This window comes from Saccharospirillum salsuginis (assembly GCF_014651855.1).
Lineage (GTDB): Bacteria > Pseudomonadota > Gammaproteobacteria > Pseudomonadales > Natronospirillaceae > Saccharospirillum > Saccharospirillum salsuginis.
The window spans coordinates 301,173-358,843 of the sequence record NZ_BMXR01000005.1 but is presented as its reverse complement, the minus strand read 5'-3'; the positions used below and the strand labels follow the sequence as shown (position 1 = coordinate 358,843).

47 protein-coding genes (1 of these 47 only partly in view) are annotated in these 57,671 nt (G+C 60.6%); 30 read left to right on the top strand and 17 right to left on the bottom strand.

Features of this window, described 5'->3' with window-relative positions:
- From IE111_RS12120 to IE111_RS12055, 14 genes are all read left to right on the top strand, one after another.
- Window positions 1-283, top strand: the 3' end of a protein-coding gene (locus IE111_RS12120; RefSeq protein WP_189608951.1) for a beta-ketoacyl-ACP synthase III. It extends 830 nt beyond the left edge of the window; only the last 283 of its 1,113 coding nucleotides appear in the window; the start codon falls outside the window, past its left edge; the stop codon is at window positions 281-283.
- A gap of 10 nt (window positions 284-293) precedes the next feature.
- Window positions 294-971, top strand: a complete 678-nt coding sequence (locus IE111_RS12115; RefSeq protein WP_189608949.1) for an iron-containing redox enzyme family protein — start codon at window positions 294-296, stop codon at window positions 969-971.
- Window positions 968-1,864 carry a DUF6999 family protein gene (locus tag IE111_RS12110; protein ID WP_189608948.1) on the top strand — a complete coding sequence of 299 codons (897 nt, stop codon included), beginning with the start codon at window positions 968-970 and terminating at the stop codon, window positions 1,862-1,864. Before IE111_RS12115 ends, IE111_RS12110 begins: the two co-directional genes overlap by 4 nt.
- Window positions 1,861-2,712: a TraB/GumN family protein gene (locus tag IE111_RS12105; RefSeq protein ID WP_189608945.1), complete on the top strand. Its 852-nt coding sequence runs from the start codon at window positions 1,861-1,863 to the stop codon at window positions 2,710-2,712. The genes IE111_RS12110 and IE111_RS12105 overlap by 4 nt, the downstream gene beginning before the upstream one ends.
- 242 nt (window positions 2,713-2,954) lie before the next feature.
- Complete coding sequence (locus IE111_RS12100) at window positions 2,955-5,777, top strand: M16 family metallopeptidase (RefSeq protein ID WP_189608943.1); 2,823 nt, start codon at window positions 2,955-2,957, stop codon at window positions 5,775-5,777.
- 307 nt (window positions 5,778-6,084) lie between these two features.
- Complete coding sequence (locus IE111_RS12095) at window positions 6,085-7,440, top strand: GH1 family beta-glucosidase (protein WP_189608941.1); 1,356 nt, start codon at window positions 6,085-6,087, stop codon at window positions 7,438-7,440.
- 104 nt (window positions 7,441-7,544) lie between these two features.
- Window positions 7,545-9,179 (top strand): ABC transporter substrate-binding protein, encoded by a 1,635-nt coding sequence (locus tag IE111_RS12090; RefSeq protein WP_189608939.1) that lies wholly within the window; start codon window positions 7,545-7,547, stop codon window positions 9,177-9,179.
- Window positions 9,180-9,245: 66 nt separating this feature from the next.
- Window positions 9,246-10,223: an ABC transporter permease gene (locus IE111_RS12085; RefSeq protein ID WP_189608938.1), complete on the top strand. Its 978-nt coding sequence runs from the start codon at window positions 9,246-9,248 to the stop codon at window positions 10,221-10,223.
- Window positions 10,224-10,234: 11 nt separating this feature from the next.
- A complete protein-coding gene (locus IE111_RS12080) occupies window positions 10,235-11,215 on the top strand; it encodes an ABC transporter permease (protein ID WP_189608935.1) in 981 nt (326 codons plus the stop codon).
- Window positions 11,212-12,204 carry an ABC transporter ATP-binding protein gene (locus IE111_RS12075; RefSeq protein ID WP_229805337.1) on the top strand — a complete coding sequence of 331 codons (993 nt, stop codon included), beginning with the start codon at window positions 11,212-11,214 and terminating at the stop codon, window positions 12,202-12,204. Before IE111_RS12080 ends, IE111_RS12075 begins: the two co-directional genes overlap by 4 nt.
- Before the next feature lie 3 nt (window positions 12,205-12,207).
- Window positions 12,208-13,197, top strand: coding sequence for an ABC transporter ATP-binding protein (locus tag IE111_RS12070; RefSeq protein WP_189608933.1), 990 nt, complete (start codon window positions 12,208-12,210; stop codon window positions 13,195-13,197).
- 344 nt (window positions 13,198-13,541) lie between these two features.
- Window positions 13,542-14,630: a glycoside hydrolase family 16 protein gene (locus IE111_RS12065; RefSeq protein WP_189608931.1), complete on the top strand. Its 1,089-nt coding sequence runs from the start codon at window positions 13,542-13,544 to the stop codon at window positions 14,628-14,630.
- Between the two features lie 104 nt (window positions 14,631-14,734).
- Window positions 14,735-15,730, top strand: a complete 996-nt coding sequence (locus tag IE111_RS12060; RefSeq protein WP_189608929.1) for a LacI family DNA-binding transcriptional regulator — start codon at window positions 14,735-14,737, stop codon at window positions 15,728-15,730.
- Between the two features lie 104 nt (window positions 15,731-15,834).
- On the top strand, window positions 15,835-16,299 hold the full coding sequence (locus IE111_RS12055) for a GNAT family N-acetyltransferase (RefSeq protein ID WP_189608928.1): 465 nt from the start codon (window positions 15,835-15,837) through the stop codon (window positions 16,297-16,299).
- A 126-nt stretch (window positions 16,300-16,425) separates the two neighbouring features.
- Here IE111_RS12055 and IE111_RS12050 read toward each other — a convergent pair whose 3' ends face one another.
- The 5 genes from IE111_RS12050 to IE111_RS12030 form a co-directional block, all read right to left on the bottom strand.
- Window positions 16,426-18,219 carry a sulfatase-like hydrolase/transferase gene (locus tag IE111_RS12050; protein ID WP_189608926.1) on the bottom strand — a complete coding sequence of 598 codons (1,794 nt, stop codon included), beginning with the start codon at window positions 18,217-18,219 and terminating at the stop codon, window positions 16,426-16,428.
- A 245-nt stretch (window positions 18,220-18,464) separates the two neighbouring features.
- Entirely contained in the window at window positions 18,465-19,307 is an 843-nt protein-coding gene (locus IE111_RS12045; protein ID WP_189608923.1) for a carbohydrate ABC transporter permease, read from the bottom strand.
- A gap of 10 nt (window positions 19,308-19,317) precedes the next feature.
- Window positions 19,318-20,307, bottom strand: coding sequence for a carbohydrate ABC transporter permease (locus tag IE111_RS12040; RefSeq protein WP_229805336.1), 990 nt, complete (start codon window positions 20,305-20,307; stop codon window positions 19,318-19,320).
- Between the two features lie 292 nt (window positions 20,308-20,599).
- Window positions 20,600-21,853: an ABC transporter substrate-binding protein gene (locus IE111_RS12035; RefSeq protein WP_189608921.1), complete on the bottom strand. Its 1,254-nt coding sequence runs from the start codon at window positions 21,851-21,853 to the stop codon at window positions 20,600-20,602.
- Window positions 21,854-22,184: 331 nt separating this feature from the next.
- Complete coding sequence (locus tag IE111_RS12030) at window positions 22,185-24,053, bottom strand: beta-N-acetylhexosaminidase (protein ID WP_189608919.1); 1,869 nt, start codon at window positions 24,051-24,053, stop codon at window positions 22,185-22,187.
- A gap of 431 nt (window positions 24,054-24,484) precedes the next feature.
- Between IE111_RS12030 and IE111_RS12025 the strand changes: the two genes are divergently transcribed.
- The 5 genes from IE111_RS12025 to IE111_RS12005 all read left to right on the top strand — a co-directional run bounded on the left by IE111_RS12025 (window position 24,485) and on the right by IE111_RS12005 (window position 29,569).
- Window positions 24,485-25,366 (top strand): glucosamine kinase nucleotide-binding domain-containing protein, encoded by an 882-nt coding sequence (locus IE111_RS12025; protein ID WP_189608917.1) that lies wholly within the window; start codon window positions 24,485-24,487, stop codon window positions 25,364-25,366.
- Window positions 25,366-26,154, top strand: a complete 789-nt coding sequence (locus tag IE111_RS12020) for a GntR family transcriptional regulator (protein ID WP_189608915.1) — start codon at window positions 25,366-25,368, stop codon at window positions 26,152-26,154. Before IE111_RS12025 ends, IE111_RS12020 begins: the two co-directional genes overlap by 1 nt.
- A 57-nt stretch (window positions 26,155-26,211) precedes the next feature.
- On the top strand, window positions 26,212-27,351 hold the full coding sequence (nagA, locus tag IE111_RS12015) for an N-acetylglucosamine-6-phosphate deacetylase (protein ID WP_189608913.1): 1,140 nt from the start codon (window positions 26,212-26,214) through the stop codon (window positions 27,349-27,351).
- A 30-nt stretch (window positions 27,352-27,381) separates the two neighbouring features.
- Window positions 27,382-28,170 carry a glucosamine-6-phosphate deaminase gene (gene nagB / locus IE111_RS12010; RefSeq protein WP_189608911.1) on the top strand — a complete coding sequence of 263 codons (789 nt, stop codon included), beginning with the start codon at window positions 27,382-27,384 and terminating at the stop codon, window positions 28,168-28,170.
- Between the two features lie 472 nt (window positions 28,171-28,642).
- Window positions 28,643-29,569 carry a 2-hydroxyacid dehydrogenase gene (locus tag IE111_RS12005; RefSeq protein WP_189608909.1) on the top strand — a complete coding sequence of 309 codons (927 nt, stop codon included), beginning with the start codon at window positions 28,643-28,645 and terminating at the stop codon, window positions 29,567-29,569.
- Between the two features lie 7 nt (window positions 29,570-29,576).
- Here the strand turns inward: IE111_RS12005 and IE111_RS12000 are convergent, their stop codons facing one another.
- Window positions 29,577-30,059, bottom strand: a complete 483-nt coding sequence (locus IE111_RS12000) for a fasciclin domain-containing protein (RefSeq protein WP_189608906.1) — start codon at window positions 30,057-30,059, stop codon at window positions 29,577-29,579.
- Between the two features lie 442 nt (window positions 30,060-30,501).
- On the opposite strand from IE111_RS12000, the gene IE111_RS11995 reads away from it, so the two are divergent.
- On the top strand, window positions 30,502-32,283 hold the full coding sequence (locus IE111_RS11995) for an acyl-CoA dehydrogenase C-terminal domain-containing protein (protein ID WP_189608904.1): 1,782 nt from the start codon (window positions 30,502-30,504) through the stop codon (window positions 32,281-32,283).
- A gap of 639 nt (window positions 32,284-32,922) precedes the next feature.
- On the top strand, window positions 32,923-34,689 hold the full coding sequence (locus tag IE111_RS11990; protein WP_189608903.1) for an acyl-CoA dehydrogenase C-terminal domain-containing protein: 1,767 nt from the start codon (window positions 32,923-32,925) through the stop codon (window positions 34,687-34,689).
- A gap of 207 nt (window positions 34,690-34,896) precedes the next feature.
- Here IE111_RS11990 and IE111_RS11985 read toward each other — a convergent pair whose 3' ends face one another.
- A complete protein-coding gene (locus IE111_RS11985; RefSeq protein ID WP_189608901.1) occupies window positions 34,897-36,357 on the bottom strand; it encodes a protein adenylyltransferase SelO in 1,461 nt (486 codons plus the stop codon).
- A 903-nt stretch (window positions 36,358-37,260) separates the two neighbouring features.
- Window positions 37,261-38,040: a Crp/Fnr family transcriptional regulator gene (locus IE111_RS11980; RefSeq protein ID WP_189608899.1), complete on the bottom strand. Its 780-nt coding sequence runs from the start codon at window positions 38,038-38,040 to the stop codon at window positions 37,261-37,263.
- A 42-nt stretch (window positions 38,041-38,082) separates the two neighbouring features.
- Between IE111_RS11980 and IE111_RS11975 the strand changes: the two genes are divergently transcribed.
- The gene (locus IE111_RS11975) at window positions 38,083-40,404 is read left to right on the top strand and encodes a DNA polymerase II (protein WP_189608897.1); all 2,322 of its coding nucleotides are present in this window, start codon (window positions 38,083-38,085) and stop codon (window positions 40,402-40,404) included.
- Between the two features lie 53 nt (window positions 40,405-40,457).
- On the opposite strand, the gene IE111_RS11970 is transcribed toward IE111_RS11975, so the two are convergent.
- Window positions 40,458-40,955 (bottom strand): DUF4124 domain-containing protein, encoded by a 498-nt coding sequence (locus tag IE111_RS11970; RefSeq protein ID WP_189608895.1) that lies wholly within the window; start codon window positions 40,953-40,955, stop codon window positions 40,458-40,460.
- 282 nt (window positions 40,956-41,237) lie between these two features.
- On the bottom strand, window positions 41,238-42,239 hold the full coding sequence (locus IE111_RS11965) for an adenosine kinase (protein WP_189608892.1): 1,002 nt from the start codon (window positions 42,237-42,239) through the stop codon (window positions 41,238-41,240).
- Between the two features lie 210 nt (window positions 42,240-42,449).
- Here IE111_RS11965 and mrcB point away from each other — a divergent pair, with 210 nt between their 5' ends.
- Both mrcB and IE111_RS11955 read left to right on the top strand, forming a co-directional pair.
- Entirely contained in the window at window positions 42,450-44,837 is a 2,388-nt protein-coding gene (gene mrcB, locus IE111_RS11960) for a penicillin-binding protein 1B (RefSeq protein ID WP_189608890.1), read from the top strand.
- Complete coding sequence (locus IE111_RS11955) at window positions 44,813-45,331, top strand: hypothetical protein (RefSeq protein ID WP_189608888.1); 519 nt, start codon at window positions 44,813-44,815, stop codon at window positions 45,329-45,331. Before mrcB ends, IE111_RS11955 begins: the two co-directional genes overlap by 25 nt.
- A gap of 195 nt (window positions 45,332-45,526) precedes the next feature.
- On the opposite strand, the gene IE111_RS11950 is transcribed toward IE111_RS11955, so the two are convergent.
- The 5 genes from IE111_RS11950 to IE111_RS11930 form a co-directional block, all read right to left on the bottom strand.
- Window positions 45,527-46,540, bottom strand: coding sequence for a peptide ABC transporter ATP-binding protein (locus IE111_RS11950; RefSeq protein ID WP_189608886.1), 1,014 nt, complete (start codon window positions 46,538-46,540; stop codon window positions 45,527-45,529).
- The gene (gene dppD / locus IE111_RS11945; RefSeq protein ID WP_189608885.1) at window positions 46,537-47,529 is read right to left on the bottom strand and encodes a dipeptide ABC transporter ATP-binding protein; all 993 of its coding nucleotides are present in this window, start codon (window positions 47,527-47,529) and stop codon (window positions 46,537-46,539) included. Before dppD ends, IE111_RS11950 begins: the two co-directional genes overlap by 4 nt.
- 9 nt (window positions 47,530-47,538) lie before the next feature.
- Window positions 47,539-48,423, bottom strand: coding sequence for a dipeptide ABC transporter permease DppC (dppC, locus tag IE111_RS11940; protein ID WP_189608882.1), 885 nt, complete (start codon window positions 48,421-48,423; stop codon window positions 47,539-47,541).
- Between the two features lie 10 nt (window positions 48,424-48,433).
- Window positions 48,434-49,444, bottom strand: coding sequence for an ABC transporter permease subunit (locus IE111_RS11935; protein ID WP_189608881.1), 1,011 nt, complete (start codon window positions 49,442-49,444; stop codon window positions 48,434-48,436).
- A gap of 246 nt (window positions 49,445-49,690) precedes the next feature.
- Window positions 49,691-51,286 (bottom strand): ABC transporter substrate-binding protein, encoded by a 1,596-nt coding sequence (locus IE111_RS11930; RefSeq protein ID WP_189608879.1) that lies wholly within the window; start codon window positions 51,284-51,286, stop codon window positions 49,691-49,693.
- Window positions 51,287-51,712: 426 nt separating this feature from the next.
- On the opposite strand from IE111_RS11930, the gene IE111_RS11925 reads away from it, so the two are divergent.
- The 6 genes from IE111_RS11925 to astE all read left to right on the top strand — a co-directional run bounded on the left by IE111_RS11925 (window position 51,713) and on the right by astE (window position 56,472).
- Window positions 51,713-51,853 carry a hypothetical protein gene (locus tag IE111_RS11925; protein WP_189608877.1) on the top strand — a complete coding sequence of 47 codons (141 nt, stop codon included), beginning with the start codon at window positions 51,713-51,715 and terminating at the stop codon, window positions 51,851-51,853.
- Between the two features lie 213 nt (window positions 51,854-52,066).
- Window positions 52,067-52,840, top strand: a complete 774-nt coding sequence (locus IE111_RS11920) for an ABC transporter ATP-binding protein (protein ID WP_189608875.1) — start codon at window positions 52,067-52,069, stop codon at window positions 52,838-52,840.
- A 255-nt stretch (window positions 52,841-53,095) separates the two neighbouring features.
- Window positions 53,096-53,854, top strand: coding sequence for a transporter substrate-binding domain-containing protein (locus tag IE111_RS11915; protein ID WP_189608873.1), 759 nt, complete (start codon window positions 53,096-53,098; stop codon window positions 53,852-53,854).
- 136 nt (window positions 53,855-53,990) lie between these two features.
- Window positions 53,991-54,692, top strand: a complete 702-nt coding sequence (locus IE111_RS11910) for an ABC transporter permease (RefSeq protein WP_189608871.1) — start codon at window positions 53,991-53,993, stop codon at window positions 54,690-54,692.
- A gap of 6 nt (window positions 54,693-54,698) precedes the next feature.
- Entirely contained in the window at window positions 54,699-55,412 is a 714-nt protein-coding gene (locus IE111_RS11905) for an ABC transporter permease (protein WP_189608869.1), read from the top strand.
- 58 nt (window positions 55,413-55,470) lie between these two features.
- Window positions 55,471-56,472 carry a succinylglutamate desuccinylase gene (gene astE / locus IE111_RS11900; protein ID WP_189608867.1) on the top strand — a complete coding sequence of 334 codons (1,002 nt, stop codon included), beginning with the start codon at window positions 55,471-55,473 and terminating at the stop codon, window positions 56,470-56,472.
- A gap of 100 nt (window positions 56,473-56,572) precedes the next feature.
- Here the strand turns inward: astE and IE111_RS11895 are convergent, their stop codons facing one another.
- Window positions 56,573-57,283, bottom strand: coding sequence for an LrgB family protein (locus tag IE111_RS11895; RefSeq protein ID WP_189608865.1), 711 nt, complete (start codon window positions 57,281-57,283; stop codon window positions 56,573-56,575).
- Window positions 57,280-57,621, bottom strand: coding sequence for a CidA/LrgA family protein (locus tag IE111_RS11890; protein WP_189608863.1), 342 nt, complete (start codon window positions 57,619-57,621; stop codon window positions 57,280-57,282). Before IE111_RS11890 ends, IE111_RS11895 begins: the two co-directional genes overlap by 4 nt.
- Between the last annotated feature and the right edge of the window lie 50 nt (window positions 57,622-57,671).

The window sequence follows — 57,671 nt, the reverse complement described above, 5'->3', positions numbered from 1 at the left end:
CGGAATCGAACCCGGGGACATCGACGCCTTCCTGCCGCATTATTCGGCCAGGTCGCTGGGCCGGGAAATGGAGCGTCTGCTCGAGGCCACCGGCGCCATGATCCCGACCGAGCGCTGGTTCAACAACCTCGAAACCCGGGGCAACACCGGCAGTGCCTCGGTTTTCGTCATGCTGGACGACTGGTTGCGCTCCACCGATCCGCAACCCGGCCAGACCGTGCTGTGTTTTGTGCCGGAAAGCGGCCGCGCTCTGGCGGCATTTATGCATTTGACGGTGGTATAAGGAGCCGACCATGAGCCAAACCGATGTCCAACACCTGATGCGTCGCCTGACCCGCGTCTGGACCGAATTCGAAAGCCGGCTATTAACGGTACCCATTATCCGAGACGCCCGTGAAAGCCGGTTGCGACTCGCCGATTACCGGATGTTGCTCAAAGACCACTATGCCCAGGTGCTGGATGGCAGCGCCTGGATCGCCCGCGCCGCCTCCTCGGTCACCCGCCCGCATCTGGAACTGCGCTCTCAGTTCCTGCGTCATGCCGTGACCGAGCATCGGGACTATGCGATGCTGGCCCATGACTATACTGCCTGCGATGGCGACCCGTCCGACCTGGATGCCGCACGCAAGAACATCGGCTCGGTCGCCTTGTCCGCCTGGATGTTCCAGCGCGCCAGCCAACCGAACCCGTTCGACCTGATGGGTGCCATGTTCATCATCGAAGGGCTCGGCCAATGGTTCGCCCGCACCTTCGCAGAAGCGGTTACCGATGCGCTGTCGCTGACCGATGAACAGGTGACCTTTTACCGCTACCACGCCGATCACGACCCGGACCACCTGAACGAATTGGAAGCGGCGCTGGGCAGTGGCATTCTGGATACACCCGGCATGGCGGATGCCATTGTCGAGACCGCGACCGTCACCGCACGGTTGTACCTGTTGCAACTGGAAGAAGTGGGGCACTACGGGTGAATTGGGATCTGGATTTCGACCGTCAACGCATCGACCGCGCCGACCCCAACCCCTGGTTGGCGCTCTACCTCGACCGCAGCCTGCCCATTCACGACGAGGCCAAACGGGCCCTGTTGCGCGGCTACAACTCCCGCTCGCGTCGCTACCTGCTGCCCATCCTGCGGCCCCTGGCGCGGCTCGGCATCATCCTGGTCAAACTGATTCGCATGGTGTTGCCGCGTCGCTGGGCCTGGCCCAAGGCGCTGCATCGCACCATCTATTGGGGCCTGAAACACTTCGTCCGCCGCGACAGCAATTACCTGATCCTGCGCCACTTCCACATCGGCACCGAGATTTTGAAATTCATCGCCGACAATACCGGTGTTACCATCGAATCCACGCAACCGCTGCGCCCGAAAAACCTCGCGGATTTGAAAGACGACGCCTTCCTGGTGCACGACCTCAACATCTACAACTTCATCCTCGAACTGAACCAGACACTGCAACAACAAGGCCGCGAGATCGAGCCACCCGAACGCCTCAACTTCGACGCCATTACCGACGGCGAATTCGACTTCGACCCGGGTGAACAGGGCCGCACCAATGTCATCGACCTGCAGACCGCCATCGAAGCCTATGTGCCGATGTATTCCCTGCTGCTGACCGACCACGACTTCTGGCGCGCGGCCAATTCCCTGCAACTGGATGAAACCGTCGCCCTCTACGTCAGCCAACTGGTGCAGGACCCCTTACTCATCGGCGTCGTCAACAACCGCCACCCGATGGTACCGTTCATCACACTGCAATCCGGCTTTCGCCTCATGCTGCACGGCCTCGACGCCGAAATGCTGCACGCCTACCTGCGTCAACGTAAACGTCAGCAAGAGCAACAGCAACAGGAAACCGAATCATGACCCTCATCACCCGCGCCCTCATCGTCCTTCTGGCACTGACAGCGACCACACAGGCCGCACCCATCTGGCAAGCCGAGGGCTCCAACACCGTCTACTTCTTCGGCACCTTTCACCTGTTACGCCACAGCGACCACCCACTGCCCGACGTCTACCAGGCCACCTTCGACCAATGCGACCGGCTCTGGCTCGAAACCGACCTCGACGCCATGGAAAACCCCGAGCTCATGCTGCAAATCCAGGACGCCATGCGCCTGCCTTCCGGCCGTCTGCTCAACAACGAACTCAGCCCCGACGTCTTCGAATCTTTGAAAAAAGAAGCCGCCAATCAAGGCCTGCCCATCGCCATCCTGTTGCCACTCAAACCCTGGGCCGCCGGCGTCATCCTATCCACCACCGCCATGACCAACCTCGGCTTCCAACCGCAATACGGTATCGACACCCACCTGCATCAACAAGCCAAGGCCAAAGACTTACCGGTTCGCTACCTCGAAACCCCGATGGAACAATTCAACTTCCTTAACCAGGCCGGCGAACTCGACGCCGACACCTTCATCGAACAAACCCTCACCGAACTCAACACCATGGAACGTCTGATTACCGACATGGTACAAGCCTGGAAATCCGGTGACCTCAATACGCTTTATCAAGTCGCCGGACTGAACGAATACCCCGGCCTGGAAGCAATTTTAATTCACCAACGCAATCAGAACTGGCTGGACATTTTGCTCGAACTCGACGATAAAACCGCGACCGAATGCATCGCCGTCGGCGCTTTGCATTTACAGGGTAAACAAGGTCTGTTGAAGCAATTTGAAGACGCTGAATATACAGTTAATCAGTTAGAATGACCGTGGTAATCAGTCCCCCGGTTTGTGGGATTGGATGCTGATGTAACCACCGGTTCAAGCGATCGATGCCGGGGATGCTCAGCCGGGGATGTCTGAGGCAAGGATGCCGAAGCCAAGCCCCCATGGACGGGTTCACGGCGACCCCGGATGAGTGTCCCCGGCAGCGGGCGCGATCCTTGGCAATCCAACCAACCCAACGACAAACCACCGCAATCAACCAGAACCAGAAGGAAAGGTAAGCAGTGACCACCTCTACAAGGAACGCCATCCTCCGGCACCCAACCACCTGGATCGGCACGATCATCCTGACCGGCTGCGCCAGCATGGCCGGCCAGCAATCCCTCACACCGGACCACGAACTCATCGCCCTGTACGACAACGAAGAAGTCGTCTCCGGCGAACTGCCCAACGGGTTCAATTACCACATCGACACCTGGGCCGAAAACGCCTCCACCGTCGAATTCCGTCTCAAGGTCGACTTCGGCTCTCTGGACGAAGCCCAGGACGAATTGGGGTACGCCCACTTCATCGAACACATGGCGTTCAACGGCACCGAACACTACCCGGGCCAAAGCCTCACCGACTACCTAAAATCCACCGGCATGGACTTCGGCGGCGACATCAACGCCTACACCGACTTCGACGAAACCGTCTACCAGTTGAGCGTACCCGCCGACCAACCGGACCTGGTTACCGAAGCGTATCAGGTCCTGGCGGACTGGGCCGGCGGCATTCAATTCGACCCGGCCGAGGTCGAAGCCGAAAAAGGCGTCGTTATCGAAGAATGGCGACTGGGCAATTCCGGCGAAGCCCCGGTCTGGTTGCAGCAGTATCAGAGTCTGTATCAGGGCACCGACTACATCGAACGTCTGCCGATCGGCACGCCGGAAAGTATCGAACAGGCCACCGCCGAGTCGCTGCGCGCCCTCTACGAACGGACCTACCGGGCCGACCGAATGACACTCTATGTCTCCGGCGGACTCAGCCTGGGCGACGCCCAATACCAGATCCACAAAGCCTTCGCCGATCTGCCCCGGGCAACCGACTTTGAACCGAACCGGCCCGAGGTCGATTATCAGGGCGGTCGCTACTGGGTCGCCAGCGATGAAACCATCACCGGCAGCTACCTCGAACAGGGGCGGGTATTGCGTCCGGATCCCTTGACCACCGTGCCCGGCCAGCAGGATGAATTGTTCAGCGAACTGTTGATCAAGGCGCTGGAAGAGCGCAGCGAGCAATGGGGCGATCAGCAGACGCCGATGGTGGACGTCGAGGTCTATGCCTATTTCCAGGAGGACGACGCCTACGTCATCGACCTGATCGCCTCACCGCGAGGCCCGCTGTCGGTGGACCACGCCGCCGATCTGGAATCGCTTTGGCAACAGTTGATCCAGCACGGCATCAGCAAAGAGGAATATCAGCTCTATGGCCGCCGGCTGATCAACGACCTGACTGTTCAGGGCGATGCGCTGGCCGACTATTCCGCGGCCGAGCGTCTAGACTGGATCAAATTTGTCACCGAGAGCGGCATGACCCTGTTCGACTGGGACGACTACATCGATGCCGGTCAGTACCTGCACAGCTACTATCGGCATGACGATTTTAACGTCTGGTTGCGCAAGCACCTCACCGAGGCGCCAATTGTCGCCGGTGCCGTGGTCACCCCGAATGAAGTGTCCGATTGGAACTCCGATGAACTCCAGGCGGTGATCGAACAGACCGCCTCCCGGTCCGTGGCGGCCATGGATGTCGTCATCGACGAACAGTCGGAGCTCGCACTGAATCGCCGCCCGGGTGAGGTTACGCTGTCGGTTGGCACGGAAATTCCGAACCTGATCCGGATGAAACTCAGCAATGGGTTGACCGTCTGGTATTACCCGACCGATATCGAGCAAAACCGGGTCATCGTCAACCTGGTCAGCCGGGGCGGTACCGCCGTTAAATCACGCGAGGACGCCGTGCTCGACCTCTTCTGGTCGAACGCCCTCATGGATACGCCGCCGGCGACTATGAGTCATTCGGCCTATCTGGACTGGCAGAACCAGCACGGTATCGATGGCAGCGTCTACAGCTTCGACACGTCCAGTGGTCTGTATTGGGACGGCCGGCCCGATGGGATCGACTGGATGCTGGCGATGATCGCCCATCAGATGCAGCCGATGACGTTTGCCGACGCAACGGTCGAAGAGTACCAGGTCGGCACGCGCGACTACCTGACGGCTTTCCCGGACACACCGAACGGACGCACCGAAGCAGCCATCAAGCCCTTTATCATCGACCAGCCCGGGTTCGCCACCCTGACGCTCGATGATCTCGAAGGCGTCACCGTTGAAAGCCTGACCGACTACCAAAGCCAATGGCTCGCCAAGGGCACCGGTCTCGACCTGTTCGTGATCGGCAACGTCGGGCAGGATGATCTGGTCGATGCTCTGGAAGCCAATCTGGCGGGCGTCCCGCTGCCGGATGTCAGCGACGGTGCTGTCGACCCCTACCATTGGTCGGGCCAACAGCGCGTCAGGGTACCGGCCCACGGCGAGGACCGGACCGACATCGATATGCGCATTCGCTTGACCGAGGCCATTTGGGATCAGAGCCAGAGAAAGACGGCCAATCTCACCGCCGCTATGCTGGAAGACTACCTGATGAGTGAGATCCGCGAAGCCCAGGGCGACAGCTACGACGTTACCGTCGGGGTCGATCAGGCTGAACCGGAAATTCCGGCCACCTACCTGATCATCAACACATCCACCGCACCGGCGCGCGCCGAGGCCGTTCTTGACACAGTCGAAACCGCCCTGGCTGAACCGGACATCTGGCTGACGGACGATCGCCTCGAGATGGTGAAACGCCAGGACGAGGAGAGCGACCGTCGGATGCGAAACAACCTCTACGAAATCCTCGAAGATATGGAATTCTTCACCCGGACGGACCGGACGCTTGAGGATTACACCCGCATGGACAAGATCCGGGAGACCATCGGTCTCAAGGACAGCCGACAGTTTCTGTCCCGGGTTCAGTCCAGTGAGGATCGTTTGATTCTGACCATCGAACCGCGCAAGAATTAATCCTCTGACTTGAACCGGGTCCGTGGGACAAGCGGCAGGACGGCCGATGCGACCTGTCGAAACCCGCCGGACCACGGGACCCGGTTTTCATCGCACCCGAGCGGGTGCTCCACTCGCTCGGTGTTCGTCTCCACATACGAATTCCCAATCGCCAGAAAATCATTGACGGCAAAAGAACCCTTGGGTTATCGTTTCGTGAAAGCGCTTACATGACAATGCCAATGACTGATGTAAGCGCCCTTTAAAACAGAGTGATGTAAGCGCTTTCATCGTGTTTCAAGCGCTGACTCAGAGGATACGCCCGTCTATGCATTCATTGGATCTGCCCGCGCACTCCCGCCTGCTGAAACCGGAGTTCACCTTCGGTGTCGCCACCGCCGCCTTCCAGGTGGAAGGAGCGACCGAGGCCGATGGTCGGCTGCCCAGCATCTGGGACACCTTCTGTGCCGAACCGGGACGCGTTAACAACGGTGATACCGGTGCGGTGGCCTGCGATCACTACCATCGCTGGGCCGACGATCTGGAAATGGTCGAAGGGCTGGGCGTGGATGCGTACCGCCTGTCCATCGCCTGGCCCCGTGTGATGACCGAAAGCGGTCAGCCCAACCCGAAGGGGCTGGATTTCTACAAGCGCCTGCTGGACCGCCTCATCGAGCGGGGCATCCAGCCGTATGTGACGCTCTATCACTGGGACTTGCCGCAGCATCTTCAGGACCGGGGTGGCTGGGTCAATCGGGACACCGCCTACCGATTCCGGGATTACGCGGATCTGGTTTCCCGTGCGCTGGGTGACCGGGTGGCCTCCTATGCGACGCTGAACGAACCCTGGGTCAGCGCCATTCTGGGGCATGACATCGGCGTTCACGCGCCGGGCCTGAACGACCCCCGGCTCGGCCGCCAGGCCGGACATCATTTGCTGCTGGCTCATGGCCTGGGTATGGATGTGTTGCGCACCAACGCCCCCGAGGCGGATGCCGGCCTGGTGTTGAACATGGCGCCCAGCACGCCGAAAACCGAACGCTACGACGATCGGGTCGCCGCCCGACTCAGTGAAGCCGCGCTGACGCACTGGTTCCTCGAACCCGTGCTGGAAGGACGATATCCGGCGCTGTTCGAGCGCTTCTATCCCGAACAGACCCCGATCATGATGCCCGGCGATCTGGAGCAGATCTCCCGCCCGGTCGATTTCATCGGCATCAACTACTACACCCGCGGCGTCGTCTCCTACGACCCGGCTACCGGCATCCACAATCACGATCCGGAGGGGGTCGAAGTCACCGATATGGGGTGGGAAGTCTATCCCCGGGGGCTGACCGAACTGCTGGTCGATCTGGACCGCACTTACTCACTGCCTCCACTGATCATCACCGAAAACGGCATGGCCGGTAACGACAGGGTCGAGAACGGCCGTGTGCACGACGAGCAGCGGTGCCGCTACTACAACAGCCATCTCAATGCCGTGCACGATGCCATCGAACAGGGCGTCGATGTGCGCGGTTATTTCGCCTGGAGTTTGATGGACAACTTCGAGTGGGCATTCGGTTACGACAAACGCTTTGGCCTGGTCCACGTCGACTATCCGACCCAGCAACGGACACTGAAAGACAGTGCACTGGCATTCAGGGATTTGATGGCGCGCCGAGCCGCGTCGAAACCCGATTGATGTTTTTAACAGCGGGAAGGCCCGGACGGGACCTTTCGGCACATTCGCAACCGCAACACAGAAGACCTGAAAACAGCCCGACAACAACAATACGGAGCAATCGCATGAAGACTCTGACTTCTTTGGCCCTGGGCGTCGCCATCGCCTCGACCGCGACACTGGCACACGCCGAACCGCAACAAGGTGGCTCGTTGACCGTGCCCATCATCACCACGGCCTTCACCAAGACCTTCAACCCCTATGTCGATCCGACCAACACGGTCGGAGGGCTGGTGTTCGAACCGTTGGCGTTCATCAACGCCATGCAGGACACCACTCACTATCGGCTGGCCGAAGGCTATGAATACTCGGACGACGCCACCAGCATTACCTACACCTTGCGTGATGGTTTGAAGTGGTCCGACGGCAAGCCCCTGACCGCCGACGACGTGATCTACACCTTTGAACTGGCCGAAGAGGTCGCGGTCTACGACGTGGCCGGCGTACTTTCCAGTGGCCGGGTCACGGACGTCGTCAAGGTCAATGATCGGCAGATCCGGTTCGACCTGAAACAGGCCGACACCACCATCCATTGGGATTTGAACAGCTACATGCCGGTCCCCAAACACGTCTGGGAAAAGGCCGACGATCCGGCGACCTTCACCAACCCCGACGCCATCGGTTCCGGTCCGGTGACCGAAGTGAACTATGTGCGCGCCCAGCAAATGGAACTGTGCCGCAACCCGAACTACTACCTGGAAAACCGGCCCTATCTGGACTGCCTGACGTATCGCGCGTTCAATGACAATTCCCAGATCCAGCCGGCGCTGATGCGCGACGAGATCGATTGGGGTTCCAACTTCATCGCCGACATCGACAAAACCTATGTCGCCGCCGATCCGGACAACCACCACTATTGGTACCCGGCGAACGACGCCATTCACATTTACCTGAACACCAAGCGCGCGCCGTTCGACAACCTGAAATTCCGCCAGGCCATGTCCGTGGCGCTGGATCGTGAAGCCATTGTCGACCTCGCCGCCTACGGTTACCCGACGGTCAACGACTTCCCGGGTGGCATCGGTGATTACTTCTCGGCCTACATGAGCGAAGACGTCGAAGAAGAATACGGCTGGCTGGGGCAATACAACCCGGACAAGGCCCGGGCACTGTTGGACGAAGCCGGTTACGTGGACGCCGATGGCGATGGCTTCCGCGATATGCCGGACGGCTCCGAACTGTCCTTCGACATTCGTGTGGTCAACGGGTGGACCGATTGGGTCCAGTCCGTTCAGATGGTAACCGAGTACCTGGGCGAGATCGGCGTTCAGGCCAACGTCAATGCTGTTGAATGGGGTGTCTACGATACATCGCTCAAAGAAGGCGATTACGATGCGGCCATCAACTGGTCTCTGTTGTCGACCCATCCGATCCAGACGTTCAAGGAGTACTATCACACCAGCCGCATCGGCCAGATCTGGCATGCCGGTCATGGGGTGCATTCGGAGCGCGTCGACAATCTGATCGACGATTTCGGTTCCCTGACCAGCGAACAGGCGAAGCAGGAAACTCTGGAGGAACTGCAGACGTTCACCGCTGAGAATCTGCCCTTCATTCCCTTGTTCTCGAATGCTACCTGGTTTCAGTACAGCACCAGCCGTATCGAAGGCTGGCCGAGTGAGGAAGATCCCTATGTACACCCGGTGTTCTACACCGTGGGCAAGAAAACCCTGATCTTCAACAACCTGTATCAGAAGTAAGGTTGAACGAGGGCCGCTCCGGCGGCCCTCCCGCCTGACTCTCCCTGTTTACGATAGGCCACTCCGATGCGTTACATTTCCAGTCGCCTCATGTTTTATTTCGTGGCGTTCCTGATCGCGATCTCGTTCAATTTTCTCTTACCGCGTCTGATGCCGGGTGACCCCGTAGACGCGCTCTTCGCCGGTGCGGCCGGCCGTATGGATCCATCGCAGATGGATGCGGTACGCGCCATGTACGGATTTTCGGAAGGCACTTTGATCGAGCAGTACTTCAAATACGTCAAGAGTGTCTTCACCGGTGACCTCGGTCCCTCTATTCTGATGTACCCGACCGATGTGACGACCGTGCTCGGATTCACCTTTCCATGGACCCTGTTTCTGGTCGGTCTCGGGGTTGTCACCGCCATCGGGCTGGGCCTGGTGATCGGCACCATCGCGGCGTATCGTCGCGGTACCTGGTTCGCGTCCCTGTTTCCGCCCATCGCGGCCGTTGTGTCCTCCATGCCGGCTGTGGTCACCGCTTTGCTGCTGTTCTATTTCTTCGGGCTCAAACTGGAGTGGTTTCCGCTCAGTTATGCGGCCGATCAGTCATTGGAACCGGGCTGGACCTGGCCCTATATCAAAAGCATTGCCCATCACGCCGTGCTGCCGCTGATTGTCATCATCATGGTGAGTCTGGCCCAGTGGGTGATGACGATGCGCAACGCCATGATCAATGTGCTGGGTGAAGACATCATCACCATGGCCGAAGCGAAGGGCTTGAGCCCGGCGCGCATCATGCTGCGCTACGCCTCCCGAAACGCCGTATTGCCTGTCGTGACGTCGGTCGCCATGGGTCTGGGCTTCGCGGTGGCCGGACAGATCTTCATCGAAATCGTCTTCAACTATCCAGGCGTGGGCAACACTCTGCTCAAGGCCATCAACGCGCGCGACTATCCACTGGTCCAGGCCTTGTTGTTGCTCATCGTCGTGTTCGTCCTGATTGGTAATTTCATCGCAGACCTGACGTACCTCTGGCTCGATCCCAGGCTGCGTAAATCGTGAAAGGTGGTCCCATGTCACAGATATCCTTATCGGCCAAAACGTCACCCCTGAGACGTCTGTCGTTCAGTCGAGTCGGTCGACGCCTGGCTCGTTTTCTGTCCTTCTTTCAGGGCAATCCAACCGGGGCCATTGGTGGCGGCATCATGGCGGTGGTCGTGGTCGCTTGTCTGACCGCGCCCTGGCTGACCGAGTTCGAACCCAACAAACGTGTTGCGCGCCCGCATGTCGAGCCCAATGCCGAGCATGTATTGGGGACCACGCGTCAGGGCCGCGATGTCTACAGTCAATTGTTGCACGGCGGTCGCACGTCCCTGGCGGTCGCCTTTATCGCCGGCTCCATCGCTACCGTGATTTCCATTCTGGTGGGCATCGCCGCCGGGTATTACGGCGGCCGGGTCGACCAATGGCTGAATTTCGCCATGAACGTTGTCCTGGTCTTTCCGCAGTTGCCGTTGTTGATTGTCCTGGCGGCCTTTCTGGGTCAGGTGGGTCCCACCGTCATCGCTCTGTTGATCGGGATTACGAGTTGGCCCTGGGGGGCACGCGTGATCCGCTCACAGACCATGGCCATTCGACAGAAGGAATTCGTGCTGGCGGCCGAGTGCATGGGCGAGAGTAAGCTGCGCATTCTGTTGATCGAGATTCTGCCCAATCTCACGGCGATCGTCGCGGGCAGTTTCGTCGGTGTCATGATGTACGCCCTGATCAACGAAGCGGGACTCGAATTCCTCGGTCTCGGCGATCCGACCGTCGTGACCTGGGGCACCATGTTGTACTGGGCGCAGTCCTCGGCGGCACTCTACACCGGTGGCTGGTGGGAGATGATCGTGCCGGCGGTCACCATCGCCATCGTCGGTGGCGCCATGGCGCTGATCAACATGTCCATCGACCAGATCAGCAACCCCAAACTGAAAACCGGGCCGCACCTGAAACGGTGGCGCAAACTGAACAAGGCCATCGAAGCCCGTCGTCAATCCGGAGGTGGCCTGTGACCGCACAACCCAAGACCGAAACCGTCGAACCCCTGCTGGATCTACGTAACCTGTGTGTGGACTATGTGTCCCCCAATGGCATGGTTCGGGCTGTCAACAACGTCAGTCTGGATATTCGCCCCGGCGAAACCCTGGGCCTGGCCGGTGAATCCGGTTGTGGTAAATCGACACTGGCATTTTCCATCGCCCGTTTGCACAAGGCTCCTGCGCTGATTTCCGAAGGTGAGATTCTGTATCAGGGCCAGGATGTGTTGTCGATGCCCAAAAAGGCGTTGCGCCAGTTCCGCTGGAACGAGGTGAGCCTGGTGTTTCAAAGCGCCATGAACTCGTTGAACCCGGTCATCACCATCGGCGAGCAGTTGATCGACGTCCTGCTGGCGCACCGTAAAATCAGCATGGACGACGCCTGGGCGCGCGGTGAATCGCTGTTGAAAACGGTCGGTATTCACCCATCCCGGATGTCGAGTTTTCCGCACCAGTTGAGCGGCGGCATGCGCCAGCGTGTCGTCATCGCCATCGCACTGGCTCTGGAACCCAAGCTGATCATCATGGACGAACCGACCACGGCGCTCGATGTGGTTGTCGAGCGGGAAATCATGGACGAACTGTATCAGCTCAAAGACCGGTTCGGATTCTCGATTCTGTTCATCAGTCACGATCTCAGCCTGATGGGCGAGATCGCCGATCGCATCGGCATCATGTATGCGGGCAAGCTGGTGGAGCTGGGGCCGTCCAAGGATGTCTTCTATCACCCCAAGCATCCGTACACCCAGGGGTTGATCAATTCCTTCCCGACCATCCACGGACCCAAGGATCGTCTGCAGGGCATTCCGGGCAATCCGTTGAATCTGCTCGAGGCGCCGGAAGGGTGCTACTTCCAGGCGCGCTGCCAGCGCTGCTTCCCACTGTGCCGCCAGCAGGATCCGGAATTGATACCGGTTGCCCCGAACCATTGGGCGGCCTGTCACGAACTGACGCGCGAGGCTTGAATTATGACCGAACAGAAAGACGCGATCGTTACCGTCGACAACCTGACCAAGGACTTCGTCGTCAGCCGCAGCATGACCCGGGCGACCTGGATGCGAGCCCTGAACGAGGTCTCCTTCGATCTGTATCCCGGTGAGGCGCTGGCCATCGTCGGCGAATCCGGCAGCGGCAAGAGCACCAGCGCGCGCATCCTGTCGCAGATTTACAACAGCACCGGCAGCGAGGTGCGGTACAAGGGCGAGCCGATCCGCGACTTTGTCAAGCGCGAGGGTCAGCGTGAATTCGCCCGCAACGTCCAGATGATCTTTCAGGATCCGTTCGGCAGTCTGAACCCGGTGCACCGGGTGTTTTACCAGGTCGCACGGCCGTTGCAGCTGCACGGTCGCAGCCGCAACAAACAGGCGTTGCGCGAACGTGTTCTGGAACTGCTGGAAACCGTTGGTTTGACTCCCGCCCACGAGACAGCGGACAAGTTTCCGCACGAACTCAGTGGTGGACAGCGCCAGCGCGTGGCCATCGCGCGCGCGTTGGCGGTGGAGCCGGATGTTATACTGGCCGACGAACCCATTTCGATGCTCGATGTGTCGATTCGGCTCGGCATCCTGAACCTGATGCTGGACCTGAAAGAACAACACGGCATTGCCTTTTTGTACATCACGCACGACATCGCCACAGCCCGGTACTTCGCCGAGCGGACGGCCGTGATGTACGTCGGCCACATGGTGGAGTGGGGCGACAGCGATGCGGTGACCCAGAACCCGCAGCATCCCTACACCCAACTGCTGATCGCCGCCGTGCCGGAACCCGGCGAACACAAGTCACACGATCTGAGCGGTTATCAGCACAAGGGGGATATTCCGATGTGGCAGCCGGACAGCCAGGGGTGTCCGTTCGCCGAACGTTGTCCGCATGCGTTACCCGCCTGTCGGGATACCATGCCGCCGGCGAGAAAACTGGAAGGCAACCATTACGTGCGCTGCCACTTGTTCGAGTGATACGCGCGAATATGCAACGCGTTACGCGTAAAAAACGTAGGGCAGAAGAGCCGTAGGCGTTATCTGCCGGGGGGAGGATACCTGGCCAGTGGCTTGCCCATAGCCACCGTATTAACGGCAGATAACGCTGTCGCTCTTCTGCCCTACTCGTTTGTGCTACCACCAGCCCATCGTAGGGCAGAAGAGCCTTAGGCGACATCTGCCGTGGGAGACCCTGGTGGTACCGGATTATCCAAAGGTTTGGTCTGCTCCCATACGGCAGACATCGGCTTGGGCCCCGAGGTGTCGGACCACTTCTACCCTACGACCAATGGCCAGGCGAAAAACAACAATATGGCTACTCTATGACTTCATTCCATTTCTACATCACCCTGGCAACAACACTGCTGCTCGCAACCGGCTGCCAGGTTTCAGAGCCGGAGAACAACCAGGACGATACCAACGATCAAACCGATACCCAAACCGACAACAAAACCTCCCAACACCACCCGGTCGACAAGAACTGGCGGCTGGTCTGGTCCGATGAATTCGACGGCCACAGCATCGACCCGGCCAAGTGGAGTTTCGAGCAAAACTGTTGGGGCGGGGGCAACAACGAACAACAGTGTTACACCGACCGTACCGAGAATGCCTTTGTCGACGAAGGGGCGCTGCACATCCGGGCGCGAAAGGAGGAGTTCACCGGTCCGGCGGACACCGAAGATTCGGACAATTACGACCCGTCGGTGACTCGAACGCTGCCTTATACCTCGGCCCGGCTTCGAACCCTCCACAAGGGCGATTGGACCTACGGTCGGTTCGAAATCCGCGCCCGCTTACCGGAAGGGCAGGGCACCTGGCCGGCGATCTGGATGTTACCGACCGATTGGGTCTATGGCGGCTGGGCCGCTTCGGGCGAGATCGACATCATGGAAGCCGTCAACCTGAAGACGCAGAGCGATGCCGAGAGTGCCCAGGCGGGTGACCTGGAAAGCCGGGTACACGGCACCCTGCACTACGGACAGGCCTGGCCCAACAATGTCTATTCCGGCGCCGCTTACGATCTTGGCGAGGCCGACAACCCGGCGGACGATTTTCATCACTACGCGCTGGAATGGGAACGTGGCGAAATTCGCTGGTACGTCGACGGGACTCATTTCGCCACCCAGAATCAACAGGGCTGGTACAGCCAGTACGAGCAGGACGGTTCCCTGGTCACGGGTTCGGGTGATGCGCCGTTCAATCGGGATTTTCACCTGATCCTGAATCTGGCCGTCGGCGGCAACTGGGCGGGTAATGTCAACGACACTGGCATCGACGCCGGTGCTTTTCCGCAGACACTGAGTATCGATTACGTTCGGGTTTACCAATGCGATGTCGATGCGGTATCGGGTCGTGGCTGCGCGACCCGGTCGTCGGCCGCGGAAACCGTGGCCGGTCACCCGGCACCCTGATGGGCACTGCCAGAGGCCCGCGAGCGGCACCGCCCGAGTCGGCGGCGCTTGACTGTTTGAATGAGCATGGTAAAAGCAGGGGAGTTATCACGGTAGGAAACTCCATGCCCACGATCAAAGAAGTCTCCGAATTGGCCGGTGTCTCCCAGGCCACGGTGTCCCGAGTCATGAATGGCAGTGATCGGGTGACCGAAGCGACCAAGCGTCGCGTCATGGATGCCATGAAAACGCTGGGCTATCACCCCAAAGCCGCCGCCCAGTCGTTGGCCTCGAATCGAACCAACTCCATCGGCATGGTGGTGTCGGAACTGCAGGGGCCCTTCTACGGGCCGATGATGGCCGGTGTCGAAGAGGTCATGCGCAAGGCGCACAAACATCTCATCATCGCCGCCGGTCACGGTGAGGAACACACCGAGCGCGAGGCCATCGAATTTCTGATCAACCGTCAGGTCGACGGCCTGATTCTGTTGGTCGAACGCCTCGATGACGACTACTTGCTCGCCCTGAACGAACGGGTCCCTCTGTTCCTGATCAACCATCATATCCAGGGGTTGCACGACCGGACCATCTGGCTCGATAACGAATTGGGCGGCTACCGGGCCACGCGTTATCTCATCGATCAGGGTCACGAACGCATCGCCTGTATCACCGGGCAGATGTGGAAACAGGACGCCCAGGAACGTTTACAGGGGTATCAGCGCGCCATGGCGGAGGCGGGCATCGAGGTTCGGGACGAGTGGATCGTGAACAGTTATTTCGAACTGGAAGGTGGCATCGAAGCCTTTCATACCCTGATGGAACGTGACACCGGCTGTACCGCCGTTTTGGCCTGTAACGACGAACTCGCGTTCGGTGTGCTGGAAGCGGCCGACGACGCCGGGATTAAACTGCCCGAGCAATTGTCCGTGATGGGATTCGACAACGTCCTGACGGCGCGGTACGTGCAGCCCAAGCTCACCACCATGAACTTTCCCATGTACGAGATGGCCCAGGCGTCCGCCCGTATGGTCATGACGGCGGTGTACGAAAAACAGCAGACTGAGGAAGCCGTCTTTGAACCAACCCTGGTCGAGCGGCAGTCGGTTCGTTCCCTGCGTTGATTCGATAACGGGTTGGTCTTTATTTTCAAACCGGGGTGTCGCCTTGCTAATCTGTCGGGTCTGTATCCGGCCTTTTCATGAGCGTCACACCCTGGAGAGCAACCATGTCCGACCTGATCGTTTCCCTGCAAACCCTGCCGGTCGTACCGGGCCTACCTGCTGACTGTACCATTGAAACCGCCAAGCCCTGGGATCGGGATGTCATTATCGAGTGGGTGCGTTCAACGTTCGAGGACGGCTGGGCCAGCGAAGTCGCCTGCGGCCTCGGCCAGCATCCCGCCAGGGTTCTGATCGCGCGTCGGGGTACCGAGCTGTTGGGCTTCGCCTGTTGGGATGTCACCTTTCCCGGTTTTTTCGGACCGACCGGCGTCAGTGAACAGGCGCGCGGAATGGGGCTAGGCAAGGCTTTATTAATCGAAGCCTTGTGGCGCTTGAAGGGCATGGGGTATGTCTACGGTTTCATCGGCGATGCCGGACCGGTCGACTTTTACCGCAAGGTTGTGGGGGCTGAGCCGGTGCCGGCCGGACTCCCCGGCGGTTACACTGCACCTTTGGCGGTAGACCTGTAGGGCAGAAGAGCCCCTGGCGACATCTGCCGAGTGGGCGAAGCCCACCATGACAAACGTCCCGATGCCTCATCAATGGCAGATGTCGGCTCCACCTCTTCTGCCCTACGGTACCAACCAAAATCCGGCTCAGCGAAACCGGCTCTGTACTTTTTGCACATCCCTGAGAATACCGCTCGGTGTTGTCGCCTCATCGTTAATATCATCCAGACTGTAGGTCTTCACGAACCCCGGATACATTTCATTCACCGTGGTTCCCCGGATGAACGCCTTGTTGACATAGCTCTCGGCGATGAGCGTTCGTGGGCTATCGTCGAACAATGACTCGCCCGTACCCAGATCGCTGATCGGGTTGGCGCAGCCGAAGGCTTCGGTCAGCAGGGTCGGGGTGATGTCTTCGTGGGTGGTGCGATGATCGTATTCACCGGTTCGCCCGGGCCAGTGAATGACCAGTGGCACGCCGAGCTGGTAGCGGGAAAAATTACTTCCGTGTCCCCAGTAATTCTCGCCCTGATCGTTGAATTCCTCGCCGTGGTCACCGGTGATCACGACGATCGTGTCCTCCCACAAACCGCGCGCTTGCAGTTCGTTCTTCATTCTGCCGATCAGGGAATCCACAAAGTGAATCGAGTTGTTGTACTGGTTCAGGTGCGGCACCGGGTCGGTGTCGGCGTCGGCCTTGGACATCGACAACTTCTTGGCCGGCAGGAAGGGTTTGTCGTATCCCTCGGGGGTCCAGTAGGAAAAGTGGGTCGAATTGAAGAACATGAAACTGAAAAACGGCTGCTCGGGCTCGGCGTCGACGCTGGTCAGTAACTTGTCGATCAGAGCGGCGTCGCCGGTCGGAATGCGGCCCTCCCCCCAGGCCTGGATGGGTTCGATACCGCGGAAGAATACCTCGTACAGTTTGTTGGCGCGGATGTCCTGATTGGCCAGTACGCGGATGTCGTAATCCCGATCGAGCAGGGCGTCGATCAGGGCCGGGCGGGTTCCCGAACCCAGTGCTCCGTCCCAGTACAGGTGGGAGGTGCCGAACATCAGGCTGAACAAGCCGGTGGTGGTGACCGTACCGCCCGCCAGATGATCGTTGAAGACCAGGGCGTCTTCGCCGATGGCGTGAATATTGGGTGAGATTTCCGGGGTCATCCGGTCGAAACGCCAACTTTCCAGGCCGACGAAGATCAGGTTCTTCGGCCGAGCCGAGGTGTCGGGTTCGCATTGAAGCGGAGACAGCGGATAGTTGAACGTCGAGGCTTCGGAGACTTCGATGCGTTCGTTTTCCTCGATCAGATTCTCATTGATCAGGCCCCATTTCTCCATGTCTTCGTCGGCGACCAGAGGCATGTACCAGGGAATGACATAGGTCAGGGAGACGATCGGCCGCATATTGTGCGCGTAGCCCCAGGCGTGAATGGTCTGGCCGCCCAGCGTCATCAGAAAGAGCAGGGTCATGACCGGCCAGGCCTTCAATGACCGATGCTTCCTCCCCGCCCAGAGTGCGCCCCCGTACATCAACCCGATAACCACCACCAGTGCCAGTACACCGCCGGCCACTGTCAGCCAGCCAATGCCGAGGCCGGCGAAATCGGTGAAAAACATCTTGATGAAGAAGGCATCGATGTGGAATCGGTAGATGGTGAAAATCTGGCCGTCGAGCACCAGCAGAAACTGAAACAGACCGCCGACCAACGCATAGACCCCCAACCGCAGTCGCCCCGGCAGCAGCAGAAACGGCAACAGGGCGATGGCCATCAGCAGCGTCAACGCGAACGCCTGGCCGATCACCGCGAGCGGCACATAGACATTGGCCAGCAGGCTCGTGGTCCAATCGTAGGCCCACAGATTGAAGGCGATGAGGATGGCGGCGATAACGGTGTTGAGCAGCCAGAAACGGCCTGCGAACGAGAAAGCGCGACGGATCAAACGACGTTCCTGTGTGGGTTGGTCACAAAAGCGTCATTATAGAGGGGAGACGGGGTCGGGGGACAGCATCGAACGGCAGCCGTAAGTCACGAATCTTAACAGGAAGTAGGGTGGGCACGGCCCACCATCGCGTTTAATTAATCCACCAACACGCCCATTGCCACCTGGGCTCGATGGCAATGGGCGTGTCTGTGGTGGGTTATTCTTCCCTGGTGGGCAGTGCCCACCCTACGAGGCTAGGAAGCCTACTCCTTCACGCCCCCTTGCGTCAGGCCGGAGATGAACTGCTTCGAGGCCAGCATGAAGGCGATGATGGTCGGCCCCATCATGATCAGAATGCCGGCGAACATCATGTGCCACTGAATGGCGAACTGCTGGTTGAACCGCTGCAGGCCGAGCGTCAGTGGGTAGTTCGACTCGGATTGCAGGAAAATCAGCGGCAGAAAGTATTCGTTCCAGGCCTGCACAAAGGTCAGCAGGGCGATGGTGGCGATGGCCGGTCGCATCAACGGGAAGATGATGCGCCAGAAGACGGTGAACGGCAGGGCGCCGTCCATTTTGGCGGCTTCCTCAAGCTCCACCGATATGTTTTTCATGAAACTGACCAGGATGAAGACCGAGACCGGCATCATACTGGCGCTCTGCACCAGGATCACGCCGAATAGGGAATCCAGCAGCCCCAGGGTACGCACGATGTCGAACAGCGGCGCCAAGGCCAGCCGAATCGGGATGATGACCCCGATCAGGAAGCAGATGAACACGGCCGTGCTGCCGCGAAACGGCATCCGCGCGAGGACGAAGGCGGTGGTGCTGGCGCAGAAGACGACGATGATCACGCAACTGACGGCGATGATGGTCGAGTTCAGGAAATATTGGGAGAAGTTGGCGTTCACCCAGGCCTTGGCGAAGTTGGACCAGGTCCAGGGGTCGGGCAGACCGAAGGGTTCACGGAAGACCTGGCCGACGTTCGGCTTCAGGGCATTGATGATGGCCGCGCCGAAGGGGATCAGCACTACGGCGACCCAGGCCAGCATGATGAACTGGACGACCAGCTGTTCCCGTTTGTTGAGTTTGAATATCTTGTCCATGGAGCCGTCCTCAGGTGTTTCTCAGGTTGCGCAGGGCCAGGAATATGGCGGCGGGCAGAATCATCAGCGCGGTCAGCAGCCCGATGGCCGCGGCCATGCCGAAGTTGGTGTCCGTCGTGTCGGCGCTGCCACCGAAGGCGGTCCGGAACAGGAAGGTGCCCATGATGTCGGTTGAACGTAGCGGGCCGGCTTCGGGGCCCATGATCAGCAGGATGTAGTCGGCGTTGTTGAAGACGTCGACCATGACGATGACGGTGATCAGTACGAAGGCCGGTCCCAGTACCGGGAGGACGACGTTCCTGATTGATTGCCAGCGTGAGGCGCCGTCGAGCTGGGAGGCTTCCAGCAGGTCGGTGCGCACGGCCAGAATGCCGGAGAGGATCAGCATGATGGCGAAGCCCATGCGGTGCCAGGCGTAGAACAGGGCCATAGTGACCAGGGCGGTGTCCTCGGAGCCGAGAAACGGAATCGGCGTGTCGACCAGGCCCAGTTCCACCATGACGGCGTTGAACGGGCCGCGCGGGTGGACGAACAGGTCGAGCAGGTAAGCCACGGCCGCGCCGGCCATGGGGTAGGGCAGAAAGAAGAGCACCTGGTAGGACTTGCGCCCCCAGGTACGGAAGCTGAGCAGTAACGCCAGTGCGGTGCCGATGATCAGGAAACTGCCGATGATGACGACAAAGAAGATGACGTTCTGGAACAGGGCGTTGAGCATCTGATCCCGGTAGTAGGGTTGGGTCAGCACTTTGGCGAAGTTGTCGAGGCCGACGAATTCCTTGGGGCCGATGCCGGGCCATTTGACCAGGCTGAGCGGTATCAGCGCGAGCAATGGCAGGAAGTTGAAGATGCCGTACAGCAGCACGCCCGGGGTTAGCAGCAGGGTCCGCTGGATGCGTTCCAGGGCGCGATAGCTCATCTTGGAACGGGGTGACCGGGTGTCTGAGGGCATGGAATCGTGCCTCGGGGGTGCCAGTGAATCGGATGCAGCTTGTTTGGTCATGATAGTCACACTTGCTGGGATGTCGGGGCTGAGATGGCGACTTCGGGTCTGGTTGGTGGGTGCCAGAACCCGCACCGGCTGCCGGGTAGACCTATCCGGGGTCGCCGTGAACCCATCCATGGGGGCTTGACGGCCGCCATCCGGGCGGCCGACATCCCCGGATAGGTCTACCCGGCAGCCGGCGCTAGCCTTCAGTGGACTCCGAAACGTGAGTTGTCAGTATAGGCAGTCCGGCTGTTCCGGACAGGGGCTCCGTAGAGCACCTCTGTCCGTAGGGTAGTAACGGTAGGTCTTACAACGCGCAGTTGTCTGCGCCAACGTAACCGGCCTGGTTCAGCCCGGATTGGATCTTCTCGGCCAGTTCACGCGGGGCGATCTTGCCGGCGAGCAGTTCCTGCATGCCTTCGGAGACCAGCGGACGGTAGCCCGGGTCGACGCTGATCAGGGCGTCGTGGAAGAAGGGCTGGGCGGCCAGTGAGTTGTTCGAGATCATCTCGGCGGCCATTCTTACGCGTTCGTTGGTGACGTCGACCGGGTGGTTGGAGGCCGGGACGGCTTCGACGAGGTCGGCGAACAGTTGGGTGAACTGCGGTGAGGTGTAGAAGTCCATCACCTTTTTGACGGCGTCGATGTCGTCGGAGTTCGGGTTGTAGGCCAGGTGGGCGTCGGTGAAGCCGTAGACTTTGCTGGCCTCGCCCGGGATGGCCATGAAGCCGAGTTCGAGGTCGGGGTCGATCTGGTACATCGGGGACGCCGGGGTGGCGGACCAAATGCCGTCGATCATCATGGCAGAGGTGCCGAGGGCGACGCCGGTGCGCATGGCGCCGTAGTCGTCGGCCAGCGGGTTCGGGTTCATGTAGCCCTGGTCCTGCCAGGATTTGAAGCGTTCCATGGCGCTGACGTAGGTGTCGTCGGTGAAGCAGGTGGTGCCTTCGACCACGCCCTGGGCCCATTCGTCTCCGGTCATGCCGGCGAGGATGGTTTCGTGCAGGACCTGGTTGAGGTACCAGCCGTCGCGGCCGTCGACGTGCAGCGGGACGATGCCGTCGGCTTTCAGGTCGGCGAAGGTGGCTTCCAGTTCTTCAAGGCTGGACGGTTCTTCTTTCAGCACGGCCTTGTTGTAGAGGATGGATTCCATCTGCATGACGAAGGGCACGCCGTAGATGTCGCCGTTGGTGGCTCGGGCGCCGGCGAGGGCGGCTTCGCCGAAAGCGTCGAGGCTGACGCCGAGGTCGGATACCGGGGCGGCGACGCCGGCGTCAATCCAGGGCTGGATCCAGGCGGAACCGGCCTTGGCGTGGTACAGGTCGGGCCGGTTGGTCTGCATGTCGATGCGCAGTTTGGATTCCATGTCCTCGGTGTAGACGTTGAGGTTGACCTGGACGCCGGGAATGAGGCGCTTTTCGTTGATGTAGTCGAACAGGGCCTGGTCCTGTTCACGCCAGGTGTAGAGCTGTACGACGGTGTCTTCCGCGAAAGCCAGGTTGCTGGTGGCCAGGGTGGCGGCGGCCGTGGCCATCACCAGGGTCTTTTTAATGAGTTCCATACGAACCTCTTTTGTTGTTTTTTCGAAAAGGGCATGACCAATATAATACCAATTTAAAGACCAGGCAATACCAAATGAGTGGTTTTTGTCGTAGCCGTGTCGAATGGAGCGTCACTTGGTTCGAGTCCGTAGGGTGGGCACCGCCCACCAGTCCGTCGGTCGGATTGTGCCCGGAATCGGTTCCTTGCCCCGGTTCGATGTTGGATTACTCTTCGCGTAGGTTGGATTAGCCGTCAGGCGTAATCCAACACCCAACCCAGCCAGAGAGCCCATTTTGCGGCACATTCAAATATTGGATTACGGCCCTTCGGTCCTAATCCAACCTACAAAGTTACCAACCCATGCTACGGGCGCGCCCTTGGATACCCAGATGCGCCAAAATCGACATCCACTGACCTGCCCGGTGCTCGAATTCGACGTAGCCGCCATCCCGGTTACTCCCCCAAGCCACCTCAGCCAGCCCCAGCAACCGGGGAAACCACATGAATTCCGCCTCGCCCGGTGTGGTCACAATCTCGGTCCACAGGCAGGCCTGAACCCCTTGAATGCGGCCCTGGGCTTCGTCTGAGAGCCCCTCGAGCGGGTTGTAGTGCCAGACGTCGGACAGGTCGACCGTGCCGGCCCAATAATAGCCGGGATCATCGGCGTCTTCTGTGACGGCGAGGTCGAAATAACAATGTTGGGCGGGGGTCATGACCACGGGGTGGCCTGCCTCGGCGGCGGCCTGTCCGGCCTCGACACCTTGCCAGGAGAAGACCCAGGTGGCCGGCGATACGCGTTCGCCGGTGCGAATCTCCTCCCACCCGGCCGGCGTTTTGCCGTGGGCCTGAACGGCTTTTTCCAGGTCGGCCATGAAGGCACCGTGCAAATTGGCGGGGCTCTCTCCGCTGCGATCGGCCCACGCCTTGGCGGTGGGGGATTCGAGCCAGGCACCCTCGGGCACCTCATCGGACCCCAGATGAAAGAGTGGACCGGGAAACAGCTCACACCACTCATCGAGCAGGGTGTTGATGACGGTATGGGTGGCTTCCATGGCCGGATTCAGGACGTTGTCGTTGTGATGCTGAACGCTGCGGTACTCGGACCGGTCATCCGCCTCGACCAGCTCGGGCAGGGCCTTGAGCAGGGCCCGCGCATGGCCGGGCACGTCCATCTCCGGGACGATCTCGATGCCGAGCGACCGGGCGCGCTCGACCGTATCGCGCACGTCCGCCACGGTATAGAAGCCACCATAGGCCGATGGACCCGTCCCCATCTGCGGCGGCAAAGCCAGACCATGGCCACGCCAGTTCGCCGTTTCATTGATCTGCGGATAGACCCGGCTCTCCACCCTCCAACCGTCGTCATCGGTCAGATGCCAATGGAACCGGTTGAACTGAAATAACGCCAGAACGTCCAGCCACCCCCGGATCGTTCCGGCATCGAAAAAATGCCGCACCACATCCAGATGCACACCGCGATAACCGAACCGGGGCTCCCCGGCAAGCTCGCAGGCCGGCAACGACCCCGCCAATGGCCACTGCAACAGATACTGCATCAGATACGCCTGACCGGCCTGAAACCCGGCCCGGTCCCGATGCTGCAAGAAAATGCCATCACCCCGAACCGACAACTCGAAAGCGCTCGACAACGCCGGCGCCCGCTCCTCACGAACCGCCAACCCCGCCTCATCCAGCCGGGGTGCTTCCACCTCATCGAACCGCTCCCACAAACGTAGCAACCAATCGGTATTCCACGCATCGCCGCTGAAATGCAGCGCCGCCGGGCACCCCAGCGGCGCTCCATCCACCTCAACACGCTGCGGCCGGGGTACAAAGGCCAAACCATCACCGCTCACCGGCGCCCCCTGGCACACCTCACGCCGCGCCGACCCGGCGACATCCACCTCGACGCAGCCGTCCGGTGTCACCAGATACACCCCATAAGGCTGATCCGTCACCTTCGGCAACCGACCGGCCCCACGAAAACCCAGCACCAGCGGCGCATCACCCGACCACGGAACCGCCAGCGCCAACCGATGCCAATCCCCCTTCCGTTCCACCAAACGGGCTCCACTCACTGACTCCGGATCCATGGGATGCACCAGACTCATACACACCTCAGACGCCTTGAAATCGCCCGTTTCAGTCGGTGCAATCGTCAACGTCGCCTCGTATTCCCGGTCGCCTCGAGTGACCGACACCTCTGCGGTTAATCTCATGATTCGATCCTTAGTCTCAATGGATTCTCGATAAAGGTATTATATTGGTATTGTCATGGATAGAGAAAGGTCGTAATCTATGGTCCATTGTTGAGTCGGAACAGTCTATAACTGATTGCGATGGTTTGGGCCAGGTCTGTGTTTTGGCTGGGTTGGGTGACCAAGTCTCACATTTGGTGGGCGGTGCCCACCCTACATAACTGATCGTTGGCGAATAGAGCGACGATGCAAGTACACGGGGCCGGCGGTGCTCACGGAGGGGAGTGCGAAACAGGGATGTTTCGGTCTAGCCCCCATGGATGGGTATACGGCGACCCGGAGGGAGCACCGCCGGTTCCGGGTACGAACGATTGGCACGATATATCGCCGAGCCGAAGCAACCACGGAACTCAACGAATGACAAAAACAATGATCGAGGATACGCATTCATCATGGCTTTGAGCGACTCAGCGCCCCTGTTCATGGGCATCGACGGCGGTGGCACCTCCTGCCGCGTCCGATTGGCCGACGCCGACGGTCGCGTCCTGGCCAACGCCCGGGCCGGCAGCGCCAACGTCTACCAAAGCACCGAGACCAGTTGGCACTCCATCGAACAGGCCACCTCCGATGCCCTCACCCAGGCCGGCCTGCCACTCGAAGCCCGCAGCCGAATAGAAGTCGTCGCCGGCCTCGCCGGCTCCGAGATTGACGCCGCCCGTGACCGTTTCCTTGCCCGACCGCACGGCTTCGCCCGTTTTCACCTGCTCAACGACGGCCAGATCGCCTGCGTCGGCGCGCATGGTGGCGAAGACGGCGCCATGCTCGTGGTCGGCACCGGCATCATCGGCATCGCCCATCAGGAGGGACAGTGGCGTCGCGTCTCCGGTTGGGGATTCCCGCTCGACGATCGCGGCAGCGGCGCCTGGCTGGGCCAACAGGCCGTTCGCCATGCCCTCTGGCAGCGCGACGGCCTGATCGAAGCCACAGACCTGACCCGCGCCGTCTGGGAACAGTATTCCGACTCCATCAGCGGGCTTATTGGTTGGGCCCAAGAGGCCAAATCCGTCGATTATGGTAAGCTGGCGCCTTTGGTAGTGGATTGGTATGAAAAAGCCGACCCGCACGCCGTCCGCATCATCGAGCGCCAGGCCGAAGTCTTGAATGCCCTGCTCGATGCCCTGCAGCAACCGCCGCAACCGCTGGTGGTGCTGGGTGGGTTGGGACCGTTCGTCAGCGATCGACTGGCCGAGCGACATCAAGCCCAATTGCGGCCATCGCAGGGCGATGCCCTGGACGGCGCGTTGAGGTTGGCCCTACAGAGGAGCTTGGATTAATGTCGACTGTCGTGCGCACCGATCAGGAACTGATCGATTTCTTAACCCCGAATCCGGACAAACCCGGATCGCTTTATACCCAATTGTCCCGGTCCCTGACCCAGGCCATACACGAAGGCCTGCTCGAGGACGGCGATTACCTCTTGCCGCAACGCGAATTGGCACAGGCGCTCGGCGTCTCCCGCGTCACCGTGCGCAAGGCCATCGAAACCCTGGTCGACGAAGGTCTGCTGCGGCAACGTCAGGGGGCCGGAACCGTGGTCACCTCCGGTGGCAAGCAATCGATTCACAAAAACCTCTCGGTGTTGAACTCCTTCACCGAGGACATGACGGCACGCGGCATGAAACCGTCGTCCGAGTGGGTCAACAAGGTCACCGTCCAGTCGTCGCCGCGCGAAGCGATGGCCCTGAACCTGTCGCCCGGCGCACGCGTCGGCCGCTACACCCGGGTTCGCTATGCCAGCGAGACGCCCATGGCCTACGAGATCGCCTCCGTGCCCGGCACCATCATCGCCCGGGCCGAACAGGTGAGTGACTCCCTGTACGACGCCCTGCACGCCGCCAACGCCCGGCCGGTGCGGGCATTGCAGACCATGACGGCGCACAACGCCGACGCCGAAGTGGCCCGCTACCTGAAAATCGCCCCAGGCGACGCCGTCCTGTACATCGAGCGCCAGGGGTTCGATGCCGGCAATCGGCCGGTGGAATTTACCCGGTCCTGGTACCGGGGTGACATCTACGATTTCGTGACCGAGTTGTCGGCCATGCCCGCGGACAGCTCAGGCTGACCCCGCGGGCCGGTTGTCCGGTCGTTGTTACGCCCGACAGGGCAGGAAGGAACAGTTATGCACACTGCGGTAATCGCGCCCAACGTCTACGACGGTTTTGAACGCCATGGCCCATCGGCCATTCTGATCGAGGATCGCCGCATCGTCGGCCGGGTTCCCCAGGGCGAAGTACCGTCCCACTATTCGATCGAACGGTTGTCGGGCGGGATTCTGGTGCCGGGTTTGATCGATCTGCAGGTCAATGGCGGCGGCGGTGTGCTGTTGAATAACGACCCCACGGCCGAGGGCCTGGCGGCCGTGGCCGAGGGCCATGCCTCGGCCGGGGTCGCCCGGGTTCTGGCCACGGTGATCTCGGACCGGCGTGAAGTCACGGCCGCCTTTGTCGAGGCCGGTGTGACAGCCGCCGGGGATCCGGACAGCGGCATTCTCGGCGTGCATGTCGAGGGGCCCTTTTTCAGCCCGGATCGCAACGGCGTGCACCGGCGTTCGTCATTGCGCGCTCTGGACCGGGCGGATTGGGACTGGATTCGCCGCGCCGCCACGGTGCCGGCCATCCTGACTCTGGCCCCGGAGCAGGTCGACCCCGAGGACATCCGCAAGATCGTGGCGCTCGGCCTGCGGGTCAGTGCCGGTCATACCAACGCCACCCACGCCGAGGTCGTGCGCGCCATCGACGCCGGCCTGAGCGGGTTCACCCATCTGTTCAACGCCATGCGGCCGATGAGCGGCCGCGAACCCGGCGTGGTCGGTACCGCCCTGTCCAGTCCGGACACCTGGTGCGGCATCATCGCCGATGGCATTCACGTGCATCTGGAATCCCTGCGGCTGGCGTTCAACGCCAAACCGCGCGGCAAGATGTACCTGGTCTCGGACGCCATGGCGACCGTCGGTGCCCGGGAAAAATCCTTCGAACTCTATGGCGAGACCATCCGCGAGGTCGACGGTCGCCTGGTCAATGCCGAAGGCCGGCTGGCCGGCAGTGCCATCTCGCTGACCGACGCGGTGCGATTCTGCGTCACCGAATTGAAGCTGCCGTTCGACGAGGCCATCACCATGGCCAGTCGTTATCCGGCCGAGTACCTGCGTGTCGACGACCGTTTCGGCAGCCTCTTGCCCGGCCGCATGGCCGACCTCACCTGGTTCGACGACCAACTGAACGTCACCGGACTGTGGCGGGCCGGTCAGCGCTTGATCTGAATTCTGCAGAGATTCCCAGAGGTAAGACCCATGCAAATTGTCATCCTGGACACCCTGGAGCAGGTGGCCGAATACGGTGCGGCCCGCTTTATCGACCTGTTGGCGAAAAAACCGGACGCGGCGCTCGGTCTGGCGACCGGTTCCACACCGATCCAGCTGTACAAAACGCTCATTCGTCATTTCGAACAGGGCGACGTCAGCTTCCGCGACGCTCGTACCTTTAACCTGGACGAGTACCTGGGCCTGTCCGGTGACCACCCGCAAAGCTATCGCCACTTCATGAACACCCAGCTGTTCGATCACATCGACATCGACCGGAGCCAGACCCGGGTGCCCGACGGCGCGGCCGAGGATCCACTGGCGGCATGCGATGCCTATGAAGACGCCATTCGCGAGGCGGGCGGCATCGACCTGCAACTGCTCGGTATCGGTCGCAACGGCCACATCGGCTTCAACGAGCCAAGCTCCAGCCTGGCTTCTCGCACCCGGGTCAAAACTCTGACTCCGGACACGGTCAAAGCCAATCAACGCTTCTTCAAACCCGACGAATTCCAGCCGAACCTGGCTATGACCATGGGCATCGGCACCATCATGGAAGCTCGACAAATCCTGCTGCTGGCCACCGGCGAAGGCAAGGCCGAGGCCGTCCGCGAAGCCGTCGAAGGCCCGGTAGCCGCCCGATGCCCCGCCTCAATACTGCAAATGCATCCCAGAGCCACCCTGGTGCTTGATCGCGAAGCCGCCCAGGGCCTCAGGGACGTCGCCTTCTACGAATACATAGAACGCGAAAACCAGCGCCTGCTGGGACGCCTCAAGTAGGGCGTTATCCGCCAGGCGTGAGAAACATCCTCAGTACCATTTCCTTAAGTGCCGATGGCACGCTGGCTACTGTGGCTTCTGTTGCTTTGGCGTCTTAAACCCGCATCGGCTACCCGGGATGCTCACCTGAGGCCGCCGTAAACCCATCCATGGGGGCTTAACTTCGGCATCCATGCCTCAGATATCCTCAGGTGAGCATCCCGGGCATCCGCTGCTAGTCGGTAGTGGCACCGAACACTAGCGCAGGGAGGCGGGGTATGCTCTGGAGGGAACATCTGAGGCATGGACTGGTGCGCCAGCCCGGTCCGAAGTTAAGCGCCCACGGATGGGTTCACAGCGGTTCCCGGAAGAGCATAGCCCGCCTCCCTGTGCGGGTTTCCAGCACAATAGCCTACCCAGCCACAGTACCCCGCGGGAGGCCAGTGCCCCAGGTGTGTTAGGCTTGGTTTGAATTCTTACCCGTCAGACCAGCATGTCCATCCTCGTCATGATGTCCGGCAGTGAAAACCAGCTGGACAAGATCAAACACGATTTCGCCGACCAGGGGTTCGACGAACCCATCTATATTCCCGGCGACGACTTCTCCCCCGCCGACATCGAGATGATCCTCGCCTGGAAACCGGGCCAACAGGATTGGTCCGCCTATCCCAACGTCAAGCTGGTGCAGAGCTGGGGCGCCGGCGTGGACCACCTGCTCGATGCGCACCTGCCCGACGAATGGACGGTGGCCCGTTACATGAGCCAAAGCCTGAAAGACCGGATGGCCCGTTTTGTCACCGCCATGCTGTCCAACTGGCAACTCGACATGCCGACCCTGTTCGATGCGCAGAGCCGGGGTGAGTGGGCCTGGCACGAAGGCCGCTGGGGCGAGCGGGTGCTGATCCTGGGGATGGGCGAGTTGGGCCGCAGTGTGGCCGAAAGCCTCGTACCCCAAGGGTACAAGGTCGATGGCTGGAGCCGCAGTGGCAAAGAGTTGGAAGGTGTGCGTTCACTGACCGGGGAAGCCGGGCTGGCTCAGGGCTTGGAGGAATGCGATTACCTGATCAACCTGTTGCCGCTGACCAGTGCCACCCGGGGTTTGATGAACCGGGATTTCTGGGCGCGATGCGGGCGACAGCCTGTGGTCATGAATGTGGGGCGCGGCGCCAGTCTGGTCGAGGATGATCTGATTCCGGCGCTGGTCGGCGGTCAGATACGCGGGGCGATTCTGGATGTGTTCGAGACCGAACCCTTGCCGCATGGTCACCCGTTCTGGACGCATCCGGACATCTGGGTGACGCCCCATATCGCCTCGATCAGCGAACCGAAGGATGTGGTGGCGCTGGCGATCGAGAATCTGAAAAGAGTGCGGGGAGCGCAGGCTCCCCGTTTCGAGGTCGATTTAAGTCAGGAATACTGACCGACGGTTACTGGGTGATCACCGTGTCGATCACATGAATCACGCCGTTGCTGGCTTCGATGTCGGTGACGATGACCTTGGAGCCGTTGACCATCACCTCACCGCCCATCACTTCGATGTTCAGCATGGCGCCGGTGATGGTTTCGGCGGAGGACAGACCCACCACATCCGATGCCATCACCTTACCGGAGACGACGTGCAGGCCCAGCACCTGGGTGAGCGCTTCCTTATCCTGGATCAGCGCGTTCAGGGTATCCTGAGGGATCTTGGCGAAGGCGGCGTCGTTCGGGGCGAAGACGGTGAACGGTCCTTCACCTTGCAGCGTGCCCGCCAGATCGGCCGCTTGGACGGCGGAGACCAGAGTATTGAAATCGTCCGCCTCGACGGCGGTCTCGACTATGTTCTTGGAGGCCATATGACCGGCGGCGAAGGTGACACCGGCAAATACAATGGTCAGTAACGAGAGGGACAGCGTTTTAAACAGGGTCATGATGTAAGTCCTCGTACGTTTCAGTGAGTGTGATCATCGTGCCCCGTCATATACGCCGGTGGGTTCGGCACCGGTTTGTTGGAAGAAACTGGTCGATTGATTCGGAAGATTTCGCCAAACCACCCCATCGGGAGGCCGCGTATACGCGCGCTGGTTTCCTCCGGACTGTCCGCGAAGTGTGAAGAATCCATAAAGATGGCGCGGGTAATCGAGAGCGCCAAACTCGCCTGAACGGCCACTTTCAGCCGGGTTTATTCCCGTCCGGCACCAATCCTCTGCTCGCACCGCCCACCTGTGACCGACTCAATAAACGTGCTTGACTTAGTCTGGGGGCGAACGTATGTTTCAAACGACCGTTTGAACACCGAGCCGCCGGCGATACACCCGAGCCGTGTCCACCGGCGGCCCAACCCTCGCCATCGTGCGATTTTGAGGTGACATCATGCCCGAATACAAAGCCCCCATTCGCGAAATGCAGTTTGTCCTGCACGAGGTGCTGGACTCCGAATCCCATTTTCAGGCCATCGGCGCGACCGATGCCTCCCGTGACATGATCGACGCCATCATGGGCGAAGCCGCCAAGTTCTGCGAAGAAGTGCTGGCGCCGCTGAACCAGGTGGGCGACAAAGAAGGGTGTACCTGGAACGACGGCGTGGTCACGACCCCGACCGGTTTCAAGGAAGCCTATCAGCAGTGGGTCGAGAACGGCTGGCCGTCGCTGGCGCAACCGACCGAATTCGGCGGCCAGGGCCTGCCGGAATCCATCGGCAATGTGGTCTCCGAGATGGTCTCCACCGCCAACTGGTCCTGGGGTATGTATCCGGGTCTGTCGCACGGCGCCATGAACACCATCGAACTGCACGGCACCGACGAGCAGAAAGAAGTCTACCTGTCCAAGCTGGTATCCGGTGAATGGACCGGCACCATGTGCCTGACCGAACCGCATTGCGGCTCCGACCTGGGCACGCTGAAGTCCAAGGCCGAGGAAAACGACGACGGCTCCTACGCCATCACCGGTACCAAGATCTTCATCTCCGCCGGCGAGCACGACATGGCCGAGAACATCGTTCACATCGTCCTGGCCCGTCTGCCGGGCGCGCCGGAAGGCACCAAGGGCATCTCCCTGTTCGTCGTGCCGAAAATCCTGCCGGACGGCACCCGCAACGCCGTCGAATGCGGCTCCATCGAGCACAAAATGGGCATCCACGGCAACGCCACCTGCGTCATGAACTTCGACAGCGCCAAAGGCTTCCTGATCGGCCCGCCGAACCAGGGCCTGAAATGCATGTTCACCTTCATGAACTTCGCCCGCCTCGGCACCGCCATGCAGGGCGTCGCCTCCAGTGAACTGTCGTTCCAGGGCGCACTGGCCTACGCCAAAGACCGCCTGGCCATGCGCAGCCTGAGCGGCCCGAAAGCGCCGGAAAAAGTGGCCGACCCGATCATCGTCCACCCGGACGTGCGTCGCATGCTGCTGACGCAGAAAGCCTTCGCCGAAGGCGGCCGCGCCATGCTGATGCACGCCGGCTTCCTGGTCGACATCGTCAAATACAGCGCCGACGACGAACAGAAGAAAGAAGCCGACGAACTGCTCAGCTTCCTGACCCCGATCGCCAAGGCCTTCCTCACCGAAGTCGGCACCGAAGCGGCCAACCACGGCGTTCAGGTGTTCGGTGGCCACGGCTACATCCAGGAATGGGGCATGGAGCAGATCGTTCGCGACAACCGCATCTCGCAGCTCTATGAAGGCACCACCGGCATCCAGGCCCTCGACCTGCTCGGCCGCAAGGTCCTGATGAGCCAGGGCGAAATGCTGAAGAAGTTCACCAAGATCGTGCACAAGTTCTGCAAAGCCAACGAAGACAACGCCACCCTGAAACCGCTGGTCGAACAACTGGCCAAGCTGAACAAAGAGTGGGGCGACGTCACCATGCAACTCGGCATGAAGGCGATGCAAAACCGCGAAGAAGTCGGCGGCGCGGCTGTGGACTACCTGATGTACTCCGGTTACATCACGCTGGGCTACTACTGGGCGCGCATGGCCGAACAGGCGCAAAAAGCCCTGGACGCCGGCACCGACGAGGCGGATTTCTACAACGCCAAGATCAAGACCGCGAACTTCTACTTCCAGCGCATCCTGCCGCGCACCGAGAGCCACAAACTGGCCATGCTGAACGGCGTCGACAGCCTGATGGATCTTGAGGAAGAGCATTTCGCGTTTTGATGAAACGTAGGCCGGATCGGTACGTCTGGTCCGGCACACCGGGCTCGGTAGCCCCGAAGGGGCGTAATCCGACGTTTGAAAAGGCACGGAATGGTCCCGTGGCTCGGGTCTGGTGTTGGATTACGCCTATCGGCTAATCCAACCTACTTGTTGCACCAGCTGTTTTGGGCACACGTAGGGTGGGCATCGCCCACCATCATGCCCTGATGTGCCACGGAATAATGGTTGGCAATGGAGCATGCTGAAGGCTGAGTATCCTTCCATGGTGGGCGGTGCCCACCCTACAAATGCGGCGGGATAACGGACTGCGAAGTCACCACGGAACCAGCCCCGGATGCCGGGTAGGTCCCACGCAGGGGTATCCGCTGCAGGGATGCTGCGGTCAAGGCCCCATGGATGGGTTCATGCCGACCCTGGGCGGGGGCCTACCCGGCAGCGGGGGCGAACCACTGGCACCACAGACAACCGAGCCACAAACAAACCCAGGCACAGAATCAAACCACAGGCACCGAGGTTTACACCCAAACCGGGAACTTTAACCACCCAACAAATTGCCGAAGGCTGCCGAAACCTTAGCCTTTGGACAGAGCCCCGATCCACGGGCGTCCAAGATACCGACGAGAACAAGAGAGTACTGACATGGCGGAATACAAAGCACCGGTTCAGGACATGCAGTTCGTACTGCAGGACGTCTTCCAGGCCGATCAACTCTGGGCCAGCATGCCCAACACCCAGGAAGTTACCCCCGACCTCGTCTCGGCCATCCTCGAAGAAGGCGCCCGCATCTGCGAAAACGAGCTCTTCCCGATCAACCGCAGCGGCGACGAAGAGGGCTGCCACTGGGACGACACTGTCGTCACCACGCCCAAGGGCTTCAAGGAAGCCTACGCCACCTACGCCGAAAGCGGCTGGGTCGGCCTCGGCGGCGATACCGAGTACGGCGGGCAGGGCATGCCGAAGATGTTGACCGTCATGTTCGAGGAGATGGTCTACGCGGCCAACACCTCCTTCGCACTGTACCCGGCACTGAGCGCCGGTGCCTGCCTGTGTCTGTTGAACCACGCCAATGAAGAACTGAAACAGACCTATCTGCCGCCGCTGTACGAAGGCCGCTGGTCCGGCTCCATGTGCCTGACCGAGCCGCACTGCGGCACCGATCTCGGTATCATGAAAACCAAAGCCGTACCGCAGGACGATGGCAGTTACGACATCACCGGCACGAAGATTTTCATCACCGGGGGTGAGCACGACCTGGCCGAAAACATCATTCACCTGGTACTCGCCAAGCTGCCGGACGCGCCGGCCGGCTCCAAGGGCATTTCGCTGTTTGTCGTACCCAAGTTCCACGTCAACGAAGACGGCTCGCTCGGCGATCGCAATGCCGTCACCTGTGGTTCCATCGAACACAAGATGGGCATCAAAGGCTCATCGACCTGTGTGATGAACTTCGACGGCGCCAAAGGTTATCTGGTCGGCGAGGAAAATCGCGGCCTGGCGGCCATGTTCACCATGATGAATTACGAGCGTCTGTCCATCGGCCTGCAGGGCATTGGCCTGGGCGAGGTGTCCTACCAGTCCGCCCGCGCCTACGCCAAAGAGCGTATCCAGAGTCGTGCGCCGTCCGGTAAACAGAATCTGGACCAGGCGGCCGATCCGATCATCGTTCACCCGGACGTGCGTCGCATGTTGCTGACCCAGCGCGCCTACAACGAAGGCGGTCGCGCCTTCGCCGCCTACGTCGGCATGTGGCTGGACATGGCCAAGGGCCACCCCGACAAGACCACCCGGGCCAAAGCGGAAGGCTTGGTGGCCTTGCTGACGCCCGTCGCCAAGGCCTATTTCACGGACCGGGGTTTCGATGTCACCGTCCTCGGCCAGCAGGTGTTCGGCGGGCACGGCTACATCCGCGAGTGGGGCATGGAGCAGTTCGTGCGCGATGCCCGCATCGCCCAGATCTACGAAGGCACCAACGGCATTCAGGCGTTGGATCTGATGGGGCGTAAGGTCGCCGCGAACAAGGGCGAGTGGTATGGCCTGTTCCGCGACGAGGTACAGGCGTTCATCGACGACAATGCCGACCTGGGCGAATTCACCGCGCCCTTGTCCGCCGCCCTGGAGCGATTGACCGAAGCGACGGACTCCGTACTGAACAGCGTCGGCGACGACCCGAACGCCATCGGCGCGGCCAGCTGCGATTACCTGAACCTGTTCGGCCTGACCGCCTACGGCTACATGTGGGCGCGTATGGCCAAGGCAGCCCAGGGCGGCAACAGCGAATTCCACACCGCCAAGGTCGAGACGGCCCGGTTCTTCATGCAGCGGTTGCTGCCGGAAACCCTGGCCTATCACGCCAAGGTGCTGGCGGGCAGTGAGACGCTGATGGCGCCCTCGGAAGAGTTGTTTTAAGCGGGAAATCGAGCCGTCACCTGTAGGGCAGAAGAGGTGGAGCCGACATCTGCCGAAGCGGGCATGGCCCGCCTTTTTTGTACATGGATGTACTTATGCTGCGAGCACAGGGATGTGCAGGAGCAGTGTTTCAGCGGGCGATTAAGAGGGCTTCGCCCTCCCGGCGGATGTCAGCTCCACCTCTTCCACCCTACGAACCCCAATCCCTCAACTGCTGCAACTGAGCGGGCGGGCCACATAGTCCGCCGGTGGGGCGTCACCCCAGTGGCGCCATTCTTCGCGGTGCTCGAACGGGGACTGCAACGCCGCCAGGTAGCTGTGCAGGGGAGCGTTATCTCCCTGCTCGGCCGCCTCGATCACTTCCTGCGCCAGGTGTGTCCGCAGCACCGAGACCGGGTTGCGCGCCCTGGCCAGGCTGCGACCCTGGTCCGGCTCCGAGTCCAGCCGTTCGGCCAGTGCCTCGCGCCATTTCCGAAACCGATCCCGATCTACATAGTCGTCATCCAGTTCCGACCAGGCCTCGACCGGCCGGTCCGCCAGAGTCCGGAAACTGTGGTGAAAATCCCGTTCCTCGGCCGCCAGCAATTGCATCCACTCGCTGACCAGTTCCTGATCGTCCGCTTCAATCTCCCCGAGGCCGAGCCGCTCACCCATTAAATGCAGAAAGTGGTTGTTGTAGACCGGTGCGAAGCGTTGCAGCGCCTCCTTCAAAGCGTCCTGGCGGGTGTGTGACACCAACGCCTGGGCCAGACACTGCAGATTCCACAACGCTATATCGGGCTGCCGGTTGAAGGCATAGCGGCCCTGAACATCGGTGTGGTTGCAGATAAAATCCGGCCGGGTGGCGTCGAGAAAGGCGTAGGGCCCGTAGTCGAAGGTATCGCCGATGATGCTCATGTTGTCCGTGTTCATCACCCCGTGGCAAAAGCCATGGGCCATCCAATGCGCCATCAGCGTGGCCGTGCGGTCGACCACCTCGGTAAAAAAAGCGGCGGTCGGGTCATCGTGTTCCAGGCACTCGGGGTAATGGTGCTTCAGGGTGTAATTCAGCAGTTGTTCCAGCTTCTCGGTCTGCTCGCTGAAGGCGAACCACTCGAAATGCCCGAACCGGATGTGCGTGCGCGCGACCCGGGTCAGCATGGCGCCGCGCTCCAACACTTCCCGCTGTACCGGCTCGTCCGACCCGACCAGCGCCAGCGCCCGCGTCGTCGGAATGCCAAGCGCGTGCAAGGCTTCGCTGGCCAGGAACTCCCGGATCGACGACCGCAACACCGCGCGACCGTCGCCGAAGCGACTGAACGGTGTCTTGCCGGCGCCCTTCAGATGGAAATCCCAGTGTTCACCGTCCGGGTCCACCCACTCACCGAGCAACAGGCCACGCCCGTCCCCCAGATCCGGGTTCCAGACACCGAACTGGTGGCCGGCGTACTTCTGCGCGATCGGCTCCGTACCCTGATACAACCCCGCCCCGGAACAGGCCTTCAGCATCTGATCGTCCGGTTCGGCCGGAAACGACAATTCCTCCGCCAGGGCATGATTCCAGCACACCCAGTGCGGATCGCGCAGCGGTGTCGGATTGACCTGAGCATAGGTGTCCGGCAGTTCCCGGGCGTAACGGGTGTCGAACTGGCCGGGTTGGACGGTTTGGGTGTTGGTGGCGTGGGTCATGCTGAACCGATGATTGGCAACTGTATGCTCATCATGGGTTGGATGACGGGCTTTCTCAATGGAGGAAGGAAGAGGCCGGAAAAAAGAAGGCCGGGCCCGGTTTTGGAAAAGGGGGATCCCGATGCGGGAAACCAAAACGGGGATCGGCCTGCCCTGGCCGGCTCAGCTGCCCACTGAGGTGTCCTTTGAGTTGTCCAGATAACCTGTATGTGGTCTCTACGTCCTGTAGCGGGCTGTCCGTTACCCGGAGCTCTCCTTGGCGACGGAAAGAAGTATGACGATTAGTGATGGTTTCCAATAGCGGCGATATGGGACAGGGTTTGTAAGACATTTGCCATTGGTTGTGTGGTTTTGAGGGTTCAGGTGAGGGGGTAGGGGCCTCCGGGGTCGCCGTGAATACATCCATGTAGGCTTGGCGGCCGCGTCCCTGCGGCCGACATCCCCGGAGACCCCTACCCCCTCACCTGAACCCATACTTCCACGGTGCCTCAATCTGATGGCTGGTGGTTGAAGGAATTTTAAGTCGTTGTTGTTCTAGTGGAGGTTTGAGGGGGAAGTGATTGGGCATTTTTCTGGTGGGCAGTGCCCACCCTACGAGTGCCATGAGCGGCGGTAGTTGCACAATTGACTAGCGAGAGGTGGCGGGGTGCTCCCAGGCGGACGTCGGCCCGCAGGGCCGGTTTTTGCTCCTGCAAAACCGGCACTTCCGCCATCCATGGCGGTCGGATTCGGGCCGCCGAGCTTACAGGGAAGTACTTGCAGCGGTCCGTCAGGGAGCACCCCGCCACCTCTCGCGGGTTCCCGGCACTAAGCAGTCCCAGCAGAGGTCAACCCAGCCTCCTCTAGCGGATTCCCGGCAACAAGCCAGCCCGGCCGAAATTTAGGCACAAGCCCGAACAAGGCCTAGTCTTCGGTCAACCGGGCATTCAGCGACTGGATGTTTCGGGCCATGTTCTCGATGAGGGTCATGGTCGTCTCGGGGTGTGATTTGATCAGGGTGACGAACTCGTCTTTGGGGACCGCCAGAACCGTACAGGGTTCGGAGGCGATGACGGTGGCAGAGCGGGGTTCGCCGGTGAAAACGGCCATGGCGCCGAAAATCTCGTCCTGCAGGACTTCGCCGACCTTGTTCTCGGCGACATAGACCTCCGCCCGGCCGTTCAGAATGGTAAACACCTCGTGTGCCGGATCGCCCTCGTTAAGGATCGTCTCGCCCGGAGCGAAGTTCAGGAAGCCCGTCTGTGGCGCCTGGTCCTCATCGCGCTGGTTGCGCGCGAACGCATCCTGGAAGAGCGCGATCTGGGTCATCAGGAAACTGGTCCAGATGGCCTGGCGCTCCTTGGTCTCGTGGGTGTAGCGCAGCAGATCGTCCGCCGCGTGTTGCTCGACCACCACCCCCTCCTCGCAGGCGACGCGAAGGGCCGGGAGCTGGTAGCATTCGTTCAGCCCGATGACGTCGCCCGGTTCGAAATAGAGGCACAGGCGTTCGCCCTGCCAGCCCTGCATCGTACCCGAGCGCACGATGAACAGGTTTTCCGTGGACTGCAGAGCGTAGAGGTCGGTTTGGGCTTCGAGGTTGCGTCGTTCGCCGGGTGGCAGGGATTCGAACAGCTTGTCCGACAGTATCCGGAGGCGTTCCGACAGCTGATCCGCCGTTTCTGACCGTTCTCCCAGTAAAAGCATATAGAATTCTCCCACACAGATGAGCGCAGTATAGCAATCGCCATGTTACAGGAAAGCCAACCCGATCCCGCCTTCGTGTTGAGCCGTCATTGGTCGGAGACCGATAATGGGCTCGAACTGCGCTATTGGCTGAAAATCGGCGACGATGTCCGCTGTTGGACGCTGGAAGGACAGGAGTCGGTCTGTTTCATTCCCGAGCGGGAATGGGCCGCCTGGCATCGGGTCTGGGCCACGCGACCGGTAATGCCCCGAGTCGGAGAGCCCGGTTTGATCTCCCTGGAAGGGGAGGCCGTGCGACCGGTGTATTCCGCGACCTTCACCGAGCAACGCCAATGGGTGCGGCGCGGGCGTGATCAACAACTGCGGGTCTGGGAAGACGATGTGATCCCGAGCGACCGGTTTTTGATGGAACGCTTGATCACCGCGAGCGTGACCCGAGAGGGTAAACGGCTGCGTCCGGCGAGCGTGGAGCCCAAGCTGCGCGTGGTTTCGCTCGACATCGAGACCGCCTGGTACGTCCCCGGGCAATGCCCCGATCTGTACAGCATCGCCGTCGTGACCGAGGATGCCAGCGCGGTTTGGGTGGTGGACCGGGGTCATACCCGGCCGGCGAACGCGCCCGAGGATCTGCACTGGGTCGACTCGGAGCAGGCCTGCCTGGAGGCGTTCATCGACTGGGTTCAGGCCTACGACCCGGACATCCTGGTCGGCTGGGCGGTGGTGGATTTCGATTTGTTCGTGTTGCAACAGCACGCCGATCGCCACAATCGACCGCTCGCCCTGGGGCGCGACGGTTCCGGGGTCCGGTGGCACAAGCGGCAGGGCGGTCCGTCACGCGTCGACATCGAGGGGCGACAGGTGGTGGATGGGCCGGGCACGCTGCGCTCGGCGGCCTGGTACCTGGACAGCTATTCGCTGGAATTCGTGTCCCGCACGATCCTGGGGCGCGGCAAGGCGATCGAGGACAGCGACGACCGGGTCGGCGAAATCGAGCGGCTCTACCGGGAGGAGCCGCTGGCGCTGTACACCTATAACCGCGAAGACGCCCAACTGGTCATCGATATCTTCCGCGAGGCCAAGCTCTGGCACTTCCTGGTCGAGCGAGCCCATCTGACCGGGTTGACGCTGGACCGGATCGGGGCGTCGGCCGCCGCCTTCAGCTACGTTTACCTGCCCCGGTTGCACCGTGCCGGTCGGGTCGCGCCGTCGGTGGGTGAGCAATCACTGACCGAGCACAGCCCGGGCGGCTTCGTCATGGACAGCAAACCGGGCTTGTACGACGACGTACTGGTGCTCGACTTCAAGAGTCTGTACCCGAGCATCATCCGCACCTTTCTGATCGACCCGCTTGGGCTGCACCGGGGTCTGGAAAGCCCGGAAGCGGAGACCGTTCCGGGGTTCCTCGGTGCCCGTTTCCACCGCACCGATCACATTCTGCCCGGTATCATCGACCGGCTCTGGGCCGCGCGAGACGAAGCCAAGCGCGAACAGAACGCGCCCTTGTCCCAGTCCATCAAGATTCTGATGAACTCGTTTTACGGCGTGCTCGGCAGTAATCTCTGCCGCTTCTTCGACCCGCGGCTGGCGAGCTCCATCACCCGGCGCGGCCATCAGATCCTCAACGAAAGCCGCGACCACATCGAGCAGCAGGGTTATCGCGTCATCTACGGCGATACCGATTCCGTCTTCGTCTGGGCCGACCGCCACCCGAACCCGCCCGAACTCGGGCAACAGCTGGCGGGTCAACTGAACAACTGGTGGCGCCAGCGCATACGCACCGAATTCGACCTGGACTGCCATCTCGAAATGGAATTCGAAACCCATTACCGACGCTTCCTGATGCCCACCATTCGCGGGCTGGAGACCGGTTCCAAGAAACGCTACGCCGGCGTGGTGGACGATGGCGGTCGAACGCGGCTGGTGTTCAAGGGCCTGGAAGCGGTTCGGTCCGACTGGACGCCGCTGGCGAAACAGTTTCAGCAGGGCCTTTACCAACGCGTTTTCGACGGCGCCGACTACGCCGCCTACGTTCGCGAGGAAGTCGCCGCCCTCAAGGCCGGGCAGCGGGACGATCGCCTCACCTACCAGCGCCGGCTGCGTCGTCCGCTGTCCTCTTATGAAAAACAGAAACCGCCTCACGTCCAGGCCGCGCTGAAACGCAAGGCCGAACAACCCACCTGGAGCGGCCGCCAGATTGCCTACCGGATGACGGTCAACGGCGTCGAACCCGAGCCCTTTGTCCGCTCGCCGCTGGACTACCAGCACTACCTGGACAAGCAACTCGAACCCATCGCCGACGGAATCCTGCACTTTATGGGAACATCGTTTCGGGAACTGATCGACGAACAGATGAACCTGTTCTGAAAGAAAGGAAGGGGCGCCAACCATTTGGTTCGCGCCTGGGAAAGGAGCGTGGTTTATTGCACCTTATTCAACGTATGGCTTTGACCGGCTGTCAGAATGGTCATCTGGTCTGGACTGAACTGGGTAAAGGTATAGGTCAGTTGTACCGGCTCGACCGACCGGTCCAGGCTGCCACCGCCGCCTTCCTCGATGAATTCGGTGATCACGGTCATCGAGCGGTCTTCGAGTCGCCAAATACCCTGATAATTGTAGATGGTCTCATCAGGAAACGTCTGGGTATAGCGAATCGAACCGTTTTCCTGCAACCGCATCCGCACTTCGCCGCCGTCCGAGCCCCGTCCGAACCAGGTTCCGGTCAGCTGTGAAGGAATGACCTGTACCGGTTCGGCCTTGCGACCACGAACGTTCACTTCCTCGGCGTTCACTTCCTTGGGAGGACGATCGCCATAATGAACGACGCCGTCTTCATCGGTCCATGTGTAGATTTTGCCGGCGGCCATGGCCTGCCCGATCCAGAGTGCCGCCAGTATCAACAGTATGCGTGATGTCATAGAAGGCCCTTGTTCAGCCTGATGCAAATATGATCAATAAGTGTAACCCCGCTTGTCCCGGAATGTGAAATAAACCGATGTGACCGGCTCAGCATAAATAACAATTGCTGGTGGAGCGAGCGGTGACTACGAGATAAGTGCCTGGTGTCGGGTGGTCCCATCCAGGGAAGTCCGCAGCAGGGATGCTGCGGTCTAGGCTCCACGGACGGATTTACGACGACCCTGGATGGGACCACCCGGCACCAGGTACGTATGCCTGGCACCAGGGGTAGACCAACCCTATTAGGCCCCGAGAATCCGGCGCCGAACGTCCAGCAGTTGGGTTTTGTCCAGTCGGGCGCCGGCGTGTTGGACCTTGACGGCCGAGGCCAGGGACGCCAGGGCACCGGCCGTATTGTAACTGCGCCCCTGGGTCAGGCCGTAGAGGAAGGCTCCGGCGAAGGTATCGCCCGCACCGGTGGTGTTCATCGCATTGACCTTGTGGGCGGGAATATCGAACCGGTTGTGCCCGTCATAGGCGACGGCGCCGGCCTCTCCGCGCGTCAGCACCCAGGTTTTGGCCAGTCGGTCGAGGGCGTTCATCGCGTCTTCGAGATCGGTGCGGTGGGTCCAGATCTGGGCTTCTTCTTCGTTGCAGAACAGCAAGTCGCAGCGCTCGCTCAACAGGTCGGTCATCTCGTCCCGGCACAAGCGGGCCACGGCCGGGTCGCAAAAATTGACCGCGATCTTCTTGCCCTGGCGGCGGGCCCGGTCGCGGCAGGCGATGGCGGCTTCGTGGCCGAGTTCGGAAATCAGCAGGTGGCCTTCCAAATAGAGCCAGTTGGCCGAATCGAGGGCGTCGAAATTGACGTCGTCGACGCCGATGTCATCGGTGATGCCGACATAGGTGTTCATGGTGCGCTCGGCATCCGGGGTCACCATCACCAGGCAAACGCCGGTATGGCCATCGGCGATGCGGTCCTTCGGGTCGGTCTCGACGCCGGAGTCGGTCAGCTGCTGGATGTAGAAATCGCCTTCCTCGTCGTCGCCGAGCCGGCAGGAGAAATGACACCGGGCGCCCAACTGGGCCGTCGCGGTGATGGAGTTGGCCCCGCTGCCGCCGTTCATGCGCTTGAGCAGTTGGCCTTCGTCCGTGGCGGCCCGGCGCAGGGTACGCGAGCGGTCGTAGTCGATGAGGGTGCGGTGACCCTTGGCCACTCCCAGCGAGGACAGGAAACGATTGCTGACTAGGTATTCTTCATCCACCAGGGCCTGACCCACGGCGTAGACATCCAATTGACTCATGAGCGCTGATTACTCCCGGCGGTTGACCCAAGCGGTGAAAGGCTGCGGAGTGTATTCATTTTGACCAAGGGGTCAAATCAGGTTCGGCGAAGGATCGCTGTTACACAGTATAGGTGAATAAACAGTCGCCCCTGCCTTACCATTCCCCAACAGAAGTCTGCGCAGTCGGTAAAAGACAAAAGGCCACTCTCGCCCCTATAATCCCGCCCCATGACAAAATCCCAATCTCCCAAACGTCGCAGCCCGAAACGTCCGGCGCGCCGGACGCCCGCGTCCAAAGGACGCCGCACCACTTCGAAACGCACCCGCAAACGGTCATCGAGCCGCTGGCGGATGGTGCGCTGGCGCCTGTTCCAGGTGGGCCTGCTGGGCCTGGCGGTGCTGGTGGTGTGGATGTTCTACCTGAATGCAGTGGTGCGCGACGGCTTCGACGGCCAGCGCTTCTCCATTCCCGCCCGGGTCTACAGCGAGGCGCAGGATCTTTACGCAGGCGCACCGGTCAGCGCCGACCGAGTCGAGATCCTGCTGGACGATCTCGGCTATCGGTCGTCCAGCCGGGTCAACCAGCCGGGACGCTATCGGCGTACCGGCCAGACCATCGAAGTCCATACCCGGGGCTTTGAGTTCTGGGACGGGGCAGAACCGGCGCGTCGGTTGTTGCTGGACTTCAGCCAGGGCAGTGTGAATCGGGTCAGCGAGCCGGACGGTTCAGCCGTCCTGCTGGCGCGGCTGGATCCCCTGTTCATTGGCCAGATCTACCCGGGGGTCAGCGAAGACCGGATTCTGGTGTCGCTCGAAACCGTGCCGCCCACCCTGGTGGCGGGCCTGATCGCGGTGGAGGACCAGCACTTTCTGGATCACCACGGCATTTCCATCGTCGGTATCGCCCGGGCCCTGTGGGCCAATGTGACCTCCGGGTCGATCGAGCAGGGCGGCAGCACATTGACGCAGCAACTGGTCAAGAATCTCTATTTGTCGCCGGATCAGACCTTGTGGCGAAAGGCCAACGAGGCCTTGATGGCGTTGCTGCTCGAGGCGCATTACGACAAGGAGGCCATACTCGAGACCTACCTGAACGAGGTCTACATCGGCCAGCAGGGCCGACGCTCGATCAACGGCTTCGGGCTGGGCGCCCAGTTCTTTTTCGGGTCGCCATTGCCGTCGCTCGATATTCACCAGCAGGCCATGTTGGTCGGGCTGATCAAGGGGCCGTCCTATTACAATCCGCGCCGTAACCCGGAACGGGCCATTCAACGGCGCAATGTCGTTCTTCGCGTCTGGCGCGAGGCCGGGGTGATCTCCCAGGCGGACTATGAGCACGCCACGCGCCAGCCATTGGATGTCAGCGCGGTGCCGGGTCAGGCGAGTTATCCGGCCTTTATGGATCTGGTTCGCCGCCAACTGGCCGAAGGCTACCGTAAGGAGGACTTGTTGGCCGAAGGGCTGACCGTCTTCACCACACTTAACCCGCTGGCCCAGAACAGTCTGGAACAGCGTGTACCGGCCAAGCTGGCCGAGATTGAGCGGCAGCACGGCCTGCAAGCCGGCGATCTCGAGGCCGCCGCCGTGGTCACCCGCCCGTCGACCGGTGATGTGCTTGCCCTGCTCGGTGGTCGGAAACCGGAACTGGCGGGCTTCAACCGGGCGCTGGACGCACGTCGGCCGGTAGGCTCCCTGATGAAACCGGCGGTCTATCTCGCGGCGCTGGAGCAGGGCTATACACTGGCCACGCCGATAAGCGATGCCGAGGTCACGGTCACGGCCGAAGACGGCAAACTCTGGCAGCCTCGTAATTACGACAAGACCTCGCACGGCACTCCGCTGCTGATGGATGCCCTGGTCAACAGCTACAACCAGGCCACGGCCCGGCTCGGCATGACCGTGGGTCTGGCCGAGGTGTTCGATGTCATCGACCGGCTCGGGGTCGATGAGCGGCCGCCGGCGGTGCCGTCGGTGATGCTGGGCGCCCACGGACTGTCGCCGATGCAGGTAGCGCAGTATTTCCAGACCATCGCCGGCAATGGCTTCTACACCCCGCTGAATGCCATTCGCGCCGTGGTCCATCCCGAGGACGGCGTATTGCAGCGCTACGACCTGAGCGTGGAGAATCGTTTTCGCCCCGAGCAGGTTTTCCTGTTGCAGGAAGCCTTGCATGAGGTGACCCGTCAGGGCACGGCGCGGAGCCTGCGCTGGCGATTGCCCGAGCATTGGTGGCTGGCCGGCAAGACCGGCACCACGGACGACAATCGCGATGCCTGGTTCGCCGGCTACAGCGGCGACCGCCAGGCGGTCGTCTGGGTCGGCCGCGATGGCAACGAACCCACGCCGTTGACGGGCTCGACCGGTGCCTTGCCGGTATGGGCGGACATCATGCAGGCCCTGAATCCGGTACAGGAAAGGCGCGGCCAACCGGCCAATGTCGAATGGCTGCCAGTCAACGCCCAGGGCGCGGTGGTGTCGGAACGCTGTGACGGGGCCCGTCCGGTGCCATTCATCAAAGGTACGGCGCCCAACGGCCGTTCGCGGTGCGATGCCGGGGCGGATACACAAACCGAGGGTGAGGAGGACGATTCATGGTGGCAACGCCTGTTCAACTGAGACACACCCAAGTCCGCCGGTGGCTTGCCACCCCCGGTGCCTTGATGCTGAGCGGTCTGATATTGGTTGGCTGCGCCACTCAATCCAGCGACCCGTTTCGTCCGGATACCGGCGGCAAACCGGAGTCGCCGGCCCGTACGGAAACATCGGAACCCGCAATGGACAGCGGAGACGTGGTGGCCGGCCTGCGTCGGGAAGCCTGGGAACAGCAGGCCGTCGGAGAATGGGAAGCGGCCGCCGGACTGCTGGAACGGGCACTGCGTATCGATGCCTCAAAGGCCGAACTTTATCACCAGATCGCCGAAGTCCGGCTGGGGCAGGAGCGCTTCGCCGAAGCGGAGCAGGTGGCGGCCAAGGGGTTGTCACTGGTGGCCGACGATCCCGAGCTGGAAGCCTCATTGTGGCGGGCGACCGCCCAGGCCCGCTCCGGGCAGGGGGACATGTCCGGCGCGCGCGAAGCCCGCGAACGGGCCTGCGCGCTCGGATACTGCTGACCCAAGTTTCGGAGTTTGGGTCGGCCGGGAGGCGGTGGCACGCTTCGGCTGCCGGGTATACCCCTGCGGGGCCGGTGTAAATCCATCCATGGAACCTAGACCGCAACATCCATGTTGCGGACTTCCCCTCAGGGGTATACCCGGCATCCGCCGCTCGTCTGGTCAGCGAACTCCGAACCTTTGGGGGTTAACCGGCTAGCCCACACGGGCGGACAGGTAGGGCAGGCGCCCTTCATCCACACCGAAACAGGCGACCGAGGCCGCGCCTTCGCGAGCGATCAACTGGGGTGTCTCCACCCGGCAGCGATCGTTGGCGAACTCGCAGCGGCCGTGGAAGGCGCAGCCACTGGGCGGGTTGAGCGGTGACGGCAGCTCGCCCTGAAGCCGGATCTTTTCGATGCGGTGTTCCGGATCGATGCGCGGCGTCGAGGACAGCAAGGCCCGGGTATAGGGGTGCTGAGGCGTACCGAAGATCTGCTCGGTCGAACCGTATTCCACCACCTTGCCCAGATACATCACCAGCACCTTGTCGGCGATGTGCTCCACCACGGACAGGTCGTGGGAGATGAATACATAAGCCAGCCCGAGTTCTTTCTGCAGATCCATCATCAGGTTCAGCACCTGGGCCTGGACCGATACATCCAGAGCCGAGACCGGCTCGTCCGCGACAACAACCTTGGGGTTCATCATCAGGCCACGAGCAATGGCGATGCGCTGGCGCTGGCCACCGGAGAACATGTGCGGGTAGCGGTCGTAGTGTTCCGGTTTCAGACCCACCTTCTGCAACAGGCTGATCGCCTTTTCCTTACGCTCTTCCTTGGACAGTTTGGTGTTGATCACCAGCGGTTCTTCCAGGATGGTGCCGACTTTCTTGCGCGGGTTCAGCGAACCATAGGGGTTCTGGAAAATGATCTGGATACGCTGGCGTAACTCCCTGGCCGTTTCCCGGTCGAGCGTGAGCAGGTTCGTGCCGTCGAAATTCAGCTCGCCGGTCGTCGGCCGCTCGATCATCGTCAGCAACCGCGCCAACGTCGACTTGCCGCAGCCGGACTCGCCGACCACCGCCAGTGTCTTGCCGGCTTCGACCGAAAAATCGATCCCGTCGAGCGCCTTGACTGTGCCTTTCGGTTTCATGAAACCCTGGCTGACCTGATAGTACTGTTTCAGGCCGATCCCACTCATGATGGGTTGGGTACGTTGTTCCGTCATTGAGTCGGTCTCCCATTATCGTCCAGGGGGTAAAAACACTTCGACTGACGCCCCTCGGGGCCGTAGTAACCGGGTTCCTCGACCCGGCAACGGTCGGTGGCGTAGGGGCAGCGCGGGTTCAGCAAGCATCCCTGCGGCCGGTCCAGCGCCCCCGGTACCACGCCCGGCAACGCCTTCAGACGGTCGTGGCCCTCGGCGGATTCCGGCAACGAGTTCATCAATGCCTGGGTATAGGGGTGGCGCGGGGCCTTGAAGATCTCGTTCGCCGGTCCGGTTTCAACAATCTGACCGGCGTACATGACCACCACCCGGTCCGCCGCCTCGGCGACCAGAGCCAGGTCATGGGTGATCAGGATCAGGCCCATGTTCTTCTCGCGTTGCAACTTGAGCAGCAATTCGATGATCTGAGCCTGAATGGTCACGTCCAAAGCCGTGGTCGGTTCGTCCGCGATCAGCAATTTCGGGTCGCAGGCGATGGCCATGGCGATCATCACGCGTTGGCTCATGCCACCGGAGAGCTGGTGCGGGTAACTGTCGATGCGGCTCTCGGGGGCCGGAATGCCCACCTGCTGCAGCAAATCGATCGCCTTGGCGCGGCGTTCCTTCTTGCTGCCACCCTGATGGACTTCAATGGCTTCCATGATCTGGTTGCCGACCGTGAAGCTCGGGTTCAGCGAGGTCATCGGGTCCTGGAAGATCATGGCGATTTCATCGCCGGTGATCTTGCGGCGCGCATTCTCGCTCAATCCGATCAGGTTGGTGTGCTCGAAAGTCAGTGAGTCGGCGCGGACTTTGCCGGGGAAATCGATCAGGCCCATCAAGGCCAGCGAAGACACACTCTTGCCCGATCCGGATTCCCCGACGATGCCGAGCACCTCGCCGGCGTCCACGTCGTAACTGATCCGATCGACCGCTGTGAATGGATTGTCGCCGGTGCCGAACGTGACCGACAGGTTGTTCACGGACAGCAATTTCTTGTCGTTGGTCATGTCGGTTTCCTATTGCTTCAGTTTCGGATCGAGCGCATCACGCAGACCGTCGCCCATGAGGTTGAACGCGAGTACGGTCAGCAGGATGATCAGGCCGGGGAAGGTCACAACCCACCAGGCGCTCTGAATGAACTCACGCGCGGTTGCCAGCATGGAACCCCATTCCGGCAGGGGCGGTTGGGCCCCGAGACCCAGGAAACCGAGGGCCGCCATGTCCAAAATGGCGTTGGAGAAACCGAGTGTCGCCTGCACGATCAGCGGCGCCAGGCAGTTCGGCAGAATGGTGATGAACATCAGTCTTAATGAACCGGCACCGGCCACGCGGGAAGACACGACATAGTCCTTGTTGATTTCAGACAGGACCGATGCCCGGGTCAGGCGCACATAGTGCGGTAGATAGACCAGTGAGAGTGCCAGGCTCGAGTTGACGATGCTCGGACCGAGGATGGCGACAATGGCGATGGCCAACAACAGGGCGGGCATGGACAACAGGATGTCGGCGAAACGCATAATGGCGGTGTCGACAAAACCGCCGAAATAGCCGGCGATCAAACCCAGGCAGATACCCATGATCAACGACAGGGTTACGATAAGCAGGCCAATCAACAGCGACAGACGGGCACCGTGAATAAGGCGGGACAGGATATCGCGCCCGACGCCGTCGGTACCGAGCCAGTACTGACTCATGCCACCTTCGGCCCAGACCGGCGGCACCAGGATGGCGTCGCGGAACTGCTCATGCGGATGGTGCGGGGCGATGAAGTTGGCGAATACGGCCAACAACACGATAAAGACGACAAATGCCAACCCGGCCAAGGCCCCCCGGTTCTGGGAAAAATAGAACCAGAACTCGGCCAGCGGGGACATGGGTTTAGCGGAAAGTTGTTGGGTCATGTCCGGCTCCTTACTTGCTGTGTCGCACGCGCGGGTTGACCACGCCGTACATCAGGTCGACCAGCAGGTTGACCAGAATGATGATGGTGGCAATGAGCAGCAGGCCGCCCTGGACCACCGGATAGTCGCGGCGGCTGATCGATTCCACCAGCCATTTGCCGATGCCCGGCCAGGCGAAAATGGTCTCTGTCAGGATGGCGCCACTGAGCAGCAGTCCGACCTGCAACCCCATGACGGTGATGACCGGGATCAGGGCGTTTCGCAAGGCGTGTTTGACGATGATGCGACGCTTGGACAGGCCCTTTGCGCGGGCGGTGCGGATGTAGTCTTCGCCGAGCACTTCCAGCATGGAAGAGCGGGTCATCCGGGCGATGACGGCCATGGGAATGGTGCCGAGGACGATGGACGGCAGAATCAGGTGTTGCACCGCGGCGGTGAAGGCGCCTTCCTCATCGGAGAGCAGGGTATCGATCAGCATGAAACCGGTCACTTCGTCGATCCAGTAGATGACATCCATGCGGCCGGAGACCGGTGTCCAACCCAGGTTGACGGAGAACAGCAGCATCAGCAGCAGCCCCCACCAGAAGATGGGCATCGAGTAGCCGGTCAGTGAAATGGTCATGACAGTGTGATCGAGCAGGCCACCGCGGCGTACGGCGGCCAAAATGCCCAGAGTCAAGCCGACCACGGAGGCGAAAATCGCCGCGCACACGGTCAACTCGATGGTAGCCGGGAACAGGGTCAGGAACTCGGACATGACCGGTTCACGGGAGACGTAGGACGTACCCAGGTCACCCTGCAGGACATTGCCGATGTATTGGAAATATTGTACCCAGATGGGTTTATCCAGCCCGAGCATGGCTTCCAACTCAGCCCGCTCTGTGGCGGTCATCCCCCGTTCGCCCCCCATGACAGTGACCGGGTCGCCGGGGATCAGGTGAATCAGTGCAAAGGCAAACAGCGAGACCCCGATGAACGTAGGGATCACCATGCCTATGCGGCGCAAAATGAAATATAACATCGATTTCTTCTCTCCTACCGGATAGGGCGCACGGAGCCGTACCGGGATTGGAACCGACCCTGGCGGACCGTCGATTCCAGCATGTTCAGCATTACTGAGCGGTCAAGACCGTTACTGGGTCGCGCAGGCTACCCGAAACCGGCAAGCCGGGGTGACACCTTTACACGAAGCCCGATCTGAAACGACAAAGGGCGGCAGGTAGCCTGCCGCCCTGGGGTGGAACGTCACTGAGAGGTCAGGACGATCTTATTCTTCGAGGCTGACGCCATAGAAGTAGTGTGAACCGAACGGGCTCATCTTGTAGCCTTTCACTTCCGGGCGAACCGGCTCGAATACAACGGAGTGCGCGATGGTGATCCAGGGCGCATCCGCCTTGAACACAACCTGGGCTTCCTCGTACAGAGCGGTGCGCTCTTCCATATCGGTCGTCCGCAAAGCCTGTTGTACCAGGCCGTCGAACTCCTCATTGCACCAGAAAGCGCGGTTACCACCGGTTTCGGCGGCCTGGCAGCTCAGCAGGGTGTTGAGGAAGTTGTCCGGGTCGCCGTTGTCGCCGGTCCAGCCCAGCATCATGGTCTGATGCTCGCCGTTCTGGCTGCGCTCGAGGTACTCGCCCCACTCATAGGAGACGATCTCGGCTTCGACACCGATGCGCGCCCAGTCAGCCTGAATCAGCTCCGCCATGCGGCGAGCGTTCGGGTTGTAGGGACGCTGAACCGGCATGGCCCAGATGTCGGTTTCGAAACCGTCCGGGTAACCGGCTTCGGCCAGCAGTTGCTTGGCGTACTCGGTATCGTAGTCGTAGTCGACCACATCTTCGTTGTAGGACCACATGGTCGGCGGGATCGGGTTCTTGGCGATCTGGCCGGCGCCGCGATAGACGGCTTCCAGGATGGCTTCCTTGTTGGTGGCAATGTTCAACGCCTGACGGACCCGCTCGTCACCGAACGGTTCTTTGTTGGTGTTGAACGCCAGATAACCCACGTTCAGGCCCGGTTGGGACAGAACGTTGATGTTCGGGTCGTCCTGCATTTCAGCCACATCGGCCGGGTTCGGATACACCATGTGGTGACATTCGCCGGCACGCAGCTTGGCGTAGCGAACGCTGGCATCCGGGGTGATGGAGAAGACCAGACGGTCGATGTCGGCCTTGCCTTCCCAGTAGGCGTTGTGTGCCACATAGCGAATCAGCGAGTCTTTACGATACTGGGCCAGGATGAACGGACCGGTACCGATCGGGGTCTGGTCGACCTTGGTCGGGGTGCCCGCTTCCATCATTTCGTCCGCGTATTCGGCGGAGTGAATGGAGGCGAAGTCCATCGCCAGGTTGGCCAGGAAGGTGGCGTTCGGCGAGCTCAGCTTGAACTCGACGGTGTAGTCGTCGATCGCCCGGATGGACTCGATCGCCTCGCCCATGCCCATGTAACCGAAATAGGCATAGTCCTTGTTGCTGACTTCATGATAAGGATGGTTTTCGTTCATCTGACGGTTGAAACTGAACAACACGTCCTCGGCGTTGAAGTCCCGCGACGGACGGAAGTCCGAGCGCTGGTGGAACTTGACGTTCTCACGCAGATGGAAGGTGTAGGTCAGGCCGTCATCGGAAATGTCCCAGCTTTCAGCCAGCCCCGGCACGATGTTGGTTTCGCCGCGCTCGAATTCGACGAGACGATTGAACAAAGTGCGGGAAGAGGCGTCGAAAGTGGTCCCCGAGGTGTAAAACGCCGGGTTGAAACCTTCCGGACTCCCCTCTGAACAGTACACAAAGGTGTCTGCAGCTGCTGAAGTGGCCATCGCGGTGGCCAGGGCGGCCCCGGCGAAGAGTGATAGACCTTTTCTCATTATTATCTCCTTAGTTTTATCAAGCCCAGGATCAGGGCTGTTGGATCAGGTATTCCGGTGAGGTCGAAACACCTGCGAACCCTAGCCTCAGCAAGACTGGGACCATGCTGAAGACGTGTTTGTTGGCTCGTTATAACCAGTTTGTTGGTCTTTATAGGTGCACCGAGCATAATGCAGGCCCAAGCATAGGGCAACAGCCGTTATCCTGCCTTGCTGTCAAAGATTCGTTCCATGATGGATGTCTCAATCCTGTAACCTTTGGGGCGGATCAGAATGGTTTTGCGCGCCCCTTTTGGAATATGGTAAAAGAAAGCTGGTGCGGTGATTGCTTTATCGGTATTGGTCTCTTAAAAGAGGTCCAATATGGCGGGAAGCCGATCTTCGCACCCGGTCCCAACCCGCTCCCCCGATGACCGAGGAGAGAAGATGAACCAACACCTGTCAGACCCTGCGGAATCGACTCAGTCGCCTGTGGCCACTGTTTCGTCCCGGCATGCGGGTGCCCGGCTGACACTGGGGTTCTATCTGCTCTCCCGGCACGCACTCAGTGAATGGTGCAACGAATAAACTCCCTGCGGGCTGGCCCCGTCCTCTTGAGCGCATGTCGCACAACCACAACTGGCGGTGCGATTCTGTTTTGCAATGACCGGGGGGCTTATTCAAAATGCCCGCTACAATAACGCACAACAAGCAACCAATTCTGCCAGCCACCACAGAGACACCCCTTCCGGGGCCTGTAGGACCGGCGCCTCCCGAGCAGAAACGGATCAGGAGACCAACATGGGTCAGCAAGACGCCCCGCTGATTGCCACCGACATTCATAAACGGTTCGGTGAGCACGAAGTACTCAAGGGCATATCTCTGGAAGCGCACAAAGGTGACGTGATTTCCGTGATCGGCTCGTCCGGCTCCGGCAAGAGTACCTTTTTGCGGTGCATCAACATGCTGGAGATCCCCACTTCAGGTGACATTCAGGTACACGGTGAGACAGTAAAGTTCAGGCAGACCAAAAAGGGTGAGCGTTTGCCGGCGGACATTCGCCAGGTCGAGAAAATGCGCGCCCAGCTGTCCATGGTGTTTCAGAGTTTCAACCTCTGGTCGCATATGACCGTGATGGAAAACATCATAGAAGCACCGATACACGTCCTGGGAGTCGACAGGAAAGAAGCGATGGACAGGGCCGAAGAACACCTTAACCGGGTCGGACTCTGGGACCGACGTGACTATTACCCGGCTCACATGTCCGGTGGTCAGCAGCAGCGGGCCGCGATCGCCCGGGCTCTGGCGATGAACCCGGAGGTGATGCTGTTCGACGAGCCGACCTCGGCGCTGGACCCGGAACTGGTCGGCGAAGTGCTCAAGGTGATGCGCGGCCTGGCCGAAGAAGGCCGTACCATGGTTGTGGTCACCCACGAGATGGCCTTCGCCAAGGACGTCTCCAACAAGGTGATGTTCCTGCACCAGGGCAAGATCGAGGAATACGGCAATCCGAAAGAGGTGTTCAACAACCCGAAATCGGAACGCTTCAAGCAGTTCATTTCTCCAAGTTACTGACCGTTCGCCGCGGGCGGATGCCCACGGCGAAGGGTGGGAGCGGCGGTTCCGGTCGGACCGGACCGCCCGGACACAGGACGTGTCGGGCATTTGATCGCGCCAAATGTCATGCAACCGAAGTGACGGATTGCAGCCCCGATCAGGGATGGCGGGGTTCCAGCGGTACAACGAAGGCCCAACCCCTAGCGGGCGACGGCTTTCGAACGTGAATCAGGACAACCTGATCGAACCATAAAAAAAGTGGAGTCAACCATAATGAAAAAAGCTCTGTTTGCTGTTGCGGGTATTCTCGCAATGACCTCAGCTGTGCAAGCCGAAGACTGGGATACCATTCGTGCCGGTGTGGACGCACCTTATCCTCCGTTTGAATACAAGGCGCCCGACGGCACCCTGACCGGTTTCGAAATCGAACTGGGTAACGAAGTCTGCCAGGAAATCACCGGCAACGACTGTGAGTGGGTGATCCAGGCATGGGACGGCATCATCCCCGGCCTGCTGGCCCGTAAATACGACATGATCTTCTCCTCCATGTCGATCAACGACGAACGCAAAAAGCGCGTTCTGTTCTCCGAGCCCTACTACACCACCCCGTCAGCCTTCTTCGCCCCGGACGGCAACAACTTCGATCCGGACATGGCATCTGACACCCGCATCGGTGTTCAGCGCGCCACCATCCAGGACACCTACGTGACCGAGTTCCTGCCGGACGCCGAAGTGGTGCGTTACACCACCGCCGACGACATGGTCGTTGACCTGAAAGGCGGCCGTCTGGACGCCATGTTCATCGACGCCCCGGTCGGCCTGGAAATGATCGGTGAAGACGCCGCCATCTCTCAGGTGGGTGAATTCGTCAAGGAACCGAAGCGCATCTTCGGTGAAGGCGTGGGCGCGGCTTTCCGCAAGCGTGACGCGGACCTGGAAGACGCCGTTTCCGCCGCTCTGGAAAAACTGAAGAACGACGGTACTTACGACCGCATCATGGACAAGTACTTCGACTTCGACATCAAGATCTGATCGTCCCGATCGGATGGGCATGGGGCGCTGCGGCGCCCCGTGCCCCATATTCCGTCGCTGTTTTGCTTGGCCTGCGTACCCGCGGGTGGGCAGACCAAACAGAACAGAACTCATCCAACAATAAGAGAGCTTGCCTGTGTTCGATTTAGAAGGGTACGGACCCACGATATTCGGGGGTGCCATCGTTACCATTGAGCTGGCCGTGTTGTCCTTGTTGATGGCCCTGGTTCTGGGCCTGCTCGGTGCCCTGGGCAAACTGTCCAGCAACCGCCTGGCCAAGGGCGTAGCCACCTTTTACACCACACTGATCCGCGGTGTGCCCGACCTGGTGTGGATGATGCTGCTGTACTTCGGTGGCCAGATCGCGATCAACCAGATTTTCGACTTTCTGTATTACGAATTCGGCATCGACTACTACCCCCAGTTCAATGAATTCGTCTCCGGCGTCATCACCATTGGCCTGATTTTCGGGGCCTACATGTCCGAGACCTTTCGAGGCGCCTTCATGGCTGTCGATCGCGGCCAGATCGAAGCCGGCAAGGCTTACGGCATGAGCAACTGGATGGTGTTCCGTCGCATCATGTTCCCGCAGATGATGCGTCATGCCATTCCCGGCATCGCCAACAACTGGCAGGTACTGCTGAAAACAACGGCCCTGGTCAGTGTCATCGGCCTGGCAGACATGGTGCGCCTGGCCACCGAGGCGGCCAAGTCCACCGGCGAACCCTTCAAGTTCTTCCTGCCGGTGGCGGTTGTCTACCTCGCCATCGCGGCGCTGTCCGACTTCACATTCCGTCAACTCAACATCAAATTCAGCGCCGGCGTGGTGAAGGGGTAAGGTACTATGGACGCTTTGATCGCACTGCTCGAAAACAACGACATTTTTACCCCCCGTACGCTGCTGCAATACTGGGGCGGCCTGGTCACCACGGTGCAACTGGTGTTCCTGGCGCTGCTGATCGGCGGGGTTCTGGCCGTACCCCTGGCGCTGATGCGGACCTCGTCCAAGGTCTGGATCAACGGCCCGGTCTGGCTGTTCACCTATGTATTTCGCGGTACACCGCTGCTGATTCAGCTGTATATGATCTACTACGGCGTGACCCTGATCGAGGGTATTCAGGAATCCATCTGGTGGGTAATCTTCGAAGGCGCCTTCTACCCGGCCCTGATCGCCTTCGTGCTGAACACGGCGGCCTATACCACCGAGATATTCCGGGGCGCCATTGTCGCCACCCCGGCCGGCGAAATCGAAGCCGCCAAAGCCTATGGCATGGGCTGGTGGAAACGCACCCGGCGCATCGTATTGCCCAGTGCCTTCCGTCGTGCCATTCCGGCCTACAGCAACGAAGTCATTTTCATGCTGCATGCCAGCGCCATCGCCTCGGTCGTAACCATCATCGACCTGCTCGGTGCAGCCCGGAACATTTATGCCCAGTTCTATGCGCCGTTCCCGGCCTTTATCTTCGTTGGTTGCATCTACCTGGTGCTGACCTTCGGCATACTGGGTATCTTCAAAAAGATCGAAAAACACATGCTGGCGCATCTGCAGCCACGTTGAACCCTTCCTCGGCCGGGGGCTCCCCGGCCGACGTCACGTTAGAACGGAACCCGCCTGAATGTTTGGCCCCCACGACGATTTTCTGAAACACACGCTCGCCACCGCCGATGAAGGCGTCGAACCAAGCTTCGAGGTCCTCTCCGCCGGCACTGAAGTGACCCTTCATGACTGTGGCGTGCTGCGCATCGAACCCAGGATCCCGAGTGATACCTCGCTGGTGATTTCCTGCGCTGTCCATGGCAATGAAACCGCCCCCATCGAGATCGTACGCGACATCGTGCGCGACTTGCTTGATGAAGAACTGAAAGCGGGTCAACGGGTGTTGTTCATCATGGGCAACCCCTGGGCCATGAACATCGCCGAACGCTTTGTCGATGTGAACATGAACCGGCTGTTCGCCGGCGATTGGCAGAACTACGATACGAACCTGAAAGAAGTGAAGCGCGCCGCCAAGCTGGAAGCCTACGTGGCCAACTTCTTCGCCGAGGAACCGACCACCGTCGACAAACGCTACCACTATGACCTGCACACCGCCATTCGCGGCAGCCAGCGCGAGCGCTTCGGTGTCTACCCCTTTGTCGCTGGACGGACCCTGCCGGCCGAGCAGAAAGCCTTTCTCGCCCGTGCCGACATCGACACCGTCCTGCTGCAGCAGAAAGAGGCCACCACCTTCTCCTCTTTCACCTCGTTGAAGCAACACGCCGAAAGCTTCACCCTCGAACTCGGCCAGGTGAAACCCTTCGGCGAAAACGACCTGGGCCGGTACACCGGCATCGACCACGCCCTGCGCGACCTCATCGCCGGCGAACCGCTGCCGAACAAACCCAAGCGTAACGTCACCGAATTTGAAGTCTGCCACGCCATCACCGTGACCAGCGACAACTGGGAATTCTTCATTCCGGACGACGCCCTGAATTTTACCGAATACGCCCCGGGCACCCTGATCTGGCGGGACGGCGACGAAGAATACCGCGTCGGCGACGAACCCGAATACATCGTCTTCCCGAACCCCAAAGTCCCGGTAGGCCACAGAGCCGGCCTGATGCTAAAAGCTAAATAGCAAAGTAGGGTGGGCACCGCCCACCAACACCGTAGGAGCGCAGGCCTCTGCGCGACAAATGGCAGACCGGAACCACCAACCGCCATCACTCGGCACACCATCACCCAACCCACTCACACCCAACCCAAAAGGGCACCAAAGGCGGCACCAAAAACGCACTCACCACCCCGGTCAGACTCATCGCCAACCCGGCGAACGCCCCACAGGTAAACGACCGCTCGAACGCCTGCGCCGTCCCGAACCCATGCGCCGTAACCCCCAACACAAAGCCGTGCAGGGCATCATCGTGCAACCGACACCACCGCATCAGCGTCGGCAACAGCAGCGTACCCACAGCCCCGGTCAACAACACCAACCCAGCCGCCAGCGACCCACTACCGCCAAGACTGTCCGCCATACCAATGGCGATCGGCGTCGTAATCGACTTCGCGCTCATGCTCAACGCCAGAACCTCATCCCCGGTCCACAGCGCCGACAACACCACCGCACTGCCGGCCGCCACCAGCGCCCCGGTCACACAGGCCACCATCAACGGCAACGCCATCTTCCGGATCAGCGCCATGTTCTCATGCAACGGCACCGCCAACGCCACCGTCGCCGGCCCCAACAGGAAATGAATAAACTGCGTATCGCGCTGATACTCCGGATACTCCCACCCGAGCAGCGTGATGACTCCCATCAACGTAAAAATGCTCACAATCACCGGATGCAGCAACGACGTCCGACCGGCCCGGATATACAACTGCTCCGCCAACAAATAGACCCCGATAGTCAGACTCAGGGCCAACAACATCTGCACACTGACGTTCATCGTCTCTCCACCCGAAACAGTTTGAACAAACCAATCATCGCCAACGCCGCCGACACCGTACTCACCGCGATGATCAACAACATCCACAACCCGTTCGCCATCAACCGGTCCCAATGCTCAATCAACCCCACACCGGCCGGCACGAACAGCAAGGTCAAATACCGCAACAACCCCGAGCTCGCATCCGCCAGCCCTTTGGGTACTTTTTTCAACACCGTCAGCGTGCCCCACAACAACACCAGCCCCACCACATTCCCGGGAATGGGCCAGCCGATCCACTGACTCAACGCCTCACCGGCCAGCCAGTAGGTGATTAGGATGAAAAAACCAAAGACCATCTTGTCTCCTGAAGTAAAAAAGGTAGTTCGTCAGACCAACCAATACTTAT

What these genes read in the sequence shown, in the direction of transcription:
- IE111_RS12020 (WP_189608915.1), top strand. Translation starts at nt 25,366, where the DNA reads ATGTCGACTGTCGTGCGCACCGATCAGGAACTGATCGATTTCTTAACC.
- IE111_RS12105 (WP_189608945.1), top strand. Translation starts at nt 1,861, where the DNA reads ATGACCCTCATCACCCGCGCCCTCATCGTCCTTCTGGCACTGACAGCG.
- IE111_RS11955 (WP_189608888.1), top strand. Translation starts at nt 44,813, where the DNA reads ATGGTGGCAACGCCTGTTCAACTGAGACACACCCAAGTCCGCCGGTGG.
- IE111_RS12080 (WP_189608935.1), top strand. Translation starts at nt 10,235, where the DNA reads ATGTCACAGATATCCTTATCGGCCAAAACGTCACCCCTGAGACGTCTG.
- IE111_RS12045 (WP_189608923.1), bottom strand. Translation starts at nt 19,307, where the DNA reads ATGGACAAGATATTCAAACTCAACAAACGGGAACAGCTGGTCGTCCAG.
- IE111_RS12060 (WP_189608929.1), top strand. Translation starts at nt 14,735, where the DNA reads ATGCCCACGATCAAAGAAGTCTCCGAATTGGCCGGTGTCTCCCAGGCC.
- IE111_RS12005 (WP_189608909.1), top strand. Translation starts at nt 28,643, where the DNA reads ATGTCCATCCTCGTCATGATGTCCGGCAGTGAAAACCAGCTGGACAAG.
- IE111_RS11930 (WP_189608879.1), bottom strand. Translation starts at nt 51,286, where the DNA reads ATGAGAAAAGGTCTATCACTCTTCGCCGGGGCCGCCCTGGCCACCGCG.
- IE111_RS11985 (WP_189608901.1), bottom strand. Translation starts at nt 36,357, where the DNA reads ATGACCCACGCCACCAACACCCAAACCGTCCAACCCGGCCAGTTCGAC.
- IE111_RS11920 (WP_189608875.1), top strand. Translation starts at nt 52,067, where the DNA reads ATGGGTCAGCAAGACGCCCCGCTGATTGCCACCGACATTCATAAACGG.
- IE111_RS11990 (WP_189608903.1), top strand. Translation starts at nt 32,923, where the DNA reads ATGGCGGAATACAAAGCACCGGTTCAGGACATGCAGTTCGTACTGCAG.
- IE111_RS11895 (WP_189608865.1), bottom strand. Translation starts at nt 57,283, where the DNA reads ATGAACGTCAGTGTGCAGATGTTGTTGGCCCTGAGTCTGACTATCGGG.
- IE111_RS11905 (WP_189608869.1), top strand. Translation starts at nt 54,699, where the DNA reads ATGGACGCTTTGATCGCACTGCTCGAAAACAACGACATTTTTACCCCC.
- IE111_RS12030 (WP_189608919.1), bottom strand. Translation starts at nt 24,053, where the DNA reads ATGAGATTAACCGCAGAGGTGTCGGTCACTCGAGGCGACCGGGAATAC.
- IE111_RS12000 (WP_189608906.1), bottom strand. Translation starts at nt 30,059, where the DNA reads ATGACCCTGTTTAAAACGCTGTCCCTCTCGTTACTGACCATTGTATTT.
- IE111_RS11965 (WP_189608892.1), bottom strand. Translation starts at nt 42,239, where the DNA reads ATGAGTCAATTGGATGTCTACGCCGTGGGTCAGGCCCTGGTGGATGAA.
- IE111_RS12040 (WP_229805336.1), bottom strand. Translation starts at nt 20,307, where the DNA reads ATGACCAAACAAGCTGCATCCGATTCACTGGCACCCCCGAGGCACGAT.
- IE111_RS12095 (WP_189608941.1), top strand. Translation starts at nt 6,085, where the DNA reads ATGCATTCATTGGATCTGCCCGCGCACTCCCGCCTGCTGAAACCGGAG.
- IE111_RS11915 (WP_189608873.1), top strand. Translation starts at nt 53,096, where the DNA reads ATGAAAAAAGCTCTGTTTGCTGTTGCGGGTATTCTCGCAATGACCTCA.
- IE111_RS11950 (WP_189608886.1), bottom strand. Translation starts at nt 46,540, where the DNA reads ATGACGGAACAACGTACCCAACCCATCATGAGTGGGATCGGCCTGAAA.
- IE111_RS11935 (WP_189608881.1), bottom strand. Translation starts at nt 49,444, where the DNA reads ATGTTATATTTCATTTTGCGCCGCATAGGCATGGTGATCCCTACGTTC.
- IE111_RS12070 (WP_189608933.1), top strand. Translation starts at nt 12,208, where the DNA reads ATGACCGAACAGAAAGACGCGATCGTTACCGTCGACAACCTGACCAAG.
- IE111_RS11995 (WP_189608904.1), top strand. Translation starts at nt 30,502, where the DNA reads ATGCCCGAATACAAAGCCCCCATTCGCGAAATGCAGTTTGTCCTGCAC.
- IE111_RS12055 (WP_189608928.1), top strand. Translation starts at nt 15,835, where the DNA reads ATGTCCGACCTGATCGTTTCCCTGCAAACCCTGCCGGTCGTACCGGGC.
- astE (WP_189608867.1), top strand. Translation starts at nt 55,471, where the DNA reads ATGTTTGGCCCCCACGACGATTTTCTGAAACACACGCTCGCCACCGCC.
- IE111_RS12065 (WP_189608931.1), top strand. Translation starts at nt 13,542, where the DNA reads ATGACTTCATTCCATTTCTACATCACCCTGGCAACAACACTGCTGCTC.
- IE111_RS12035 (WP_189608921.1), bottom strand. Translation starts at nt 21,853, where the DNA reads ATGGAACTCATTAAAAAGACCCTGGTGATGGCCACGGCCGCCGCCACC.
- IE111_RS12025 (WP_189608917.1), top strand. Translation starts at nt 24,485, where the DNA reads ATGGCTTTGAGCGACTCAGCGCCCCTGTTCATGGGCATCGACGGCGGT.
- dppC (WP_189608882.1), bottom strand. Translation starts at nt 48,423, where the DNA reads ATGACCCAACAACTTTCCGCTAAACCCATGTCCCCGCTGGCCGAGTTC.
- IE111_RS12115 (WP_189608949.1), top strand. Translation starts at nt 294, where the DNA reads ATGAGCCAAACCGATGTCCAACACCTGATGCGTCGCCTGACCCGCGTC.
- IE111_RS11980 (WP_189608899.1), bottom strand. Translation starts at nt 38,040, where the DNA reads ATGCTTTTACTGGGAGAACGGTCAGAAACGGCGGATCAGCTGTCGGAA.
- IE111_RS12085 (WP_189608938.1), top strand. Translation starts at nt 9,246, where the DNA reads ATGCGTTACATTTCCAGTCGCCTCATGTTTTATTTCGTGGCGTTCCTG.
- IE111_RS11890 (WP_189608863.1), bottom strand. Translation starts at nt 57,621, where the DNA reads ATGGTCTTTGGTTTTTTCATCCTAATCACCTACTGGCTGGCCGGTGAG.
- nagB (WP_189608911.1), top strand. Translation starts at nt 27,382, where the DNA reads ATGCAAATTGTCATCCTGGACACCCTGGAGCAGGTGGCCGAATACGGT.
- IE111_RS11925 (WP_189608877.1), top strand. Translation starts at nt 51,713, where the DNA reads ATGAACCAACACCTGTCAGACCCTGCGGAATCGACTCAGTCGCCTGTG.
- IE111_RS11975 (WP_189608897.1), top strand. Translation starts at nt 38,083, where the DNA reads ATGTTACAGGAAAGCCAACCCGATCCCGCCTTCGTGTTGAGCCGTCAT.
- IE111_RS12090 (WP_189608939.1), top strand. Translation starts at nt 7,545, where the DNA reads ATGAAGACTCTGACTTCTTTGGCCCTGGGCGTCGCCATCGCCTCGACC.
- nagA (WP_189608913.1), top strand. Translation starts at nt 26,212, where the DNA reads ATGCACACTGCGGTAATCGCGCCCAACGTCTACGACGGTTTTGAACGC.
- IE111_RS11970 (WP_189608895.1), bottom strand. Translation starts at nt 40,955, where the DNA reads ATGACATCACGCATACTGTTGATACTGGCGGCACTCTGGATCGGGCAG.
- mrcB (WP_189608890.1), top strand. Translation starts at nt 42,450, where the DNA reads ATGACAAAATCCCAATCTCCCAAACGTCGCAGCCCGAAACGTCCGGCG.
- dppD (WP_189608885.1), bottom strand. Translation starts at nt 47,529, where the DNA reads ATGACCAACGACAAGAAATTGCTGTCCGTGAACAACCTGTCGGTCACG.